The sequence below is a fragment of the Pseudomonas sp. Marseille-Q1929 genome (assembly GCF_017316265.1).
Classification (GTDB): Bacteria; Pseudomonadota; Gammaproteobacteria; order Pseudomonadales; family Pseudomonadaceae; genus Aquipseudomonas.
In genome coordinates this window covers 57,672-113,342 of the sequence record NZ_JAFLWU010000016.1, presented here as the reverse complement: position 1 = coordinate 113,342, position 55,671 = coordinate 57,672, and the positions used below count along the sequence as shown (strand labels likewise).

The window sequence follows — 55,671 nt, the reverse complement described above, 5'->3', positions numbered from 1 at the left end:
GCGCCGCCTGGTAGTACACATCCGGGATGGCCCGTAGTCCCGAGTAGCACAGCAGCGCAACCAGGGATGTCCAATGCCACACGTCCATCACCAGCACAGTGACCCAGGCGTCCGCCGTGTTGGCCGCGTAGTTGTAGCTGATGCCCATGGCGTTGAGGCTGTAACCCAACAAACCAATATCCGCACGGCCGAAGATCTGCCAGATAGTGCCCACCACGTTCCACGGGATCAGCAGCGGAATAGCCAGGATGATCAGCACCAGCGATGACCAGCGGCCCTTGGTCGGCATGGTCAGGGCGATGGCAATGCCCAGGGGGATTTCAATCAGCAGTACACACGCCGAGTAAATGAACTGGCGCAACAATGAGTCATGCAGGCGCGGGTCGAGCAGGACCTGTTTGTACCAGTCGGCACCGACGAAGTAGCGGCTGGACTGGTCGAAAATGTCCTGTACCGAGTAGTTGACCACCGTCATCATCGGGATCACTGCGCTGAATGCCACCAGCAGAAATACCGGCAGTACCAGCCACCACGCCTTGTTGTTCTGCACCTTGTTCATGGCTGCCCCTCCAGTAGGTAATCGTCGGCGTAGACCATCAGCCACTGCGCAGGAAAGCTGATGGAGGCCTTGCCCTCTGGCACTGGTTTGTCTTCGGCCAGGCGCACTTTCAACAGCGTGCCGTCGAGGTTGAGGGTCATGATCTTGTAGGTGCCGAGATCCTCCAGATGAGTGATATCGGCTTGCAGGGCGTCAGGGTTGTACTCGTCCCACACATGGATAAATTCCGGGCGGATGCCGACCTGCAATTTCTTGTAGGACGTGTCGCTGATGCGCTGCGCAATCGCCGCGGACAACGGCAGATGAGTCCCGGCAAACCGCACCCCGCCCGCCTCGGCCTGCACCTCGATCAGATTCATCCCAGGGCTGCCAATGAAATAGCCGACAAACGTGTGGCTGGGCCGCTCGAACAACTCGCGGGGCGTGCCGAACTGCACGATCTGCCCGCCGTACATCACCGCGATCTTGTCGGCGAAGGTGGAGGCTTCCAGTTGGTCATGGGTGACGTAGACCATGGTGATGTTGAACTGCTCGTGGATCTGCTTGAGCTTGCGCCGCAGCTTCCACTTGAGGTGCGGGTCGATCACCGTCAGCGGTTCATCGAAGAGGATCGCCGACACATCGTCACGCACCAGGCCACGGCCCATGGAGACTTTCTGTTTTTCGTCGGCTGTGAGGTTGCGGGCTTTCTTGGACAGCAGGTTTTGCAGGTCGAGGACTTCGGCGATTTCCTGCACCTTGCTGTGAATTTTCGCCTCCGCCATGCCCTGGTTGCGCAGCGGGAAGGCCAGGTTGTCGAACACCGTCATGGTGTCGTACACCACCGGGAACTGGAACACCTGGGCAATGTTGCGTTTTTCCGGGGTGAGGTCGTTGACCACTTTGCTGTCGAACAGCACCTGGCCTTCAGACGGGCTGAGCAGGCCGGAGATGATGTTGAGCAGGGTCGATTTCCCGCAGCCGGATGGCCCCAGCAAGGCGTAGGCACCGCCCTGCTCCCACACATGGTTCATTGCCCGAATCGCGTAGTCTTCAGGCCCACTCGGCGTAGGGCTGTAGCTGTGCGCCAGGTTCTGCAAATGGATCTCGGCCATCAGGCAACCCTCGCAACACGGCGCCCGGGGGCCTGGACCAGACGGCCCTGGCTATCGAACACAAACAGTTTATGGGTGGGGATATACACGCGGATCGGCGCGTCGACGTCGTATTCATGCACCCCCGGCAGATGCAGCACCAGCAGGAAATGTTCGCTGCGCACATGCAGGAAGGTTTCCGAACCGCTGATCTCGGCGACTTCCACGGTCACCGCCAGTTCCAGGTCGTCGTCGTTGCTCGGCACCAGGCTGATATGGCTGGGGCGCACACCAAAACGGAATTCACCTTCGCCGATGGGACGCAAATCGACGTTCAGCGGAAAGTGCACGAAATTGGCAAAACTCACTTCGTTGCCACTGATGCGCCCCGGCATCAGGTTGATCGGCGGCTCGGAAAACAACTCGGCGGCGAGCACACTCTGCGGCTGGTGATACACCTCGGCCGCCTTGCCGCTCTGGATCACCCGGCCCTCATGAAGGATGGTGGTGGTGCCCCCCAGTGCCAGCGCTTCGTTGGGTTCGGTGGTGGCGTAGATGGCGATGGTGTGGCGCGCCTTGAACAGCTCGCGCATTTCCTGACGCAGTTCTTCACGCAGTTTGTAGTCCAGGTTCACCAGCGGCTCATCGAACAGGATCAGCTCGGCATCCTTGACCAGCGCGCGGGCCATGGCCGTGCGTTGCTGCTGGCCACCAGACAGCTCCAGCGGATGACGCTGCAGAAACTTCTCGATGCGCAACATTCTGGCGGTTTCGAGCACTTTGCTCTGGATCAGCTCACTGCTTACACCGGCCTGGCGCAAGGGCGAGGCGATGTTTTCGAAGACGGTCATGGTCGGGTAGTTGATGAACTGCTGATACACCATCGACACGTTGCGCAAACGCACCGGTTTGTGGGTGACATCCACGCCATTCATCAGGATGCGGCCGCTGTCGGGCTTGTCCAGGCCGGCCATCAGGCGCATCAGGCTGGTCTTGCCGGACAGGGTGCGGCCAAGCAATACGTTAAAGGAACCGGGCTCGAAACGCAGGGTGGCGTCGTCGATCCAGGTTTGGCCTTCAACGACGCGGGAGACGTGTTCCAGGGTCAATGACATGACACGACCTTTTTATTATTGGAATGAATCTGGCCATTCGTCAGAGCGAGTTTCGTGCCAAAGCTGCAAGTGCTTGATGTGTGAGGAATTGGCTTGAATGGCATGTTCAGGAGTGAACAATCCGGGTGAACAACTGAACAGTCCGGGGGTTGACAATGAACAGTTCTGAACAACACTCTCTTGGCCATCGACACAGGCAACATGTGGGAGCGGGCTTGCCCGCGATGACGGTGTATCAGCTTGCCTATTCAGTGACTGACCCACCGCTATCGCGGGCAAGCCCGCTCCCACATTGGAGCTGCGCAAGGCTGTATAAAAATAACAATAAAAGAAGGTCACCCCATGGCCGAACCCTTGGCTCACGACACCCTTATCCAGGAATCCTGGCGCCGTTGCCGCGCGTTTGGCCTGGACCATCAAAGCGCCCCCAGCTTCGACCAACTGCCCGCCGAAGGCATCAGCCAACTGCTGGAAAGCCAGCATTCCCTGGTGCAGACCACCCACCAGGAAGTGCTGCCCTACTACGAAAACATCCTGAGCAATTCCAACTGCCTGATCATGCTGGCCGACAACCAGGGCCAGGTGCTGACGTCGTGGGGCACCCAGCGTTTCATCGAGCCGAAGCTGGCCCGTGGCTTCAACCCCGGCGCCAGCTGGCGCGAGCGCTCCAGCGGCACCAATGCCATCGGCACCGCGCTGGCCTGTGCCCAGGCGGTGCATATCGAGCATGACGAACACTTCCTCAAGGCCAACCGTTTCATGACCGGTTCGGCGGCGCCGATTTTCGATGCGCAGCGCGAGATCATTGCCGTGCTGGACGTGTCCAGCGACAGCTACCTGCCGCCCTCCCACACCCTGGGCATGGTCAAGATGATGAGCCAGACCGTGGAAAACCGGCTGATCCTCAACCTGTTTCGCGGCGAGCATTTCCAGCTGACCTTCAACACCGGCCTGAACAACCTGGACAGCCAATGGGCCGGCCTGCTGATCTTTGACGACAGCGGCCAGGTACTGTCGGCCAACCGTCGCGCGGACAACCTGCTGGGTATCAGTTTGTCGCGGGTGATGATCGACAGTTTGTTCAAGGTGTCGCTGCTGGAGTTGCTGAACCAGCCGGAAGGACTGCCGTTCTCTTTGCAGGCGGCGGGACGCAATCGGTTCCAGTGCCTGTTGAAACGGCCCAAGCAAATGCCGGTGCAGGCGCGAGTATTCACACAACCAGTGCCGCCAAAGCCGACGTCGATTGGGCTGAAGACCTTGCACTTCGGCGACGCCCGCGTGGAAAAAGCCGTACGCCAGGCCGAGCGCCTGTTGGAGAAGGACATCCCGCTGCTGATCCACGGCGAAACCGGGGTGGGCAAAGAGGTGTTCGTCAAAGCCCTGCACCAGGCGAGTTCCCGCAGCCAGCAGGCATTTATCGCGGTGAACTGTGCGGCGATTCCTGCGGAGCTGGTGGAATCGGAACTGTTCGGCTACGAAAAAGGCGCGTTCACCGGCGCCAATCAGAAAGGCAGCATTGGCCTGATCCGCAAGGCCGACAAGGGCACGCTGTTCCTCGATGAAATTGGCGACATGCCGCTGCCAACCCAGGCGCGGTTACTGCGGGTCTTGCAGGAGCGGTGCGTGCAGCCTGTAGGCAGCAGTGAATTGTTCCCGGTGGATTTGCGCATTATCTCTGCCACCAACCGCGCCCTGCGGGAGTGGGTGCAGGCTGGGCGGTTTCGTGAGGATTTGTACTACCGCATCGGCGGCCTGACCCTGGAGCTGCCGCCCCTGCGTGAACGCACCGACAAGCAGGCGTTGTTCCAGCAACTGTGGCAGCAGCACCGCGAACCGACCCAATGGGCCGGGCTGAGCGCCGAGGTGCTGGCGCTGTTCGAGCAGCACCCGTGGCCGGGAAATCTGCGCCAAGTGAGCAGCGTGTTGCAGGTGGCGCTGGCGATGGCCGAGGAGCAGCCGATCCGTGCGGAACACTTGCCGGATGATTTTTTTGTGGACCTGCACCTACCCGCACCACTGCCAATCGGTGAATCTCTGGATGACAGCATCGACTTGAACCAACGCTTGAAGGCGCTCGGCGGGAATATTTCCCACCTGGCGCGGGAACTGGGTGTCAGCCGCAACACCCTGTACAAACGCCTGCGGCAAACCGAACGCTAACGCGGCTTGACCACCACCAGCAGGTCGGTGAAGTACTCCACCTGGATCGGCAGATTGTCCGCCAGTGCCGCGAGCGCCGCGCCCGTGTCATCGAGCTTGAACACCCCGGACACCCGCAGGTTGCGCAGCGCCTGGGGGTCGAAACGCACCATGCCATGGCGGTAGCTGGCCAGGGCTTGCAGGACGTCGCTGAGGGGCTGGTCGTTGACCTTGAGCAGGCCACGGGTCCAGGCGTCCGGGTCGGCGCTGCCGGTGGCTTGCGCGGGTTGGGCGCGGCCGTGATCGAGGATCGCACGCTGGCCGGCCGTGACCTTGACCTCATCGCGGCTATCACCTTTGACGGCCACGGTGGACTCGATCACCGTCACCACGGTCGTACCGTCTGCCGCGCGCTTGACCAGGTAACGGGTGCCCAGCGCGGTCGCCGTGCCTTGGTCTGTGCGCACCACAAACGGCCGTTGTGCATCCTTGGCCACCTCTACCCACAACTCGCCTTGCAGCAGTTCGATCACCCGTTGATGGCCGTCGAACTTCACGTCCACCGCCGAGTTGCTGTTGAGCTGTAACTGGCTGCCGTCTTCGAGGGCGATCTGCCGGCGTTCGCCGACGCCGGTGCGTTGGTCGGCCATCCACAACGGCAGGTGTTGCAGGCCGAACCAACCGCAGAGCACCAGGCCGAGCACGCCGACCGCCTGGGCGCCACGCGCGCGTTGCGGCGCGAACGCACGGTTGAGGGCACGGCGCGCAGGTTTGGCGGGCAACGTATCCAGGCTGCCCCACAGGCCGCGCATGCGCTCGATGGCGACGGCATGCCGTGGGTCGGCGTCGCACCAGGTGTGGAAGGCTTGGTGGTCCGCTTCAGTGACGTCTTCGTCGTGCAGGCGTGTCAGCCAATTCGCCGCCTGCTGGATGATTTGTTCGCTGGTCATGACAGAGGATCGGCTCCGTGCAGGCTGTGGTAGCAGTGCACCAGGGCGCTGGAGATGTAGTTTTTGACGGTGCTAGAGGACACCTCCAGGCGTGTGGCGATCTCGCTGTAGGTCAGCCCGTCGAGACGGCTCAACAGGAACGCCTCGCGGGCCTTCACAGGCAAACCGGCGAGCATCTCGGCGATACGCTCCAGGGCTTGCAGCGCCACATGAATCGCGGCCGGATCGGGCATGCCGGCGTCTTCGCACTGGATCACCAGGGCTTCCCTATAGGCTTTTTCGATACGCCGGCGGCGCGCGCCATCGATCAGCAGGCGCCCGGCGGTAGTGGCGAGAAAGGCGCGGGGTTCCTTGATGTTTTGCGGCTCGGCGAGCAACAGCACACGGATAAACGCGTCATGGGCAAGGTCGGCGGCGTATTGCGAACAGCCCAGTTTTTTGCGCAGCCAGTTGTGCAACCAGCCATGGTGCTCGCTGTACATTGCCGCAAGGGTCTGCTGACGGGTTGAATCGTCCAGCACGGCCGGAATGTCATGCATGCGCAAAAACTTCTCAAATGGGAAATATTACCAATTGCGCGAACAATGCCAGTAAAACGGAGCAGGAGCAAGAACCGCTGGGCAGCACATCTCATTGCTTGATCGTTCCCACGCTCTGCGTGGGAACGCCGCCGGTGACGCTCTGCGTCGCGCCTTGAAGAGCGGACGCAGAGCGTCCAGGGATGCATTCCCACGCAGAGCGTGGGAACGATCAAAGCCCGCTCATAGGGAATGGGGGTTGCCTCAGGGGCTCAGCGCCAGCTCCAGGACACACCGGTGTAGATGCCGCGACCATCCGCCGGCGTGGAGCGCGCCATGTCCACGCCTTTGTCGTCATAGCCCGGTGTGATGGTATTGGCGTAACGCCGGTTGGTGAGGTTGCGCAGGTCAACCCAGGCTTGCCAGTCCTGTTTCGGCGCGTCGTAGCCAACGGTCGCGCCCACAATCGTGTAGGACGCGGCGCTGTAGGAATTGGCGTAATCCACTGCCACCTTTGACGAATGTTCGGTGTTGAAACTGCCGTAGAACCCCGTCGGATGGCTATAACGCAGTTGCCCCTGGTAGTAGTGCTTGGGGATCCCCGGCAAGGTGTTGCCGCCAAAACGGTCGTCGTCACGGTAGTGGAAGTCGCTGAAGGTATAGGCCTGCCGCAGGGCGAGCTTGCCGTTGCGGCCGCCGTCCCACAGCGGGCTGAGCAGGCCCAGCTCCAGGCCTTGGTGGACGGTGGGGCTGGCGTTGTTTTCGGCGACGATGGCGTTTGTCGTGCCTGTCTGGGCCTGGGTTTCCACGGTGAGCAGTTCGTGGCGTACTTCGGAGCGGTACAGCGCCAGGTCCCATTGGCCGAACCAGTGTTCGCCGCGACCGCCGACTTCCAGGGTGGTGGCGGTCTGGTTTTTCAGGCTTATGCCTTCGCGCGCCATGCCCTTGGCCGGGCCGCTGGTGAAGTACTTGTTGGAACCCCAGATCATCGACCACGCATGTGGCGGCTCGACCGAGCGGCTCAGGTTGCCGTACACCTGCAGTTGCGGGTTGAAGTCGTAACGCAGGCCGATGCGCGGCGCGTAGTCCCAGTCGTGCTGGCTCAGCGGAGCGTGGGCGTCCGGGTAGGTCACTTCGGTTTCGCGGCGGGTGTAGATCGCCGCGAGGCCGGTGGTCAGCCACAGGTCGGGCACCAGCTCCAGGTCGTTACCGATATGCAGTACGGTGTCGGAGCCCAGGTAGCTGTAGTCGCGGGTCTTGGTGCCGGGGGCATAAGTCGCGGTGTTGCCGGCCGGTATGCGCACGTATTCCGCGCCACCGTTATTGGGCATCGCCTGGGTGGTGCGCAGGCCGATCGTGGTTTTGCTGTCGTGGCCGAACAAGGTGTCCTGGCGGATGTAATTAAGGGTGCTGCTGATGTCGGTGTAGGCGACTTTCAGGCGAATCGTGCCTTCGCGCAGGTCCATCGGATAATCGTGGTACGCCAGGCCGAACTCGACGCGGGAGTTGTCGTCCAGTTGCAAGGTGGTCTTGTTGGCGATCCAGGTCGAGCCCGGTTGCAGGCGCTTGGAGTCGCGGGCGGCGTTGAGGCTGTTGGCGGCGCGGGGGTCGTGGCTGATCTGCTCGCGGGTGAGTTTGCCCGGGGTGTCGTTGGTGGTTTCGCGGTAGCGCAAATAGAAACGGGTTTCCAGTTCCGGGCTGAAACGGTAGCCAAAGTTGGCCGCCATGCCCTTGCCCGTGGCGGCGCTCTGGCGCTGGTAGCCGTCGGATTCGGAGTCGGTGAGGCTGATGTAGTAATCGGCATCTCCCAGCACCTGGCCGGAGCTGATCTCGCGCTGGGCGTAGCCTTTGCTGCCCGCCTCATAACGCAGTTGCAGCTTGGGCGCGTCATAGCCGGTACGGGTCACGTAGTTGACCGCGCCACCCAACGCCAACGCGCCCTGATCGAAACCGTTGGCGCCGCGCAGCACTTCGACGCGGCTTTGCCACAGCGGGTCTTTCAATTCATAGGGCGTGCCGCCAGGGCCGGTCAGCGGCAGGCCGTCGAACATTTCATACAAGCCCGAGCCGTGGGAACCGGGGCTGCGGTTCAGGCCCGAACCACGGATCGACAGTTTCACCCCTTCGTTGTTCGCCGCCTTGGCGTACACCCCGGCCTGATACTTGAACACGTCTTCGTTGGTGCTGACCCGCCCCTGCTGCACGCTGTTCATGTCGATGTAGTTAGTGCCACCGGGCACACTCTTGAGCTGGGCCTCGGCAATTTCGCCGGCGCTGGCTTCGCTGCTGGTGACTTCGACCGGGGCCAGTTGCAGGTCTTCGGCGTGCACCAGTGAGCTTAAGGTCAGGGCGGCAAACAGGAGCGGAGGCTGGCGCAACAACATGGGGCGGGTCCTTGGAATTCGGGGGATGTAAAAGGCGGGGCCCAGATGGGAAGACAGGGACGCCCGGCAAGTCACTCCTGATTAACGAACCCGCACCGTCGTGCAACAGAACTTCTTAAGTCCAAAATCGAATTAACACATGCAAACTCAGTATTTAAAGAAATAACCGGCGCAGATTACTGTGGAGCCACTGAGTCACCCACGCCCCACGAGACCGCCCCTATGCAAACATCCGCCACTGTCATCGACTTCACGCTCCACCGTAAACGCCGCCAGGCGCGCGCAGCGGCCGAGCTGATGTGGGCGATGTATGCGGCGCGCGCAGGGCTGGCGGTGTTTACTGCACAGGCGACGTCGTCCAGCGACACTCGCCGGGCGTAATGCCGATGAATTTCCTGCATGTGCTGCCTGACCCACCCGCGCCCCTGCCCAAACCGAATACCGATGACGACGTCATCAGCCTGTGCGTCGCGCACAATCTGCAACGCCTGCGCGGCAAACGGCATTTGTCCCTGGACGGCCTGGCGCGCGCCTGTGGTGTGAGCCGCGCGATGCTGGCGCAGATCGAATCCGGGCGCAGCGTGCCGTCGATCAAGGTGCTGTGCAAGATTGCCAAGGGGTTGAAGGTGTCGGTCGCGGCGTTTCTGGAAGATCGCGCATTTGAAGGGGTCGAGGTGTTGCCGGCGCGACAGAGCAAGCGCCTGGTGAGTGCCGATGGCGCGTTTATCAGCCGTGCGTTGTTTCCCTACGATACGGCGCGCCAATCCGAGTTTTACGAGATCCGCCTTCGCGCGTTGGGCGAGGAAGTTTCCGAAGGCCATGGTCCCGGTATCCAGGAAAATCTGGTAGTGGCCCAAGGTGTGCTGGAGGTGAGCGTCAATGACGAGCGCTACCTGCTGTCTACCGGTGACTCGATCCTGTTCTACGCCGACCAGCCCCACCGCTACCGCAACCCGGCGGACAGTGAGGCGGTGGCCTTTTTGGTGATCACTTACCCTGAGCGGCTGGACTGAATGCAAAACGCCCCGACAAGTCGGGGCGTTTTTTATTGCGCGAGACCTGTCAGCAGGTGCAGCACATCATCGGCATGCCATTGCAGCTCATCATCATCGGCATGGCGCAATCGTTCATCATCTTGTTCATGAGCATGCAGCAGTTTTCCATCATGGCCATGCTCATGCCGGGCATTGGCATCATTTTGCACATCATGCTGTCGGCCATCAGGGTGCATTCCATCACGCACTTCATCATCGGCATCGGCATGCCCATCATCGGCATCATGTTCATGTTGCTCATCATGGCCATGGCGTCGGCCGACAGGCACATCATCGACATATTGGCGCACTGCATCATCATCGGCATGCCGCAGTTCATCATCATCGCCATCATCTCAGCGTTGTTCTTGAACTGAGCCATGTCCATGCCGGCGGCAGGTTTCATGGTGCACATCATGGCGTCAGCGGCCATTTCGCACTTCATCGTGGCCATCATCATCGGCATGCCCATCATCGGCATCATGGGCATGGCGTTGTTCATCGGCATCTGCATTGCATTCATCATGTTCGAAACTCCGTAATCGACAGGAAATGGCTAAGTTCTGGCGCCGATTCTAGAGACGCCAGGCCACCGCGCAAGACGTCGGCAGAGCAGCAGGAATGGATGTTCAGTGGCGGGCTTGGTCGATGAAAACAGCCGACACGGATGTGGTGACGTGGAATTCGTCGCTACTACGCCCACTTCATCCATGGACGCATTGAAAGCGGTGTTATGGATATTCGTTGTAGGAATTGCGACCAACCATAAGGAAATAATCGATCTAACCACGCTGAAAATTCAGCGTCTGCATCAACTCATCCGCCTCTGAACCCTGGGTAAACCGAAAGCCAACCATTTCTTCGGCAGCCAGAATCTCAGCAAGGGTTTCGCACAACTGCTCTTGCGTGGGCGAATCACGCAGCAGTTTATGCGCACGCAGTAACAGTTCGGCGCAAACGCCTTGAACACTCGCGACGTCAATCACGGCAAACAGGATAAATCGCAGGCGGATTTCGCGATCAGTCGGCCAACGCGTTTTTGACTTCCCCAAGGCAGGCACTCATTTTTAAGAAAAGTCCGAGGCTATTGCCGAGTGGTAGGCGTTTCAAGCAGCGCCCGTGAAGTTAGGCCCATTCCTACATCGGAAGAAGAAACAGCGCACTCCTAAACATCGCGCAGTCGCGTGCGCGTCGCTTGCCAGCACATCAGCGAGCCCACGGTCACCAATACGGCGCCCTGCCAGAACTGTGCGGTCAGGTGAGCCCCCAGCCACACCGCGGCAAATGCCGACGACAACACCGGCGCAGCATACGAGGCAGTGGCCAGCAGGGTCAGGTTGCCACGCAGGATACCCAGGTTCCACAGCGCGTAGCCGCCGGCCATGGCAACGCCGGCCGCGCCCAGTTGCAGGCTGCTGTTGAGGGTGAACGCGGGCAGCACTTCTGTGCTCAGCGCGTATTTCATCCACAGCGCAGCGGCGGCCAGGGTAAAAAACAGCATCACCAGGTTTTGCCCACCGGCATAGCGCCGGGTGACGTTGCAGTACAACGCAAACGTCACCGCGCAGCCCAGGGCGAGGCTGTAACTCAGGGGGTTGGTGCTCACGTTGGCGACGAGGGTGGCCAATGCCAGGCCGTCACCGCTCACCACCCACACGATGCCAAACAACGCCAGCGCGGTGCCAGGCAGGATCAGCCAACGGGCTTTCTGCCCATTCATGACAATGGCGAGCAACACGGTCAGGCAAGGCCACAGGTAGTTCACCACCCCAAGTTCAATCGCCTGGTTGCGAGTGCTGGCGTAACCCAATGCCAGCGACAGGCACAATTCGTACGCCACAAACAGCGCGCTGCCCACAATCAGGTAGAACCAGGAGGTCGCGCGCACCCGCGGCCGCCCCAGGAACAGCACCAACAGCACCGCCCCCAAGGTGTAGATCAACGCTGCACCGCCCAACGGGCCGAACAGTTCACTGACGCTGCGGATAAGCCCGGCGGCGGTACTCCACAGGAGAATCGCTACCAAACCGCATGCAGTGGCTGCACGCTCGCTGTTGATCTGCATGGTGACCTCGTGGGCAAAGCGGGAGGGATGAAAGGCGGCGCAAGCCGTCTATCACGCTGCAATTGGACATTTTTAGCCACACTAATGTAAAGCCGCTTATGTGGGGTGCTTACTGCACCGGCAGGAAATTCATCAGCAACAAGCTCTGCGCATAGTTGACGCCGATACGCCGGTAGCGCTCATCCAGCAGCTGGGTCAACAGGTCAAGCCGCGCAACGATCTTGCCGAACTCCACGGCAAAGCTGAGGTTGCTGCCCTCCTCCGAGATTTCGTTGGAAAACAGCAGCAACACACCGTTGGCATCCTGGCGCTGGCTGAGCAGCCAGGTGGCCTTCTCGATGTTGCGCGCGGCGTTGCTGACGAATTGCGGGTTGATCGCGTCGGTGATGTAGAACTCGGTGCGCCCGCCATGGGCGGTGACGATCATGCTGCCGATCGCATAGATGAAGGCGCCGACGCGGTCGCCGCGAAATTCCGGACTCAGGGAGTAACTCAATGCGGCCAGGTCGCGACGCTCGCCGAGGGCTGGCAGTGAGCGGCGGTTTTCGATGGCCAGGCGGATCTCCCGGGCAGCGCTCACCGCATCCGGGTAGCCCGATTGCCGCCACTGGCTGGGGTTGCGCAGGTAGAGCTTGTTCATCAGCAGATACAGGCTTTGCAGGTTGTCGCGCATGCCCAGGGTCGCCATACGATCGACGCTGGTCTGGAAGAACTCATCCGGCTTGCCGTTGCTGAACTGCTTGGCCATGTCCTGTGCCTGCTGCTGGCTGCAACCGGCGACACACAGCAGGAACGCGGCAACCAGCAGCAGTGGTGGCCGCGTCCGACGACGTTTACATCTGGCTCTCAGGCGATCTATCGGCACCAGGTCTCGCTCTTGTGTCCACGGGGAATGAATGTGGCTGGGTCACAGATAGAGCGAGGAAATGCAAAAAAGTGCGATAGGCGATTGTTTAAACCGCCGCTTCGAGTAGCAAAACCGTGGAAGGCCCGGCACGGAACGTAGGATTGTGCCGACTGGCTTCTTGCATATGGGCCGTTCGGTGGTGGGCTTCCAACGTGGCTTTTGATGCCCACTTCTCGATCAGCACGAAGCTGTCGGGGTTGCCGGTCACGGGATGCAGGTCGTATTGAATGCACCCCTCCTCGGCCCTGACCAAGGGAGCCAGTTTTTCAAACGCGGCCAACTGGTCGGAACCTCGACCCGGCTGAGTAGTGATAATGACGACAAGCCGTACTTCATCTGACATGGATTACACCCTGCACTGTGGGAAAAGAACCGACACATTACGCCAGCCGCGTCGGCGTCGCACCGTCCTACAAAAAGGTTGCACTGGGTGCTGTCCTTTCACACCGTTTTCACAGTCAAGCGCTTATGGTCAAACCAGCTCCTAATGAACATCCCTTTTAGCCCGTGCTCCCCATCACGGGCTTTTCTTTGTCTGGGATTTGGTGGAGGTCCGAAAACGGCCCCGGTTATCCCACGCGTAAAACACCGCGTGCGGCGCCATCATTACCGCGAACATTCCCCAGAATCCGACGATGCCCGCGCCATGCAAGCCACCTCCGATTGCGATGACAATAAAGAGTGCGACCATTCGCATTGTTTCGGTTTTGATTCCTTTCACGTCACGCCTCCTTGAGTTCGGCCGCAAGAATACCCCGAACACGCACGTGCCAGTAGCAGGCAGCGGTTCTTGGCCGTTAATTGGTAGCCGATCAGACCGGGCTGAACAAAGCGCCGCCCTCACCCGGCAGCGGCGGCGCCAACCGCAAGGTATTGCGCCCCATGCCCTTGGCCTCATACAACGCCGCATCCGCCCGGGCCAGCAGGCTGGCGGCGGTGTCGGAGGCCCCTGGCACCCCGCAACACACACCGATACTGATCCGCGCCGCAATGCTTGACGCCCCATACCGCGCCGGCGCCTCGGCCAGCGACGCGCGCAGCTCATCGAGTACCGCCACTGCACCTTCAGGGCTGGTGCCCGGCAGCAACAGCAGAAACTCCTCGCCGCCGTAACGGCCGATGCTGTCGGATTGGCGCAGGCGCTGGGACAGATGCGCGGCACAGTGACTGATCACTTCATCCCCGGCCAGATGCCCGTGCACATCATTGATCTGCTTGAAGTGGTCGATATCGACCATCGCCACCGCCAGGCTGGAGCCGTCGCGGCGGGCGCGTTCCAGCTCCGTGGCGAACTGTTCGAGGATCGCCCGACGGTTGAGGATGCCAGTCAACACATCACGCAACGCCAGGTACTGAAACCGCGATTCACTGCGCTCCTTGGACAGCAACACCAAGCCCAGCGAAATCATCATGGCCGTGAACGTGCCGATGCTCACCGAGATGGTTTGCTTGAGGTTGCTGACGTCATAGCGCATCTCTGCCGCACCGCCGCCGAACACCGCCACCACACGCATGCCCAGGCCAATCAGGCTGATGCTCGAGCCAATGATCAGCAACAGGCGCGCCCGCCCCTGGGCCGGGATGTAGCGCAGGGTCCAATAGATGATCAGCGCGCACTGCAACATCAACACAAAGGTGGCGGCGAGCATGCGCGGTTCCAGGGTGTCGATCAGGCTGGCCATCAACACCGCCATCAGCACCGCCGGCGCAAACGCCCGCCACCAGGCGACCGGCAGCTCAACGATGCGAAACACGCTGGCACCATAAAACGCCAGCGCCACGGCCAGCAGCGTATTGGCGACGCCGTAGGTAAACCACAACGGCGCATGCCCGTAGAAGGTGTAGCCAACGTAGGCCAAAGCGTGGGCCAGCAGGCCGAAGCCAATGGTGAGCAGGCTGTCACCCCGGTTGAACTGGCCGACCAGGATCAGACAAAACGCCATGATCGTCGCCACCAGGGCGACACAGGCAAAAAGCGTGGGGGTATGGGCAATCATGGAGGACTCACCGGGCGCTGTCAGCAGCTGTTGTGCTGGCTAGTCTAGTTGAGCAGGCCCGGTGTCGATATGGGTTTGTCGGCACTGTGTTTCGTGGTGCTACAGGGTGATGGACGTTGCGGGGTAGAAGAGTGTGTTGAGCACGAACAGAATCATCCAGAAGCCGATTTCCAGGGTTTCGGTAATGGGCTGAATGCGCTTCAACGCGCCATAGACATGCACGACAAACATCAACGCAAACACCACAAACAGCACATCGAAGGCGTAGCTGAAACAGGTGCCGGTGGTGACCGAGCGCAGCATGGTGGCTTCCACCACCAGGATGAAAGCCCCCAGGCAGCGGCCAAAGTAGATTGCCAGGTGCTGGTGCTCGGGAATCGTCCAGCGCATGGCGCGTGCCCAAGGGATCGGCGCGATAAAAATCGGCAGGGCAAAAAACAGCGTGGTGACCACCATCAGGGTGATGAGGTAGAGGTGGCTGTATTGGGCGTAGTAACCGAGCATTGTTAGCGTCCTTGTCCATGGGCAGTGTCGGTTGGCAGAATTGCAGCCGAAAATGCTCAAGTCCAATAGAACCAGGGCTTGCAGGACCAAAGAGCACAGGCTTGGGTGGGTGGGATTAGTACGGAAGGTGGAGCTGTGAGCAATAACTACGACACCCGATGAATGACATCCGCAACCATCTTTTCAGCACGATTCATCCCGTCAACCCGTAAGACCGGAGCCGTTTGCCCTGACAGCCATGTCTCATGCCACGCGCGATTGCGTCCTGAAAAGCTTGGGTCGTCATACTGCGAGGCCCATTCGCGAAAGGCGATGTGGATCTCATGCATGTCGCCACCCGGTGCGATCCGTTCGCCAAAACGCTGCTTCTCGCGGGCAGCCAGCCGCTCCAGGCGAACGGGGGTGGGTGTCACAACGAATACAATCAGATCGACAGCGGCAATCAGCGCATCGCCCCACCCCATGCAGGAGCCGGTCAGCACCCACTCATCGCCACCGAATGCTTGCTGGATCAATGACACGCGTTCACTGGCAGGTCGCTTGGTCGTGAACGGCGGGTTGGTGGGCATCCAGTAAAAATCATCGACATCGACGTGGGGCATGGCGAGCTGGTTGGCGAGATTTTGGCCCAGGGTGGTCACGCCTGCGCATGAGGCGCCGGTGATGTAGATCCGCATTTATTCCTCCGTGAATATCAGTGGGGCTTAGGGCCGGCAGAGCCTCCAACGCTCACTTTCGGGCCCGCGTCACGAACACAGTAAGCACCAGTAGCAGCAAGCCGCCCGTCAGAATGCCTACCCCGAACATGTGCATGAAACCTTCCGGATTCATTGCAGTAGTGCCCCCCCGCGACTACTCCGGCGATGCCTACGATTCGGATGTTTTTATTCGGTGATTTCAGTTCCATTGATTTGACGCTCCCTTCAAAAACGTTTGTCGTGAACGATTGCCGGCCATGCACTGAAGAAAAGTACCAGTGCAGAACTCATCACGCCGGCCCAGTAATCGCTTGGGTAAAGATACAGTCCGACTATCCAGATAATAAACAAAGCGCCTCCTGCACGGCGCCGACGCTTGGGAGTGAACCACTCCTGGAACGCGCCAAGTCTTCTGCTGGCCAATATCACTCTCCCTGTTTGATAAGCAACAAAGCCTATCACCCACGTTAACGAATCACACCACCCGGGGGCTTTCACGCCGCGCAGACACGGCTCGTATCAAGGCTCTGAATCGCCGTACCAGGCACCTGGAAACTGCGGGTAACACAGTCACTCAACACCACGCGGAGTTTGCTGTTAAAACGGCCCCATTGCGCTGCGTTGGTGTGCCTCACCATGAATCAAAAGTCACCCTCTCATTCATCAAATGCCTGGTACTGGGTCGGCAAACTCACCCCGCCGCAGCCCTTGCTTACCTCAGTTGCGCGCGAAGCACTGTTGAACGCAATGCAAGCAAATGCGCTTGTCCCTTTGACGTTACTGACGTCCCCCGCCGGCTACGGTAAAACCACGTTACTGATGCAGTGGCACACAGCGGCACAGCAGCAGACACCGAAGCCCGTAGTAGCCTGGCTATCCCTGGACGAGGCCGACGCAGACCCCAATCGTTTCCTCACCTACCTGATCCTCACCCTGGACCGTGCCGGTATTGCATTGGCGCACTTACCGCGCCTGGCAGCCTCGCAAGCCCTGGACGTGCAACCGCAACGCACGATCCAGGCGCTGCTACGCGCACTCGCCGAGGAAAATCGGGCAATTACAGTGCTGCTGGATGATTATCACCTCGCCGCCAGCCCCGAAGTGACCCTGCTGCTGGAGGGACTCGTGGAACAAGCCGCGCCGTGGTTACGCTGGGTGGTCGCCAGCAGGGCCCGCCCAAACTGGCCACTGTCACGCTGGAAAGCCAGGGGCTGGGTGCATGAAATCAGCGCCCGGGAGTTGATCCTGTCCCTAGGTGAAGTACGTGGCATTCTGGGCACGGTGGTGGATGAAAATGACCTGTGCCGAGTGCATATCGCTACCGAGGGCTGGGCCGTGGCCGTGCAATTGGCACGTCTGTGGAGTACCAGCACTGATGGCTCGGCGTATGGCTTGACGGCGTTCTCCGGGGGCGTGACGGATGTAGCGAACTACCTCACCGCGCATGTGTTCAACAGTCTGTCCGCGGACTGCCAATCACTGCTGCTGCAGACCTCTGTGCTGCAACGCTTCAATGCCGATCTGGCAGATGCGGTACGTGGCCGCCATGACAGCGCTGACCTTCTGAGGCAACTGACCCACCTCGACACACTACTGATTCCCCTGGATCCCGAACGCCAGTGGTTCCGCTACCACACATTACTGCGTGACTTTCTGCGGCTGCGTATCGACAGCCACCAAGCCCAGGCAATCCACCGCGCCGCCGCACATTGGCTGGCGCAGCAGAAGGACTGGAGCCAAGCCATCCATCACGCGCTCAAGGCGGGCGATATCCCACTGGCGGTGCAGCTGGTGGTCGGCGCAGGTGGCTGGGAACTGGTGTTGCACCACGGTATTCGTTACGCCCAGGGGTTGTTGAGTCAGTTCGACGCCGCGACCTGCAACACCCAGCCTGATCTCCTGCTGCTCCAGGCCTACCTGCACGCCAAACTGGGTGATCACAAACTGTCCGCGCAACTGCTGCACCTGGCCCGTGGTGCGGTGGTCGCAGATGCACGACTCGCCCGCGACTTTCACGTTATCCAAACCCTGGCGGGTGCATATCAGGACTGTTTTGAGTGCCTTGATGCCGACGTCACGACGTTCCATAGCAGCCCCTACCCCATCGACCAGACCCTCGCGCAAGCCACACTGGAATGTGTACATGCGCTGGCCGCGCTGACCCGCGGCGAATTGGCATCAAGCCTGCGCACCATCAGGGACGCTCACGTCAAAATGCGCGTGATCGTCAGCCCGCGTGGCGAGAACTACTGCCGGATCCATGAAGCACAGGCCCTGGCGTTGTCGGGATCTATCCACGAAGCCAACGCGTTGGTGGACGCGGCTCTGGCATTTGCCGACGAGCATTTTGGTCAAGAAAGTTCGTTGCGGGCACTGGTTGGCTGTTTCAAGGCGCGCCAGCTGTATTGGCAAGGAACCTGGCCCGAAACCCAGCCGTGGCTGGATGACGGCTGGGCAGCGTTGGAACACGCCGACGGTTGGCTGGAGATGATTGCGGTAACGGCGGAGATGGCCTGGCGTACGCGACTACGCAGCCACGGGCTGCATGCCGCATTACAGGCGTTGGGCCATGTGGAGCAACTGGCGGCCGCGCGCCAGTGGCCAAGGTTATCGCGGCTGGTCCAGGTCTGGCGTATCGACGCCCAGGTGCAGAGCGGGCAACTGCACGCCGCTCGCCAAGCGCTCCTGCCAGCAAACCTGGAACAGATTGCGCAGCAGGGCGAAGATTGGCGGAGCCAGGAAGCCGCCAGCCTGGCGCTGGGCCGGCTGCAGTTGCACAGCGGCTACTCGGGGGCAGCACTGATACATCTGCGACGAACCGCCGAGGAGATGGAGCACAAAGGCCTGCGCCTACCCGCCTGGCGTTTGAGGTTGATGGCCTTGGCCACTGCGAGCAAGGGCCAGCGGTTCAAGGCTGAAGAGATCGACATGGCCTTGGCCCCGATGATCATGCAGCACGCCCTGCCCGGCCTGCTGCTGGAAGTCGGCCCTTGCCTGCTGCCAGCATTGGAAGCCTGCACCGAACCCACAACGTTACTGACGACGACCATCACGCGGCTGCGCGGCTGGCGATCGCACCCAGCGCCGTCGCACATGGCACTGAGTGGCAAGGAGGCCCAGATACTGGACCTCCTTGCCAACGGTCAATCCAACAAGGCCATCGCCTGCGCCCTGGACATCTCCGAGAACACGGTGAAGTTCCACCTCAAGCACCTGTTCGCCAAGTTGGGCGTAGACAACCGCACCGCGGCAATCAGCGCTGCGATACGCCAAGGGCTCCTCGACACCACCCTCTAAGCCACCAACCTACCCAAGCGGGTAGGCGCAGCCATCCATTGGCTGGCGACCTACCCGCCCCTCCCGTGGCACCTCGTCCGAGGCCTAACCTAGCATCGTGGCCATCAGCAATGAGGGCCGCGTTGACGCCCCTCTCCTGCTTCCGACACGAAACGATCCAGGAGATGCACCGTGCAGACAAGCCGCAAGACCGTGCGCATGGCCACCGACATAGGCGGCACCTTTACTGACCTTGTGTACTTCGAAAGCGATCCCGACACCGGCCAGCAGACCATTCGTACAGCGAAGGTGGACACTACGCCACCGAACTTTGCCCAAGGCATTCTCAATGTCATCCAAAAGGCCCGGGTAACACTCTCGGAAGTCGACTTCCTCGCCCATGGCACCACTGTTGTCATCAACGCCCTGACCGAACGCCGTGGCGTCAAGACCGCGCTGATCACCACCCGCGGATTTCGCGACATCCTGGAAATCGCCCGCGCCAATCGCCCCGACTACTTCAACCTGAAATGGGTCAAGCCCACGCCCTTTGTGCCGCGCTACCTGCGCCGGGAAATTGCCGGGCGCCTGCACACCGATGGCCATGAGCGCGAGCCGCTGGGGCTGGATGAACTGCCCGCACTCATAGAAGCCTTGCGCGCCGATGGCGTGCAAGCCATTGCCATTTGCCTGCTGCATGCCTATGCCAACCCAAGCCACGAGCAGGCAGTGCTCGCCGAAGTGAAGCGGCTGTGGCCTGAAGTATCGGTGGTCGCCTCGCACCAGATCACCCGCGAATGGCGTGAGTACGAGCGCTCCAGCACCACTGTGCTATCGGCCTATGTACAGCCCATCGCGGCACGCTACCTCGATGAGCTTGAAGCCGGGCTGCGCAGCGCAGGCTATGGGGCTGCGCTGTACATCATGCAATCCAACTGCGGTGTCGACAGCGTGGCCCATGCCCGGGATATCCCGATCACCATGGTCGAGTCTGGGCCAGCCAGCGGTTTCTGGGCCGCTGCAGAGCTGGGACGCTTGATCGACGAGCCCAACCTGCTGGGGCTGGATATCGGCGGCACCACGGCCAAATGCGCACTGATCCGCAACGGCCAGGTCGCGATCAAGACTGATTACTGGATTGAACGTGATCGCCTCAATGCCGGCTACCCGATCATGGTCCCCGTGGTGGACCTGGTGGAAATCGGCAACGGCGGCGGGTCCATTGCCTGGGTCGATGGGTTTGACAAGCTACACGTCGGCCCGCAATCGGCGGGTGCCCTGCCTGGCCCGGCGGCCTATGGCAACGGTGGCATCGATATCACCACCACCGATGCCAACCTGGCACTCGGGCGAATCAACCCGGCGTATTTCTGCGGCGGTGAAGTGGTGGCCGACCTACAAGCCGTCGCGGATGGCTTCACCCTTCTCAGCGAGCGCCTGGAACTGCCCGCCGATGAAATTGCCCGGGGTGTGGTACGCCTGGCCAACAACAATATGGTCAACGCCTTGAAGCTGGTGTCGCTGAGCCGTGGCCACGACCCCCGGGACCTGACGTTGATGGCCTTTGGCGGCGGTGGCGCACTGCATGCCGTGGCGCTGGCGCAGGAACTGGGGGTCAAAAAAGTCATAGTTCCCCGAGGTGCCTCGGTATTTTCAGCCTGGGGGATGACGCTGTCTGACCTGCGCCGCGACCTGTTCATCAATCGTTTTGTCGATACCACCCAACCGCAGGCGCAGGCACACGCCCAAGTGTTTCTGGACGAGCTGATGGCCTCGGCCCGCGAGCAATTCATCGCCGAAGCCGTGCCCCCGGAGCGGGTCGAACTGACGGTGCACTGCAAGCTGCGCTACCAGAATCAGGAACACTCGGTGGAGGTGCCGCTGAATACAGGCGAACACCTCGACCGCGACTGGGCGCAGATCGAGCACCGCTTTCACTGCCTGTACGAGCAGCACTACACCTACTGCCTCGACGCGCCCGTGGAAATCGTGGGCTTCCATCTGGTCGCCATCGCGCAAATTGACAAGCTGATCCCCGAGGCACTTGCGATGACCGGGCGCACGTTGGAGGACGCGCGCAAGGGCCATCGCGTCGTCGACTACGCCACCGACGGCATCCACGACGCGGCCATCTATGACTACGCCCTGCTGGAGCCCCAGATGTGTTTCGACGGTCCCGCCATCGTTGAAGACGCCGGTACCACCGTAGTCGTTCATCCACACAACCGGGTGCACGTGGACCGCCTCGGCAACCTGCACATCACGATCAACGGCTGACGGGAGTTTCACCATGCATACGCTCGACATCTTCACTCGAGACATTATCCAGAATTCGCTGCAAGCCATCGCTGACGAAATGTTCGTGGCCATGCGCAAGGCCGCCATGAGCCCCATCATCTATGAGGTGCTGGACATGGGCACCGGTATCACCGACGCCAACGGCGAGATCGCCAGCTCCGGCGCCGGTATTCCGGCTTTCGTCGGCGTGCTGGACAAGGCGGTCAAACAGATTTTGCTGCAGCACAGCGGCCCTCATGATATCGAAGACGGCGACGTGTTCATCTGCAATGACCCCCACAGCGGCGCGGTGACTCACCTTAACGATGTGGTGCTGGCGATGCCCGTGTTTGCCGAAGGCCGGCGCGTGGCCTGGACCGCCAACATCGCCCACTGGAACGACGTGGGGGGCATGGTCCCCGGGTCGATGTCTACGCAAGCGACCGACATTTTTCAGGAAGGCCTGCGCCTGTGTTCGGTCAAGCTGATCAGCCGTGGGCAACCTATCCGCTCTGTGTTGCAGATTTTGCGGGCCAACACGCGCATGCCGGACTTCATGGAGGGCGATCTCTGGGCCGGCGTGGCGGCGGTACGCGGCGGGGCCTTGCACCTGCGTGAATTGACGGCCAAGTACGGCACGAATCTGTTTTTGCTGGCGATGCAAGACTTCATGGACCTGGGCGAACGGGTGTCACGCAAAGCCTTGGCCGAGTTGCCCAATGTCAGCCTTTCCCTGGTCGAGCCGCAGGACGACGGCAGCCGGTTCACGGTGTCGGTGCAGATCCATGACCGCGAACTGACCGTCGACCTGCGCGACAACCCCGACCAGTGTGCCGGGCCCACCAACCTGAGCCGGGACGGCGCGGTGGTTGCAGCGCAAATGGCGTTCAAAGCCCTTACGGCCCCGCAAGGCATCACCAATGGCGGTACCTTCCGACCGCTCAATGTGCTCACCCGCCCAGGCTCGCTGTTTGATGCCCAATTGCCTGCCGCTGAAGGGTTCTACTTTGAAAACCTGATTCGCGTGCACGACCTGATCTTGCGCTGCCTGGCCCAGCATTTTCCAGAGCGCTTGCCGGCGGGCAATTTCTCTTCCGTCTGCGCCACCGTTATTGGCGGCCGACATCCCGATACCGGCCGCCTGTTCACCCTGGTGGAACCGGAAATCGGCGGCTGGGGCGCCGAGCCCGGGCGTGATGGCAACAATGCCGTTTACTGCGGCCTGCATGGCGAAACCTACAACTGCCCGGTGGAAGTCTGTGAGGCGCGATACGGCCTGTATGTCGAGCGCATGGCACTCAACGACGACCCCGGTGGGCATGGCCAATTCCGCGGAGGACGTGGCGTCTGCATTGATTATCGGGTGCGCGCCGATGACAGCTTCCTGACCTGCGGCTACACCCGCTCGGTCATCCCCCCTTGGGGCCTCCAACAGGGCCTGGACGGCACCCCCAACTACGTCGAAGTGCTGCGCGGCGACAACCCGCCGGAACGCTACACCATGGCCAGCAGCATCCCCCTCAATGCCGGCGACCTGGTGCGGGTACGCACCGGTGCCGGCGGTGGCTACGGCCCACCCGCGGCCCGCGACCCGGCGGCCGTGCGCGACGACCTGAAGAACGGCTATGTCGACGCACAAACGGCCCGCGCCGTGTATGGCGTCATGCCCTGATCCCAACCTGCCGCCGCTCGGCGGCGTTCCATGCGTTCACCTAAAACAATAAGAGGGAACCGTCATGCTGCAACATCCGCTATTGCGCTGCGGCGCTGCCTGCTCACTGGTTATGGTGTTGGGCAGTAGCCCGATAGTCCAAGCCGAACAATTCATTGGCTTTGGTCAACCGGGAATACCGGGGCGCTGGGCGCTGGAATCCTTTCCAACGTTCAACCGCAACACCGACGGCAACGTGCGTGCCGGCGCCAATACGGTACTTGCCTATTTTTCCGAGACGGGCTTTACCGACACCACCCGCGATCAATTGCAGTTCTGGGTCGGCGCCGCGCCCGGCTATGCCAGCACCAACGGCGCGAAGAGCGCCAGCCCATGGGGCATCGCGTCGCCCAACCTGGGCTTCGCCTACTACTACAACGTGGTCGAACCCACCACCGAATACGGCTCGTCGGACTACACCACGTTCTGGACCAACCCGACGCTGTCGGTCGAGTTCCCCAACGGCAGCAACGAAGTCGCCGGTTACGGTGCCTTCGCCAACCGTTATGCGGTGAGCTTCAGCCTCGCCAACTACCTGCGCGTGGGAAAATTTGCCGCCACCTTCACCCCCGTCGGCATTCATTACGCCGCGCATAACCGCAACACCACGGATTTCGGCGGCGGCGACCCCAAGCGCTTGCAGGGCGGTGTCAGCCTGTGGCTGGCCGACGTCGCCGCCGGTTACCTCGTCACCGACGATCTATGGCTGGGCGTGCATCACGTCTACCACATCAACAATCGAACTGCGTCGGATTACGCCGAGTCGCGCGTCGGAAAGATCGGCCCGTCGATGACCTACACAGGGTTTTCCCAACAGGGACTCTACCTGTCTGCAAATCTGAATTTCGACTACTACCACAGCGCCAACCTAGCCCATTCCAATGAGCTGACCATGGCGCTGGTGAAGTTCTTCTAGCCCAATTCCCGAGGAAATACCCTATGCACACACACGCTCCCACTCCCCCTCCACACGACGTTCCGGTGACGGTGCGCTGGCTTAACCCCATCGGTTGCTCGACGTTCGACGCGCCTATCGCCGACTTGCTGCACAGCATCAAGCAACCCTCGACACACATCGAAGTGGTGTCCTTCGACATGCAACCCAGCCCGACACACCTGGAGTACCGGGCCTACGAGGCAATGACCTACGAGCGCACAGTACGCATCGCCCGCGATTGCGCGCAGCAGAACATCGATGCATTGGTGATTGGCTGTTTCTACGACCCGGCGCTGGAAGATGCGCGTGAGATCTCAGGTGATTGCCTGGTCATCGCGCCCTGCCAGGCCAGCCTGCAAATCGCCGATCAACTCGCCAACCGTTACTCGATCATCGTTGGGCGTGACAAATGGATGGAACAAATGCGCGAGCGTGTTCGCGGCTACGGCGCGGCCGATCGACTCGCTTCTATGCGGGCGCTGGGCATGGGCGTCGATGAGTTCCAGAAAGACCCTGCCCTCACCCGTAGACGCATTATCGAACAGGCCTTTCAGGCGGTTGAGGAGGACGGCGCGGAAGCGATCATCCTCGGTTGCACCATTGAGTTTGGCTTCTTCGAACAGGTGCAGCGCGAGGTCGGCGTGCCCGTGATCGACCCGGTGGTTGCCGCGTTCAAAATGGCCGAGACCATGGCGGGCATGAAGCAGCGCTTTGGTTGGAGACCCAGCCGCGTCGGCAGTTGCGAGCCACCACCGGAAGCCGAGATCAAGGCCTTCGGGCTGTTTCAGGGGCCGGTGCCGATTGGTAACCGCGTGAAAGCCTAGCCCTCTCGCCCGGAGGCGGTCGAAAAAACGGCCGCCACCCTTACCTCTGGAGATTCCTTCATGAGCGACGTCCCCCCAATGGCCTCACAGGGCACCTACACCCGCCAGGTTGGCGACGTGTTCAGAAATGTCCCACTGACCCGTGAGCATCTCAAATGCTGCCTGGCGCTGTTCTTTGTCTTCGCCATCGAAGCATGGGAAATGATGATTATCGTCTACACCGCACCGCTGATTGCCCAGGACTTTTCCCTCGATGCGCTCGCCATCGGGCATCTGATCGGCGCCATGTTTATTGGCATGCTGCTGGGTTCGCTGGCGTGGGGCAAGGTGGCGGAACGCTTTGGCCGAAAAAGTGCGGTCATCTGGAGCCTGGCCAGCTACGGCGTGGTGTCGCTGGCCAGCGCGTTCGCCCCAGACTACGCCTCGCTCTACGCATTGCGGCTGCTCTCGGGTGTTGCTGCGGTCGGCATGATGGTGGTGACCTTTGCCCACTATCAGGAGTTGTTACCGGTGCGTCATCGCGGCGCGTTGACCGTCTACCTGGCGTCGGGCTGGCCGGTTGGGATGCTGCTGGCGTTGGGGGCGACGGTGTGGTTGATGCCCTACGGATGGCGCACCATCATTGTGGTGAGTTCGCTGGGTGGACTATGGGCGCTGGTCGTCGCGCGCTGGGTGCCGGAATCACCGTACTGGCTGGCCAGCGTGAACCGTCAAGCGCAGGCACGTGCCGTGATCACGCGGCTCAGTCGCGGCCAGGTGCTGGTGCCTGAGGCGTGTGAACTGCAGGTGGATCAAACGACGCTGGGCCGCCAACGAGAGCTTTTCGCGCCGGCGCTGCTGAAGATCAGTGCGTTGCAGATCCTGGTGAACTTCACGTTTTCCTGGGGCTACTGGGGCTTGCAAACCTGGCTGCCCACGCTGTTGCAGCAACGCGGGCTGAGCCTGCCGCAAAGCTATGGTTTCATCGCCTTGTCGGCACTGTGCATGATCCCCGGTTACATGGCTGCGTCCTGGCTCACGCATCGTTATGGCCGCAAGTCCATCATTGTGGGTTTCATCAGTGCTTCCGTCGTCGCAGGCTACGGTTTCGCCAATGCACAGAGCCTGGAGATGCTGTACCTGAGCAACTTCGCCCTGGCGTTCTTCAGCCTCGGCGCATGGGGGGTTTGGGGCACCTGGATCGCCGAACTTTACCCGACCCCGCTGCGCACCATCGGCTATGGGTGGGCGATCTTTGCGCAACGCGTGGCCAATATCCTGGCCCCTTCGTTGATTGGTGCATTAGTGGCTTACGGCGCCTCGTTCAACATGACGACCACCTTCATCAATGCCTTCATGCTGGTGACCGTGCTGCTGGTGTTGTTCATTCCTGAAACCGAGGGCAAGGCGTTGGATTAGCACTTTCAGGCATGGGTAAACCGTGGCGACTGACAGCCAACGCCCCGCCCCGTGGGTTTGAATAGCTAGAACTACCAAAGCGGGTCACCCATTCGGGTGGCCCCATCCCACAGCAGAAACGGAATTCACCATGGACAATCAACAATGGCCTGAAGGGCTCACCGTCGCCATGCAACGCGGCCCGTTCCAGAACAATGGCGCCACCCCCTGGTATACGACAGTGCCGGTCGGAACACCGGGACAACCCCTGAAGCTGTCGCTGGACACCGGTACCAATATCACCTGGATAACCTCCAGCCTGTGCGCTCCCGACCGATGCCAGCACTACAGCGCGGGCCGGTTTGACTATCAGGCGTCCAGCAGTTTCGCCTTCACGGACTGCCTGCAACGCCCCTACAGCTTTGGTCCCTGGGGCACCATGCAGGTAGAGTCCGGCTCGGATGTTCTGACCCTGAACAACACCCCATTGCCCACCCAGCTTCTGCTGGCGGCGGACTACAGCGGAACGCAGTTCAGCCAATTGGACTGGGACGGTGGCATTGGCTTGCCCAGCAGCAGCGCCTATGTCGACGGAAGAAATTCGTTTGTATTCCAGGCATTGATGAACAACGGCACAATCGACCCCCAACAACCCTTCGTCACCTTCGATTGGGACCCCGCTTCGCGGCGCGGCATATGCCAGATGGGCGCCGTGGACACCAGCAAAACCCGCGGCGCGCAGCTGTTTTTGCCGTGGTCGCTCTACAGCAAAGTACGCGGTGTGGAATACATCTGGTCGACGCCCTTGGTGTCTTACACCGTGGGCGAGAATGTCTTGGCCAGGGACGTCACCTTCGCGCTGGACTCCGGCTCTTCACAATTCAAAGGCGACGACCGACTGATGCGCCAGACCCTGGAGCGCATTGCCAGAGGTGGCAATCCAGAGGTCGCCCTGGGCTTCGCCGATGGCGAGATTGCCCTCGGTCCCAACCTGTACAACGTACTGATCGAGGAAGGTCCGGATCAGGGCAAAACCCTTCCTCAATTCGAGCCACTGGGGCTTGCGGACCTGGTGTTAGTCGGTTCGTTGGTGATGGAGTATTGCTACACCGTCTATGAATACCGCGTGGTGCAATGTCGCCCTGGCGCTTACTCACTGGCACCGGTTGGGGTGTGGTTGTTCAATCGGCCAGAGGGGCCACAGATTATCAGGCGCTCATCGTCTCGACGCTTTGAGGCCGGGGCGCGTCCGCTCGCCAGTGGAAAACTGGTGCTCAAGCCGGCCGTGGCCGCTGTCGAAACAACACCGCCAATGTCCGTCGCTGGCACCTGGAAAAATGACTATGGGTCAGTGATGACCTTGATGGTCGCGGGTAACGTGGTAAGCGGCATCTACCAATCGTCTACCGGTTCGACGGGGCGATACGCAATAACGGGGTATCAAGCAAGTGCAGGCCCCTCACAGGAGAAAGGGCGGCCTGTAGCTTTGGCTATAGACTGGCACCCACTGGATGAGCAGCAGGCTGACCCCAGTTGGCATTGGGTATCGGGGTTGTGCGGACAGCTCCACCAGATTGCAGGCGAGGATCGGCTCGCGCTATCGCACTTGCTCGTGGCCTCCCGTGACTTTCCCGATCTGGCGAGTCAAGGGACGTATATCGACAAATTGAGCTATCGACGTGTGGCCGGGGAGATCCTGGAGCCAGCTCCCGCGTTGGCTTTATCGTCAGACAACCCGTTGAGTGGCACATGGCTGGCGGCGGGTGGATTCAGGCTGGATCTGCAGGTTCGAGCATCCAGTCAACACGCTTTCGGCTGTGTCAGCGGCACGTTGACGACCCCTACCGAGCGTGCCGAAGTATCAGGCTTTACGGATATCAATGCAGGCACGGATGGGTTGTCACGGCAATCGGCGAGCCTCACCGCAGTGCAAGTGGGTGGTGAGACCGTGTTGTCACTGACTGGCTCGCTGGATCTAAAAGCAGATGAGTTGGGGTTGCTGGCGCTATTTACGTCATCCACAACGGTGGCGCAGAGCTATGTGCAGACACAGATTAAATCGTTCATGTTCAGGAGGACGTTATGCGCCGACGCGGATGAGGTCTTGTCCGACGTTGAACATCGGTGACCGACGCGGCACCGCAGTCGCCCCCAAACCCCAGAAACACAAAAGCCCCGCTTTCGCGGGGCTTTCGTCTGAATCTTGGCGCAAAACCAGGGATTCGAACCCTGGCCGTGCGAAGCCTTTTTCAGCGCTTCCTTACTTGGCCTGGCGAAGCACAAGCTGCGACAGACGAGTCTTGACTCGGAAGCAGAATTCACGAATTTGGAATTGATAAGCAGGCATGACCATGTAGTTCAAATCAGAACCTAGCGAGTCCTTGATTTCCATGTACTTGGCAGTCTTGGCAGCAATGGCTTGGTATTCCGCCTCGTATTTCACGTAGGACGCTTTGTTGTAGAGCTTCAAAACATCCAGCTCTTTACGGCACTGCTCAGCGCGATTCTGGTTCAGGTTTGTGTCTGCTTCCGACTGATCCGCGTCCGCTGAGGCAGCGGTCCGGGAGTCATAAGTGGCGGCCGCAGGAGCTGCCTCGTACCGCACGGTGTAATTTGGTGGTGTCGAAGGTGCGACTTCAGGTGGTGCTGGCTGGACAACGGCAGGAGCTGGAGCAACTTCAGGCTTTTCTGGAGTTTTCGTAGCGCATCCCGCGAGGGCAAGTCCGACCACTACAACGATGCCACACATTTTATCCATCGGTTTCACCAAAAAGTAATTACGGCTGGCTGAGTCGTTAGGTTCTGGGTAAAAGCAATAACTCATTGAATGATCGAGTGTAATTTTCTACCAGACTCAAGGCGCTCAGCCTCTCTTCCTTGAGTACACAGACGAAGGATAGTAGTAAAAAAACAAGGAGATGACGAGTAAAAGCTCGTCAGAAAAGCGACAAATTTGAGGGGATATTTTCTGTGGGGCCACGCTGCGCATGCACTACGCCAAGCCCTTCAAATAGACACAGTTTCGGAGTGCCCATGAAAACCCTCGCACCTTGCCCAAACCCCAGAAACACAAAAGCCCCGCTTTCGCGAGGCTTTTGTATGAATCTTGGCGGGAAACCAGGGATTCGAACCCTGGGAACGCTATTAACGTTCGCCGGTTTTCAAGACCGGTGCATTCAACCACTCTGCCAATTTCCCTTTTGCATCACAGGATTAGAGTAGACCATCCTGTCTCAGCGGGCGCCATAATACCCGAATGAAACACACTGTCAAACTCTCGGCATCGCTTGTTACAGAGCGTCTGTTATGATCTTTGCGACTGAACGTTTCAAAACTGAAGGAGTGTCGCCATGCGCGAACAGAATTACGCAGTGAATGGTAACGCGCAGGCTGAGCAGCTTGAAGTCAGCCGCGTGTTGCGCAACACATACGGCTTGCTCGCCCTTACCCTCGCATTCAGCGGCGTGATGGCGTTCGTGGCGCAGCAGATGCGCGTTGGCTATCCGAATATCTTTGTCGTGTTGATCGGCTTCTACGGTCTGTTCTTCCTGACCAACAAGCTGCGTGACTCGGCCTGGGGCCTGGTGTCGGCGTTTGCCTTGACCGGTTTCATGGGTTTTATCCTCGGCCCGATCCTTAACCGTTACCTCGGCATGGCCGGCGGCGCGGAAGTGGTCAGCTCGGCATTTGCCATGACGGCGCTGGTGTTTGGCGGCCTGTCGGCCTACGTGCTGATTACCCGTAAGGACATGAGCTTCCTCGGCGGCTTCATCACCGCGGGTTTCTTCGTGTTGCTGGCGGCCGTGGTCGCAGGCATGTTCTTCCAGATCAGCGGCCTGCAACTGGCGATCAGCGCGGGTTTTGTGCTGTTCTCCTCGGTGTGCATCCTGTTCCAGACCAGCGCCATCATCCACGGCGGTGAACGTAACTACATCATGGCGACCGTCAGCCTGTATGTGTCGATCTACAACCTGTTTATCAGCCTGTTGCAGATTTTCGGCATCATGAGCCGCGACGACTGATCCAGTAACGCAAAAAAAAGCCCCGTATCGAAAGATACGGGGCTTTTTTGTTTTCAAGGAATCAGTACTGGTTGGGCTCCATTTCCAGCTCGACCTTGAAACGTTCAGCAATGTCTCGCTGGATACGCAGCGCCAGGTCTGCAATATCGTGCCCGGTGGCAGCACCATAGTTGACCAGTACCAGCGCTTGCAGCGCGTGTACGCCGGCATCACCGTCCCTGAAGCCCTTCCAGCCGGCCTTGTCGATCAGCCAGCCGGCGGCGAGTTTCATCTGGCCATCGGCCTGCGGGTAGGCGACCAGGTCTGGGTACAGCGCCTGCAATTCGGTCGCGAGCACCTGGGAGACCAACGGGTTCTTGAAGAAGCTGCCAGCATTCCCCAGTTCTGCCGGATCTGGCAGCTTTTCGCGGCGGATGCTGCAAATGGCGCGGCTCACATCGCTCGGCGTCGCCTCCATGATCCCCTGCCCGGCCAGGCGCTGCTGCACCGGGCCATAATCAAGCTTGAGGTGGCTGGTGCGGCTCAAGGCGAAACGCACGCGCAGGATCAACCAGCGCCCGGTCTCGTGCTTGAACAGGCTGTCACGGTAGGCGAAGTTGCATTCTTCCAGGCTGAAATCCCGCAGTTCGCCGGTATGGCGATCCAGGGCGGTGAGGCCGGCAAATACGTCCTTGATCTCGACGCCATAGGCGCCGATGTTTTGCATCGGTGCCGCGCCAACGGTGCCTGGGATAAGACTGAGGTTTTCCAGGCCGCAAAAACCTTGCTCCAGGGTCCACAGCACAAAAGGATGCCAGGCTTCGCCTGCTTCGGCTTCGACCACCACAGACTTGCCGTCATCGTGCAGCACCCGGATACCCTGGGTGGCCATGCGCAGCACCAGCGCCGCAATGTCCTGGGTCAGCAACAAATTGCTGCCACCACCGATCACCAACAGCGGCAGCGCGTGCGTGACCGCGTAGGCCAAGGCTTCACGGACATCCGCGTCGCTGTGGGCCTCGGCAAACAGCTGGGCACGCACATCGATGCCAAAGCTGTTGAAGGGCTTGAGCGATACCTGCGAGAGCACTTGCAAGGTCATAAGCGCCCCTTGATTTCGATCACCAATAAATCACAGGCCTGCTCGATCAGGTCCAGGACCCGTTCGAAGCCCTGTTCGCCTTCGTAGTAAGGGTCTGGCACCTCGTCAACCTCAGCGTCATAGCGGCGCAGGAACAAGTCCAGCTGTGCCTTGCCCTGCCCCGGCTGCAGCGCCTTCAGGTTGCGCAGGTTGCTGTGGTCCATGGCCAGGATCAGGTCGTAGCGCGCAAAGTCGGCACGGCTGACCTGTTGCGCACGCTGCGCCGACAAGTCGTAACCGCGCGCCAGCGCTGCACGCTGGCTGCGCTGGTCCGGTGGGTTGCCGACATGCCAGTCACCCGTGCCGGCGGACGCGACCTCGACCTGCCCAGCCAGCCCCGCATCGCGCAATTTATGGCGCAACACACCTTCGGCCGTTGGCGAGCGGCAAATGTTGCCCAGGCAGACAAACAGGACTTCCATCACGCCCCCAGCAGGCGACGGACGCGCTCAAGGTCTTCCGGCGTGTCCACACCCGCAGGCGGTGCTTCCAGGGCGTCAGCCACGTGGATGCGCACGCCATGCCACAAGGCACGCAGTTGCTCCAGGGATTCGGTGTTTTCCAGCCAGCACGGGCCCCAGCTGACGAAGTCATGCAGGAAGCCGGCGCGGTAGGCGTAAATGCCGATGTGACGACGGTACGGCACGCCCTCTGGCAGCACGTCAGGCTGTTTGGCAAACGCGTCGCGCGCCCAAGGCAGGGTCGAGCGGCTGAACGTCAGCGCCAGGCCATTGATGTCGCTGACCACTTTCACCACGTTCGGGTTGAACAGGGTGTTGATGTCTTCGATCGGCTCGGCCAGCGTCGCCATGCGCGCTTCGCCGTGGGCCGCGAGGTTGGCGGCCACCTGGTCGATGACGCTTGGCGGGATCAGCGGTTCGTCGCCTTGCACGTTCACCACAATGGCGTCGTCGGCCAGGCCCAACTGCGTGGCCACTTCGGCCAGGCGATCGGTGCCGGAGTTATGGTCTTCGCGGGTCAGCACCGCTTCGGCGCCAAAACCTTGGCAGGCGGCGATGATGCGCGGGTCATCGGTGGCGACCACGACCCGTTCAGCGCTGCTTTTGCAGGCCTGCTCCCACACCAGCTGGATCATCGGCTTGTTGCCGATCAATTGCAGCGGCTTGCCCGGCAGGCGCGTCGAGGCAAAACGCGAAGGAATGACAACGGTAAAGGCGGTGGTCATTTATCCAGGCGCTCATCGGAAGTCAGGGTGCGGGCTTCGCTTTCCAGCATGACCGGGATGCCATCACGGATCGGATAGGCCAGGCCGGCGCCTTTGCTGATCAGCTCGGTTTTGTCGGCGCTGAGCTTGAGCGGGCCTTTGCAGATCGGGCAAGCGAGGATGTCGAGCAATTTGGTGTCCATGAGTGTTTCCTGGAAAGAAGCAGTTAAGGCAAGAGACGGGCGGGCAACAGACGCATCAGCTGCGTGTCGAACCAGGCGACGAACGCCGGCGACGGCACCGCATCCACCGCAAGGTACCACCAGTCGGGCTGGGCAAAGGCGCGGCACTTCACCGCGTCCTTCTCGGTCATGACCAGCGGCAATGACGGCGTAAAATTCAAGACCTCTGCGCTGTAGGGCGCATGGTCGGCAAACGCATGGGGTATCGCCTGCCAGTGTAGCGTTTCAAGGGTGTTGAAGAAACGTTGCGGGTTGCCGATACCAGCCACCGCGTGTACCCGCTGGCCCGCGGGAAAATGCTCGACCGGCTGACGCTCACCGGTTTGCAGGTTGACCAACGCCGTGGGTTGCAGGCGAAAGGCAAAGCCATCTTCGCGATCGGCTGCCGCGCCGTTATAGAGCAGCGCGTCCACGCTCTGCAGGCGCTCCACCGGCTCGCGCAACGGCCCGGCCGGCAGGCAACGACGGTTGCCGAGGCCGCGCGCAGCGTCGATCAGCACCAGTTCCAGGTCGCGGGCCAGGCGATAGTGTTGCAAGCCGTCATCGGACAGGATCAGGTCCAGGGTTTCACTGGCCAGCAAGGCCTGGACGGCACGGCTGCGGTCGGGGTCGATCATCAGCGGTACACCGCACCGCTGCACGATCAGCAACGGTTCATCGCCGGCCACTTCAGCGCTGTGGCTAGCGTCGACCCGCCACGGCAACTGCGGCGGTTTGGCGCCATAACCACGACTGACCACGCCCACCCGCAACCCGCTGCGGCGACAGTGCTCGATCAACCACAGGATCAATGGCGTCTTGCCGGTGCCACCCACCGTGATATTACCGACCACCACCACCGGCACGGGCGATTGGTAGATCGTGCCCTCGCCCGCCAGGAAGCGCGCGCGCTTGCCCTGCACTACCTGGCGATACAGCGCCTCCAGCGGGCGCAGCAACGTGAGCGCCGGATGCCCTTCATACCAAGCCTTGAGTAAACGATCAGACATGGCCATCAGGGTTGGCTCGCCGCCTCGACCGTGGTCATGCGCAGATGGCTGAAACCGAGCTTGCCGGCCGCATCCATCGCCGTGATCACCGCCTGATGCTGGGTCTTGCCATCGGCACTGATGGACAGCGGCATCTTGGTGTCGCCGCCGGACTCTTTCTGCAAGGCGTCCATCAGGCTGGCGAGGTCGCTCTTCGCCAGCACCTGGTTATTCACCGAAAACACGCCGTCGGCGCTGATGGCGATGTCCAGTTGCTTGACCTGCTGGTCTTCTGCCGGCGAGCCGCTGACCGCTTCCGGCAAATCGACGCGCAACTCGGTTTGGCGGGTGAAGGTGGTGGTGACGACAAAAAACAGCAGCAGGATAAACACCACGTCGATCAGCGACGCAAGGTTGATATCAACGTTTTCCCGTTGCTTGCGGCGAAATTTCACGCTCGGCCCTCGACCAGGTCCACATCACGGTCGCCCTGCACCACTTCCACCAACTTGATGGCTTCCTGCTCCATGCCTACCACCAACTCATCGATGCGCCGTTGCAGGAAACGGTGGAAGAACACTGAAGGAATACCGACCATCAAGCCGGCAGCGGTGGTGATCAACGCCTTGGAAATACCACCGGCCAGCACAGCGGCGTTGGTGGTCATGCCCGAGCCCATGAACGAACTGAAGATGTCGATCATGCCCAGCACGGTGCCCAGCAAACCGAGCAATGGCGCCATGGCGGCGATGGTGCCGAGGGCATTGATATAGCGCTCCAGTTCATGAATGACCCGTGCCGCGGCCTCTTCGATGCACTCTTTCATGATCTCGCGACCATGTTTGGAGTTGGCCAGGCCTGCGGCGAGGATCTCACCCAAGGGCGAATTGGCCCGCAGTTCCTTGAGTTTTTCCTTGTCGAGCTGTTTGCTTTTGATCCAGCCCCAGACCTGCCCCAGCAGGTGTTCGGGGGTGACGCGACTGGCGCGCAGGGTCCACAGGCGTTCGGCAACGATGCCGAGTGCGGCGATAGAACTCATGATGATCGGCAACATCATCCAGCCGCCGGATTTGACCAATTCCCACACAGTGAATGTCCCCTCGAAAAAGTGCGCCACTTTACCATATCGGTTCGTCAGCGGGGTTCGTCGACCACAGGCCCTGAGGGTAACGCTTCGCGCCAGAAGCGACGTTGACTGCGCGCAACAATCGGTGGCGCGAAGGCCCCCAACCGCAAGCGTACGGCACCTTGTTCGGCGCTGTCGTAGATCCGGCTGCCCAGCGCCTGATACCGCTCTATCACTTGCCGGTGAGGATGTCCGAACGCATTGCCACGACCGCGGGAAATCAGCACTGACGTGGGTGAGAGCCGCTGTACAAAGGGCCAGGACGAGGAGCTGCGGCTGCCATGATGGGGCGCTTGCAGCCAATCGGTCGGTACCGCCAGGGGCGATGCGAGCAACGCCTTTTCGGCGGCGCGGTCGATATCACCGGTCAGTAACAGACGCTCGCCACTGGCCTGGACCTGCAACACACAGGACTTCGCATTGCCTTCAATAGCACCGTGCCATTGCCATAGTTCAAACACCACGCCATCCCATTCCCAACGTTCCCCGCTCACACACGGTTGGGTGCCGAGAAACGCCGGCAAGCCTTCGGTCTCGCCACCCACCACGCGACGGATGGCCAAACCACGAGCCACCGCCGCCGCGCCACCCGCGTGATCGGCATCGGCATGGCTGAGCAACATCAGGTCCAACTGCCCTACCCCGAGTTTTTTCAAGGCCGGCAACACCACCTGTGCGCCCAGGTCAGCCATCCCCGAGCGGGGGCCTGCGTCGTATAGCAACGTATGGTTGCGGGTACGCAGGATCAACGCCTGGCCCTGCCCCACATCCAGTTGCAGTACGTCCACCTGGCCATGGGGCACTGGTTCCCTGGGTGGAAACACCGCCAACAGCAGCATCGGCCAGCCCAGCAGCCGAAACGGCACGCCTTTGGGCAGCAGCAGCAACACCGCGCCCAACAGGCTGATCAGCCAGTACCCCAACGGGACCTCGCCGGCGACCCACGCCGGCACTTGCCCGGCCAACAGTTCAAGGCCCTTGAACAGCCCATCAAGTGCACCGCCCGCCAACCACAACAGCCCCTCGCCCAGCCATGGCACCGGCAACAGCGCAGTCCCCAGCAATGCCAATGGCAACACCACCAGGCTGATCCACGGCACCGCGAACAGATTGGCCAACGGCGCGCTGAGGCTGATGGGTAAGCCCAGCACCAGCAAGATCGGCAACAAACCGATAGCAATCAGCCACTGCGGGCGGGTCCACACGTGCCAGAACCCCCACGGCCCCAAACGCCCGCTAAATGCCAGCACCAGTACCGCAACCGCCGCAAACGACAACCAGAACCCCGCTTGCAGGCTGGCCAACGGCTCAAGCACCAACACCCCATTAAGCGCGAGCAACAACGGCCACCACACCCCCAAGTGTCGAAACCGCAAACGCCACAACAGCACCAGCCCGACCATCACACAGGCGCGTTGCACCGGCACACCAAACCCCGCCAGCAAGCCGTAGCCCAACGCCGCAGCAAACGCCAGGCCACAGGCCCACGGCAGCCAAGGCAAGGTTCGCGGCCAACAGCCGTAGCGCGCCATCCCGGCAATCAGCCCGTAGATCAGGCCCGAGAGCAAGCCAATGTGCTGGCCGGAAATCACCAGCAGATGCACCGTGCCGGTGGCCTGCAGCACCCGCCAATCCTGGGGCGCCAGCCCGGAGCCGTCGCCCAGCACCAGGGCCGTCACCGCCGCTTCACGGCCCTGGGCATCCACGGCCAGCAGGCGCTGGCGAACGCTGTCGCGCCAGGCATTGCGCGGCGGGGCCAGGCGCACGCCGTCCTTTACCGAGCCGGTGGCGCCAATGCGCTGGGCCAGCAACCAGGCTTCGCGGTCAAACCCATGAAAATTGAGTAGCCCGGAGGGCCGCTTGAGCGTGACCGCCAGGCGCCAGCGCTCACCGCTGTGCACGGGCGGCCCGCCGTGCCAGGACACCTGGATACGCTTGGGCAAGCGAGCATTACGCGATCGACTGTCGGCCAGTTCAAAACGCACACCGCTACCCGTCTGCTGCGGCAACCCGACGACACGCCCCTCCAGCCAGCGCGTCTGCCCATCCAGTGCCGGCCGCAACCGGTCATCCAGCGCCCACTGCGCGCTCAGGCACGCCCAACTCAAGCCCAGCAGAAAGAACGCCAGCCAATAGATGCGAAACGGCAACAGCATCAACGCCACCACCGGCATGGCCAGCAGCCAGCCGACAGGTGGCAATGCTGGCAAATAGCGCAACGCCAGCAGCCCCAATGCAAACGCGAACATCCCTGCTCTCATGGATCATCCCTTTCAAGTGATCCACTCAGTCTTAGCCGGACGCCAGGCACGGCCTATGATGTTTTGTCACAAAGTCTGAATTTTCTGTTTATAGAATGCGGGCATACTTGCCCCTCGAACTGACCTGGACCCCTTATGCCCCGGCGCTTATTCAAACGCTACATGCCCGACCCGACCAGTATCAGGGAACACAAGTCCTTACGATTCCTCGGCACCCTGCTGCACGACCCAAACCTCTGGCACCTGAACCGGCACTCGGTGGCGCGGGCCATGGCCGTGGGTCTGTTCGCGGCGTTTATCCCGATCCCCTTGCAGATGCTGTTGGCGGCCGTGCTGGCCATCGTGGTGCGCGGCAATATGCCCATTGCCGTCAGCCTGGTGTGGCTGACCAACCCGATCACCATGCCGGTGGTGTTTTTCTGCACGTACCTGACCGGCGCCTGGCTGATGAATGTGCCGCCGCGCAGCCTGCCGGATGACCTCACCTGGGAGTGGATCAGTGGCCAGCTGAGTACCTTGTGGCAGCCGTTCCTGCTGGGTTCAGTAGTGCTGGGCCTGGTGTTGGGCGCCCTGGCCTATTGCCTGACCATGCTGTACTGGCGCTGGTGGGTGGCCCACCAATGGAAGAAACGCAAGCAACGGCGCGCTTGAGGCCTAGCGCGCCCGCAAACGCAGGTGTATGCGCAGGCCAAGCCCGGTGTTTTGCGCCCACAGGCTACCCTCCTGGCGTTGCACGGCATTGCGCGCGATGCTCAAGCCGAGGCCAAAGCCGCCGTCGCCGGGGCGCGAGCCGTCCAGGCGGGTGAACGGCGCAAAGATCCGCTCCAGGTCCTGTTCAGCGATGCCGCCCCCCTGATCCTCCAGCCACAGGTGCCAGTAATCGCCCTCACGCCGCCCGTCCAGGCTGACCACACCTTCGGCGGGAGAATGGCGGATGGCATTGCGCACAATGTTTTCCAGGGCCTGGGCCAACGCGTTCAAGTTGCCGCGTACCCAGCAATCAGCCTCCAACAGGCACGGCAGGCGCGATGCCGGCCAATCGCTTTCGAAACACGCGTTCTCCCGCAACATGTCCCACAATGCCTGCAACTGGATGTCTTCCTGGGGCAGCGGCGCGCGTTCGGTGTCCAGCCAGGCGAGTTGCAGGCTGTCTTCCACCAGACGTTGCATGGCGTCGATCTCGCGGCCCAGGCGTTCACGCAGTTGCGCCAGGTCCTGCTCACTGTCACAGGCCACCCGCAAGCGGCTCAAAGGGGTGCGCAACTCGTGGGACATGTCCCGTAGCAACTGCTGCTGCAACACCACCGTGCCTTGCAGGCGCTCGGACATATGATCAAAAGCCCGCCCCAGCTCGCCCAACTCATCCTGGCGGCTGATCGCCGCGTGGGACAGCCGCGTATTCAACTGATCGGCACGCCAGGCGTTGGCCTGCTCGCGCAGTTGATTGAGGGGCATGATCAACAAACGATACAGGCCAATGCACAGCAACAAGGTAAAGAGGCCCGGAATCACGCCGTTGGTCACCACCCGCCAGAACAACTGATAGCGCCCCGGCATGAAGCGTTGGGGCAACTCGATCACCAGGGAGCCCGCCGACGGGTCCACTGGAAAGGGGATTTTCAACCACGGCAAACCCTGCACGTGCCGGCTGACGGGCCAGTCGAGCCCGCGCAGGGAGGTGAGGCGCTGGCTTTCCTTGTCGGTCAGCGGGTAGCTGCTCAGCGATTGCAGGTCATTGCCAATCACGCCGATCCAGGTGCGTTCGCGCTTGCCCATCGCTTGCAGCCAGGCGTCGACGCCGGCGTGGCCGCCGCGATTCCAGGCCTGCTCGGCACTCACGGCGTAACCACTCAAGGTGATCCGCGCTTCGTCGGAGAGGTACTGGTTTTTCTGCTCCATGTACCGGCCCCAGGACCAACTGAGCCAGATCATCAGCAAGCAGAAGGCAATCAACAGGCACGCCAGCTTCCAGAATAACGAGTGCTTGCCCGGCAGCCGCGTCAAAGGGCGCTCAAAGAACCTCATCAGCACCGCTCAACACGTAGCCCTTGCCCCACACCGTGCGCACTTCACGTTCGCTGTAGCCGATGGCCTTGAGCTTGCGGCGGATCTGGCTGATGTGCATGTCCAGGCTGCGGTCGTGGGGCGCATAACCGCGCTGCAACACATGCTGATAAAGGAAGGCTTTGCTGAGCACTTCTTCGCCATTGCGATGCAGGGTTTCCAGCAAGCGGTATTCGCTGCGGGTCAGCCCGGCCCATTGTTCCTGGTAGAACACATCACACAGTTCATCGTCAAAACGCAGGGGGCGCAGGTCGTCGCGCAACGGTGCAAGGCTCGGCAACGGGCGCCTGTCGAGGGCGACGCGGCGCAGGATGGCTTCTATGCGCACGCGCAATTCGATCATGCTGAACGGCTTGGGCAGATAGTCGTCGGCACCCAGGCGAAAACCGCTGATACGGTCGGCTTCGGCCCCCAGGGCCGACATCAGGATGACCGGGATCGAATGGCTCTGGCGCAAATGCGTGAGGATCGACAAGCCATCCATCCCCGGCAGCAAGATATCCATCAACACCACGTCGAATGCCTGGTCGCGGGCCATCTGCAGGCCTTGCTGGCCGTTCTGGCACCAGGTGACCTGGAAGCCGCAACGCCCCAGATGCTCGTGGACATAGGCGCCGAGCACAGGGTCATCTTCGATGGTCAGGATACTGGGTAGGCCAACTACTGCGGGATTCATTAGCGTCTGCAAGTCATTCTCAATGACTGATTATTCAAGATTAACCCGCCACAGGCAATCGCCATCCGGCCGCCAATTGCCCGAAGATTGCCGCCTGTCATTAATTTGCAAGATTCCACCGCGCGCAAATGGCTACACTGCGCAGTGTGGCGCGGCCCGGATGCTTGCGCGGTTCATTGATAACAGTGTGGTAGCAGGAGAGTGGCGTGCTTAGAAGAATGGGGATAAAAGGCCGCGTACTGTTGCTGACCTTATTGCCGACCAGCCTGATGGCCCTGGTGTTGGGGGGCTACTTCACCTGGATGCAACTGTCGGAATTGCAGAGCCAATTGCTGCAACGCGGCGAAATGATCGCCGAGCAACTGGCACCGCTGGTGGCACCGGCCTTGAGCGCGAAGAACGCCGACCTGCTGGAGCGCATCGCCACCCAGTCCCTGGAGCAGCCGGACGTGCGCGCCGTGTCGTTCCTCGGCCCTGACCGCACGCCCCTGGCCCATGCCGGCCCGACCATGCTCAACCAGCCTCCCGCCGGCAACAGCTCCCATCTGCTGCAACGCACCGGCAACGATGCCACCCGCTACCTGCTGCCGGTGTTTGGCCGTCATCGCAACCTCGCGGGCGAGTTGATCCCCGACGAAGCCGACCGCCTGCTGGGCTGGGTCGAAGTTGAACTGTCCCACAACGGCATGTTGCTGCGCGGCTATCGCAGCCTGTTTGCCAGCCTGCTGCTGATCGCCATCGGCCTGATCGGCACGGCCACCCTGGCGCTGCGCATCAGTCGCACGATCAATTCGCCGATTGGCCAGATCAAGCAAGCCGTGGCCCAGCTCAAGGACGGCAACCTGGAAACCCGCTTGCCGCCGCTGGGCAGCCAGGAGTTGGACCAACTCGCCTCGGGCATCAACCGCATGGCCGAAACCCTGCAAAACGCCCAGGAAGAGTTGCAGCACAGCATCGACCAGGCCACCGAAGACGTGCGCCAGAACCTGGAAACCATCGAGATCCAGAACATCGAGCTGGACCTGGCGCGCAAGGAAGCCCTTGAGGCCAGCCGCATCAAGTCGGAGTTCCTGGCCAATATGAGCCATGAAATCCGCACCCCGCTCAACGGCATCCTCGGCTTTACCCATCTGCTGCAAAAAAGCGAGCTGTCGCCGCGCCAGCTGGATTACCTGAGCACCATCGAAAAATCCGCCGACAACCTGCTGGGCATCATCAACGAGATCCTCGATTTTTCGAAGATCGAGGCCGGCAAGCTGGTCCTCGACAGCGTGCCCTTCAACCTGCGCGACCTGCTGCAAGACACCCTGACCATCCTCGCCCCTGCCGCCCACGCCAAGCAGTTGGAGCTGGTCAGCCTTGTCTACCGCGACACCCCGCTGGCACTGGTGGGTGACCCGCTGCGCCTCAAGCAGATCCTGACCAACCTGATCAGCAACGCGATCAAGTTCACCCGCGAAGGCACCATCGTCGCCCGCGCGATGATCGAGGACGAGCAGGAAGACAGCGTGCAGTTGCGCATCAGCGTGCAGGACACGGGCATCGGCCTGTCCAGCCAGGATGTGCGCGCGCTGTTCCAGGCGTTCAGCCAAGCCGACAACTCACTGTCGCGCCAGCCTGGCGGCACCGGCCTGGGCCTGGTGATTTCCAAGCGTCTTATCGAACAGATGGGCGGCGAGATCGGCGTCGACAGCACGCCAGGCGAAGGCTCGGAATTCTGGATCAGCCTGAACCTGCCCAAGACCCGCGATGACCTTGACGACCTGCCCTCTGCGCCGCTGCTGGGGCGACGCGTGGCCGTGCTGGAGAACCACGAACTGGCGCGCCAGGCCCTGCAACATCAGTTGGAAGACTGCGGCCTGGAAGTCACCCCGTTCAACAGCCTGGAAAGCCTGACCAATGGCATTACCAGCGCGCACCAGACCGAACAGGCCATCGACCTGGCGGTGCTCGGCATCACCGCCAACGACATTCCCCCTGAACGCCTCAACCAGCACCTGTGGGACCTCGAACACCTGGGCTGCAAAGTGATGGTCCTGTGCCCGACCACCGAACAGATGCTGTTCACCCAATCGGTGCCCAACCCCAACAGCCAGTTGCAGGCCAAGCCGGCCTGCACGCGCAAGCTGCGCCGCGCCCTGGCCGACCTGATCAGCCCGCGCCCCTCGCGCAGCGAGCCCGGCGAGCCATTGTCCAGCCGTGCGCCACGGGTGCTGTGCGTGGACGACAACCCGGCCAACCTGCTGCTGGTGCAAACCCTGCTGGAAGACATGGGGGCCAAGGTGCAGGCGGTCGAAAGTGGTTTTGCCGCCATTGATGCGGTCAAGCAGGAAACCTTCGACTTGGTGTTGATGGACGTGCAAATGCCTGGCATGGACGGTCGCCAGAGCACCGAAGCGATCCGCCAGTGGGAAAGCGAACGCCACGGCACGCCATTGCCGGTGGTCGCCCTCACCGCCCACGCCATGGCCAACGAAAAACGCGCGCTGTTGCAAAGCGGCATGGATGACTACCTGACCAAGCCCATCAGCGAGCGGCAACTGGCCCAGGTGGTACTCAAATGGACCGGCCTGGCCCTGCGCAACCAGGCGCCGGAGCGCGCCACCGACGGCCTGGCCCCGGCCGTGCGCCTGCTGGTGCTGGACCACGAAGAAGGCCTGCGCCTGGCCGCCGGCAAGACCGACCTGGCCGCCGACATGCTGGCCATGTTGCTGGCCTCGCTGGAAGCCGACCGCCTGGCCATCACCCTCGCCCGCGAAGCCAATGACCACCACGCCCTGATCGAACGCGTCCACCGCCTGCACGGTGCCACCCGCTATTGTGGTGTGCCGCAACTGCGCGCCGCCTGCCAGCGCGCGGAAACCCTGCTCAAGCAGGACGATGCCAAAGCCATGAGTGCACTGGACGAGCTGGACATGGCCATTGCGCGACTGGCCAGTGAGGCGCGGGTTAGCGCCTGATGCACAAAGTCTTAGCGAACGGGCTTTTGTGGGAGCGGGCTTGCCCGCGATAGCAGTCTGTCAGTCATCGATGTGTTGACTGAACCACCGCTATCGCGGGCAAGCCCGCTCCCACAAGGGTTATGTATTTTCAACGGGTTAATCGCAGGGAGCATTTTCTATGCGCGTCATACTTTTCAGCAGCCAAACCTACGACCGCGACAGTTTCCTCGGCGAGCCTTTACCGCCCGGCCTGGAGCTGCAATTCCAACCCGCGCGCCTCAACCTCGACACCGTGGCCCTGGCCGAACACCACGACGTGGTCTGCCCGTTTATCAACGACGACCTCGGCGCCCCGGTGCTGGAGCACCTGGCCAAAGGCGGCACGCGCCTGATCGCCCTTCGCTCCGCCGGTTATAACCACGTCGACCTGGCCGCCGCCAAGCGCCTGGGCCTGACCATCGTGCGCGTCCCCGCCTATTCGCCGCACGCCGTGGCCGAGCATGCGGTGGCGCTGATTCTCGCGCTCAACCGCCGCCTGCACCGCGCCTACAACCGCACCCGCGATGGTGATTTCAGCCTGCACGGCCTCACCGGCTTCGACCTGGTGGGCAAGACCGTCGGCGTGGTCGGCACCGGGCAGATCGGCGCCACATTCGCCAAGATCATGGCCGGTTTCGGCTGCCAGTTGCTCGCCTATGACCCGTTCCCCAACCCGCAGGTGCTGGCCCTCGGCGCGCGCTACGTGAGCCTGCCCGAGCTGCTGGCGCAAGCGCAGATCATCAGCCTGCACTGCCCGCTCACCGCCGACAGCAAACACCTGATCAACGCCGGCTCCCTGGCCCATATGCAACCCGGCGCGATGCTGATCAACACCGGGCGTGGCGGCCTGGTGGATACGCCGGCGCTGATCGAGGCGCTCAAGGACGGCCAACTCGGCTACCTGGGGCTGGATGTGTACGAAGAAGAAGCCCAATTGTTCTTCGAAGACCGCTCCGACCTGCCCCTGCAAGACGACGTGCTCGCACGCCTGTTGACCTTCCCCAACGTGATCATCACCGCGCACCAGGCGTTTTTGACCCGCGAAGCCCTGGGTGCAATCGCCGGCACCACCCTGGCCAACATCGCCGCCTGGGCCGAAGGCCGCACACAAAACCTGGTCGAGGGATGATCAGCGGTCACATACCAGGCCCATGATGGGCCGGCACCCGTGATAGGATGCCGCGCCTATTTGGAGGATCCATGGCCGAACACGATTTCCGCTTCAGCTTGCTGAGCCCGCAACACACCCTGATCGAATGCCGCGCCCTGGTGCCGGGCCGTTACCAGGTCACCGGCAACGGTGGCGCGATCAAGCACGGCGACGTGCTGATCGTCACCCTGCGCGGCAGCAAAACCCTGTCGATGCGCCTGACCGTCGAAGGCGACGCGCGCTATTCCATCCGCCCGGCGGGCCAATGGGTCGCCATGGCCCAGGGGCCGAAATTCGGCGAGTTGGAGATTCACACCTGGAAGGTCAACTGCGACAGCTGCGACAGCGTGCTGGAGTTTGAATTCGCCGTCGAAACCAAGCTGAGCAAAGAGCCGCTGCAACCGGCCGCCAACGCGCGCATCAAGGAGTTGGGCTGGGCCAGCGAAGGCGCCAAGCACCGCTGCCCGAAATGCCAGCAGGCCGCGCAATGAAAGGCCTGCTTCTGCTCGCCGCCGCTGGTGCGGCCCTGACGGGTTGTGCCGGGGATGCGGTCAAGCTCAAGCAGGATCACAGCTACGTGGTGGAATGGATCGGTGAACGGCCGCTGATGGATTACGCGCACCTGACCGTCACCTTGGGTGCGGACGGTCGCGCCTACGGCAACGGCGGCTGCAACCACTGGTTTGCGCCGTACACCGTCGACGGCGAAAAGCTCAGCTTCGGCCAGATCGGCAGCACCCGCAAACTCTGCGCCGAGGCCTTGATGGAGCAGGAACACCGCTTCTTCCAGGCCCTGCAAGGCGTGCAGCGCTGGGATATATCGCCGATCGAGCAGACACGTTTCTGGCCGGCCGAGGGCAAGCCGATTCGCCTGTGGCTTGAAGAAGGCTAACCCAGCCTAAATGTGGGCTGGCTTTTCTGTGGGAGCTGGCTTGCCTGCGATGGCATCGCTGCGGTGTACCTGATACACCGCGCCGCCTGCATCGCAGGCAAGCCAGCTCCCACACAAGCCAGACCTCACCTGATTCCAGCTGTTTATCCGCGCAGGGCCTTCAGTTTTGCAATCACGCCTTCCGCCGTCTGCTCACCCATCATTTGCTCACGCACCTTGCCCTTGTCATCAATGATGTAGGTCACCGGCAACGCTTCACTGCGCGGAATATCAAAAATCCCCTCCGGGTTCTGCGCCAGCACGGTGAACTTGATCCCCAGCTTCTCGCTGGCGGTCTTCAGCTCCTCGCCCTGTACATTGTCGAAGTTAACCCCGAACACCCCGACGTTCTGCCCTTTCAACTGGTCCGCCAAAGCGTTCAGCTCGGGAATTTCCGTGCGGCACGGGCCACACCATTCGGCCCAGTAATTGACCACCACCCATTGTTTGTCCAAGCGCTCGGCCGCGACTTTCTGGCCGTATTGGTCAACGCCGTAATCGTTGCCGCAGCCGCTGAGCAGCAGGGTTGTGATGATCGCCAATGCACCGATCAGTCGATTTGTCATGGGGTAATCCTTCGCAAAAATGAACGTTGGCTGCGACCTATCGCCTCTTACGGTTTAAGGACGGGACGCCGCGCGGGTAGAATACCCGCCACCTTACGCAAGATGCGACCCGCACATGACCGATCTGACGCTTTATCACAACCCGCGCTGCTCGAAATCCCGCGGTGCGCTGGAACTGCTCGAAGCCCGCGGCCTCACCCCAACCGTGGTGCGCTACCTGGAAACGCCGCTGGACGCCGCACAGTTAAAGGCCTTGCTCGCCAAGCTGAGCCTCACCGCGCGCCAACTGCTGCGCACCGGTGAAGACGAATACAAGGCCCTCAACCTCGCCGACGCCAGCCTCAGCGAAGCGCAACTGATCGCCGCGATCGCCGCGCACCCCAAGTTGATGGAACGCCCGATCCTCGAAACCGCCGACAAGGCCATCATTGGCCGTCCGCCAGAAAACGTGCTGGAGATCCTGCCGTGACGATGCCGTATGTGCTGGTGTTGTATTACAGCCGCCATGGCTCGGTCAGCGAAATGGCCCGGCAGATTGCCCGGGGCATCGAGCAAGGCGGCATGGAAGCGCGCCTGCGCACCGTGCCGGCGATCTCCACCGAGTGCGAAGCCGTGGCGCCGAGCATCCCCGACGAAGGCGCGCTATATGCCAGCCTCGATGATCTGAAGCACTGCTCGGGCCTGGCCTTGGGCAGCCCGACGCGCTTCGGCAACATGGCCGCGCCGCTCAAGTACTTTATCGACGGCACCAGCAACCTGTGGCTGACCGGCGCCCTCGTCGGCAAGCCGGCCGGGGTGTTCACCTCCACCGCCAGCCTGCACGGCGGCCAGGAAACCACGCTGATGTCGATGCTCCTGCCGTTGTTGCACCACGGCATGCTGATCACCGGCTTGCCCTACAGCGAACAGGCGCTGCTCGACACCCAAGGCGGCGGCACGCCCTACGGCGCCAGCCACCACGCCGGCCCGGACGGCAAGCGCCTGCTCGATCAACATGAAATCGCCCTGTGCCGCGCCCTCGGCCTGCGCCTGGCGAACACCGCGACGCTGCTGGAGGCCGGTCGTGGCCAAGAAGCCTAAAGTCCTGCCGCCCCAGGCGTGGCTGGAACCACGGGTCAAGGTCGCACGGGCATTGAGCCTGCTGGCGTTCTTTGGCCTGGTGGGTTTGCTGTGCGGGTATTACCTGTTCGTCGCCGACCTGCACGGCGCACGACCGTGGGTGATCCTGCTGATCGAACTGGTGCCGCTGCTGTTGCTCGCGCCGGGGATGCTGCTGGGCAGCGCGCGCGGGCATTCGTGGATGTGCTTTGCGGTGAACCTGTACTTCATCAAGGGCGCGCTGGCGGCGTATGACCCGAATCGGCAGTGGTTCGGGGTGTTGGAGATGGTGGCGAGCCTGGCGGTGTTTTGTACGGCGTTGTTGTATGTGCGGTGGCGGCATCAGTTGAATCGGCGATTGGCTGTAGAACCTGTGTCGGCCTGAAGCTCGCTATCGCAGGCAAGCCAGCTCCCACATTTGATTGCATTTCAACTGAAGGAACGCGGTCGAATGTGGGAGCTGGCTTGCCTGCGATGGCATCACCTAAATCTCAATGGTTCACCGTGTAAGCCAGCATCATCGACAACTGACACATCGGCCGCCCACTCTCGGCATGCCACTGATTGAACGCCCCCTGCACCGTCGCCAGGTCCCGCAGGCTGGTCGGCGCCTTGTCGACGATCTTCTGCGCGTTCAGCGCCGCCACCACGTCATAACTGGGCACAAACGTATCCTTGCCGACCATGCGCAAGAAGCGCGGCGCCGACAAGCCGCCCAACTGGTGGCCGTGCTTGCTCAGGTACTTCCACAGCCCAACGATGTCGGTCACCGGCCAGTCGGCGATAAACGCGCCGAAGCTGCCGTGTTCCTGCGCGATATCCAGGATCATCTGCGCATTGCGCGGCACACTCTTGAGCTTGCCCAGGTGGCGGATGATGCTGGTGTCCTGCATCAGCCGCTCCAGGTGCTCGGCACCCATCAACACGACTTTTTCCGGGTCGAAGCCGAAGAAGACTTTCTCGAACGCAGGCCACTTGGCGTCCACCACACTGTGCTTCAAGCCCGCGCGAAACACCCGCAGGGCCAGGGTCGACAGGTAACGGTCATCGCTGATCTTGCGCAATTGCGCCGGGGTGTTGGGCACCGGCAGATGGGCTTCCAACTCGGCGACCGAACCGAAACGGTTCAGACAGTATTCGTGCAGCCACTTGTAATCGCGCATGCCCTCTCCTGGGGTTTGAATTGAAAACGGCGCCCGCGAGCGCCGTGTGTCAGAGCGTGGAAGTCGCCTAGAGGTTCACTACGTTGACGAAGCGCGAGGCAGCGGTTTCGTCAATCTTGAGGCTGGTGAAGTCGAACAGGTTGCGGTCGGCCAATTGCGACGGCTGCACGTTCTGCAGGCTGCGGAAGATACTCTCGGTGCGGCCCGGGGTCTTGCGCTCCCAGTCCAGCAGCATCTCCTTGACCACCTGGCGCTGCAGGTTTTCCTGGGAGCCACACAGGTTGCACGGGATGATCGGGAATTGCTTGAAGTCGGAGTAGGCCTGGATGTCCTTCTCGTTGCAATACGCCAGCGGGCGGATCACCACGTTGCGTCCGTCATCGGCGCGCAGCTTGGGCGGCATGGCCTTGAGCGAGCCGTTGAAGAACATATTGAGGAAGAAGGTCTCGACGATGTCGTCGCGGTGATGACCCAGGGCCATCTTGGTTGCGCCGATTTCATCGGCAAAGGTGTAGAGCGTGCCACGGCGCAGGCGCGAGCACAGCGAGCAGGTGGTCTTGCCTTCCGGGATCAGTTCCTTGACCACCGAATAGGTGTCTTTCTCGACGATATGGTACTCGACGCCCAGCTCTTTGAGGTAGGCCGGCAGCACGTGCTCGGGGAAGCCCGGTTGTTTCTGGTCCATGTTGACGGCGACGATCTGGAACGTGATCGGCGCAACCTTTTGCAGGTGCAGCAGCACGTCGAGCAGGGTGTAGCTGTCTTTGCCGCCGGAGAGGCAGACCATGACCTTGTCGCCGTCCTCAATCATATTGAAATCAGCGACCGCTTCACCGGCCAGGCGACGCAGGCGTTTTTGCAGTTTGTTCTGGTTGACCGTAAGAGTGCCCATGGCGCTTGGATCCGCAAAAGGTGTGTGACGAAAAGCGCGGTATTTTACGCAAAAATACTTCAATGGGCGACGCCGTTCCAATGTGGGAGCTGGCTTGCCTGCGATGGCGGTCTATCAGTAGCCAATGTGCTGGCTGACCCACCGCTATCGCAGGCAAGCCAGCTCCCACATTGACCGTGGCACTACTGACAGACCTCACCGCGATTAGGAGCAACGTTTACAGCGCAATTTGCTCTAAAGGCCCTACAGTTATTCCGGTCATCCCTTCCTATACTGCGACTTGAGGTCGCACAGATATCCGGGACCTTTCAGGCCAATTGGCCCGTGGGCGCTCCGATGGGGGGCGATGGTAATAACGACAGGAGTGACTGGCATGATCCATCACGTCGTGGGGCTATTTACCCATCCCGACCAGGAATGGCGGGAAATCCGTGGCGATAAAGAAGAAAGCATCGGCCACATGTACCTCACTCATACGCTGATTCTTGCGGCGATCCCCGCCGTATCAGCCTTTATTGGCACCACCCAGGTCGGCTGGGTCATCGGCAACCGCGCGCCGGTCATGCTGACCCAGGAAAGCGCACTGTGGATGACCCTGATGTCCTACGCCGCCATGCTCGGCGGCGTGGCGGTGATGGGCGCGTTCATTCACTGGATGGCCCGTACCTACGACGCCAACCCCAGCATGCCGCGCTGTGTGGCATTCGCGACCTACACGGCGACACCACTGTTTATCGGCGGGCTGGCGGCGCTGTATCCACATATGTGGCTGGGCATGGTCGTGGGCACGGCGGCGATTTGCTACACGGTGTATCTACTGTATGTGGGGCTGCCGACCTTCATGAGCATCGACCCGGACGAGGGTTTCCTGTTTTCCAGTTCGGTGCTGGCCGTAGGGCTGGTCGTGCTGGTGGCAATCATGGCGTTTACCGTGATTGTCTGGGGCTTGGGTGTAGGGCCGATCTACACCAGTTGAGCGCGTTCAAACCATGGGCAAGGCCACCGCAAGGTGGCTTTGTGCGTTATGTGCGACCATTCGGCGCCTGACAGATTCGGAAACACTCGCCTTTGCGGCATACTGGGCGTCTCTGGAGATAGGTACAGCATGCCCGAGCAGCTCAACACCCGCGTCGAAGATTGTTTCCAACAAGCCGAATCCTTTTTCAAACGAAGCTTCAAACGCCCCCAGGTCAGCCTCAAGCTGCGGGGCCAGAAGGCCGGTGTCGCGCATTTGCACGAGAACCTGCTGCGCTTCAACCCCCAGTTGTACCGCGAAAACAGCCAGCACTTCCTGAAACAGACCGTGGCCCATGAAGTGGCGCATTTGATTGCCCACCAACTGTTTGGCGAGCGCATCCAACCCCATGGCGAGGAATGGCAGCTGATCATGCGCGGGGTGTACGAACTGCCGCCGGACCGTTGCCATACCTATGCGGTGAAGCGGCGCCAGGTGATGCGGTATATCTACCGCTGCCCGTGTGCGGACAGCGATTTCCCGTTTTCGGCGCAGCGCCATGGGTTGGTGGCGCAGGGGCGGCGGTATTTGTGTCGGCGGTGTCGGCAGACCTTGGTGTTCACTGGGGAGACTCGGGTGGAGTGAGGGCCTCATCGCAGGCAAGCCAGCTCCCACATGGGATCGGTGATCAACGTGACAACGCGGTCAAATGTGGGAGCGGGCTTGCCCGCGAAGGCGCCGGATCAGTCAACCAATAACCTTGGCCTGCCGCAAATCCTCAATCCGCTGAGCACTGAACCCCAACTCCGCCAACACCTCATCACTGTGCGCCCCCACCCCCACCCCAATATGCCGAGGCGCCGGCAAACCCTGCGAAAACTTCAACGGACACGCCAGTTGCGCCTGGCTCGAACCATCACCCCGTGGCACCTGGCTGACCAACTCCCGCGCCTTCAACTGGGGATGCTCAACCGCCTCACTCACACTCAGCACGGGTTCGACGCAGGCATCCACTTCGGCAAACAATGCACACAATTCATCAAAACTACGCTTCTCAAACTCGACTTGCAGCGCAGGCTTGAGCTGGGGCGACAGGCCCAGCGCCGCCAACTCCGGGCGCCCCAATGCCGTGCAGAGCTGTTGCATAAACGCGGGTTCAAGACTGCCCACCGACATCCAGCGCCCGTCCCGGGTGCGGTAATAGTCGTAAAAACTGCCACCGTTGAGCACATGATTCTCCCATTCCGGCTCCACCCCGCACGCCAGATACCCCGCCGCAGCCATGGCATTCAGGCTGAATGAGCAATCGGTCATGCTCACGTCCAGGTATTGCCCCACCCCGCTCTGCTGCCGCGCAATCACCGCCGCCAGCAACCCGACGACGGCGTGCAGCGAGCCCCCGGCCACATCCGCCAATTGCACGCCCAACGGCAACGGCCCGCTGTCCTGGCGACCGGTGTAGCTGGCCACGCCGGCCAATGCCAGGTAATTGATGTCGTGCCCGGCGCGGTCCTTGTAGGGGCCGGTCTGGCCGTAGCCGGTGATCGACACATAAATCAGCCGGGGATTGATCGCCTTCAGCGCCTCATAGCCCAAACCCAGCCGCTCCATCACCCCAGGGCGAAACTGCTCAAGCACAATGTCGTGCTCCTTGACCAACGCGCGCACGATCTCCAACGCCTCGGCCTGCTTGAGGTCCAGCGCCAGGCTGCGTTTATTGCGATTGAGGTAGGCATGGCTCGCTGATGTGCCCCGGTCATGGGGCGGCAACACCCGCAGCAGGTCCATGCGCGTGGGCGATTCGATGCGCAAGACCTCGGCGCCCATGTCTGCGAGCATCAAGGATGCAAACGGGCCAGGCAGCAAGGTGGAGAAATCCAGCACTTTGAGGGACGCCAAGGGACCTGACATGGGCACTCCGATTCCATTTCGATTGCCCACAGACTAGGCAGCCTTGGTCCTACGGGCAATCGTCAGAACGATCAGCAACAGTGACCGTTTTGATCACGGCGGGCTTTTTCCTGGCGGCGGCTTTATCATTGGCCGACGTTTGCTTGCAGAGTGTTCCATGAAGTTTGCGATTGCAGTGTTTTCCGCCGCCCACGCGCCCTCCTCGCGCCGCGCCCTGCTGTTCGCCCAGGCGGCGCTGGCCGGCGGGCACGAGATTGTGCGGCTGTTTTTCTATCAGGATGGCGTGTACAGCGCGTCCAACAACATCGTCGCGCCCCAGGACGAGCAAGACATCGCGCGCCAATGGCGTGAGTTTGTCAGCCTGCACCAGCTCGATGGCGTGGTGTGCATCGCCGCCGCCTTGCGTCGTGGCGTGCTCAACCAGGAAGAAGCCACGCGTTATCAGCGCAGCGCCGTGAATATTGAAGCCCCTTGGGCGTTGTCGGGCCTGGGGCAGTTGCACGATGCCGCCCAGGCCGCCGACCGCCTGATCTGTTTTGGAGGGCCGTGACATGTCCAAATCCCTATTGGTGATCAGCCGCCAGGCGCCGTGGTCCGGCCCCGGTGCGCGGGAAGCCCTGGATATCGTGTTGGCCGGTGGTGCCTTTGATTTGCCGATTGGCTTGCTGTTCATGGATGACGGCGTGTTTCAGCTGGCCCCGCACCAGAACGCCAAGGCCGTGCAACAAAAGGACCTGAGCGCCAACCTGCAGGCATTGGGGCTGTTCGGCATCGACGATGTCTTTGTCTGCCGCCACAGCATGGCCGTGCGTGGCTTGACGCCGCCCACCGAGGCGCAACCGTTGAGCAACGACGCGATTTCCCAATTGATTGACCGTTACGACCAGGTGATTACCCTCTGATGTCGACTTTACATGTGGTGTCTCACTCGCCGTTTTCCGACAGCCGCCTCGACAGTTGCCTACGCATCTGCGGCGCCGAGGACGCGATCCTGCTGTGCGGCGACGGCGCCTACGGGCTGCACGCCCCGGCCCTGCACACTAAGGGCGTAAAGGTGTTTGTGCTGGCCGAAGACATGCAAGCACGCAACCTGCCCTTACCGGACTGGGCCGACAGCGTGGACTATCCCGGCTTCGTGCAACTGTCCCTCGATTACGACAAGGTCAACAGCTGGTTATGAATACCCTGACCGTAGGCGCGCGCACCCTGGAGCTGGACAAGGACGGCTACCTCGTCGACTTGAATGACTGGTCCGTCGACGTCGCCAACGCCCTGGCCGCCGCCGAAGACCTGGAGCTGACGCCGGACCACTGGCAGATCCTCGACCTGCTGCGCGGCTTCTACGCCGAATTCCAGCTGTCCCCGGCCACGCGCCCGCTGATCAAATACACCGCGTTGAAGCTCGGCCCGGAAAAGGGCAACAGCCTGCACCTCAACAAACTGTTCAACGGCACTCCCGCCAAACTCGCCGCCAAGCTGGCGGGCCTGCCCAGGCCGACGAATTGCTTATGACCGACTTTGCTCCCCTGACCCTAGAAACCCCGGCCGAACACCCGTTTGCACCGTTCGTGCGCATCCTCGGCAAGGGCAAGCGCGGCGCGCGCAACCTCACCCGTGAGGAAGCCCGTGAAGCCATGGGCATGCTGCTCGACGAAAAGGTCGAAGACACCCAGCTCGGCGCGTTCCTGATGCTGCTGCGCCACAAGGAAGAAAGCCCGGAAGAACTGGCCGGTTTTACCGAAGCCGTGCGCGACCGCCTCAACGCTCCAGCGCTGAATGTGGACGTGGACTGGCCGACCTACGCCGGCAAGAAACGCCACCTGCCGTGGTACCTGCTGGCGGCCAAGTGCCTGGCGCAAAACGGCGTGCGCATCCTGATGCACGGCGGCGGCGCACACACCGCAGGCCGGTTGTATACCGAGCAGTTGCTGGAAGGCTTGCAGATCCCGCTGTGCCGCAACTGGCAGCAGGTCGAAAGCGCTTATGAACAGGGTAACCTCGCGTTTATCCCGCTGGGTGACTGGGCGCCGCAACTACAACGCATGATCGACCTGCGCAACACCCTGGGCCTGCGTTCGCCGATCCACTCCCTGGCGCGCCTGCTCAACCCGCTGCATGCCCGCCTAGGCCTGCAAAGCATTTTCCATCCCGGCTACCAGGGTGTGCACCGCGATGCCAGCGGCCTGCTCGGCGACAATGTGATTGTGGTCAAGGGTGACGGCGGCGAGATCGAGATCAACCCCGACAGCGCCAGCCACTTGTATGGCACCACCGGCGGCGAAAGCTGGGACGAAGAGTGGCCTGCCCTCTCCGCCCAGCGCCACGTCAAGCCGGCCAGCCTTGAGCCCGAGCACTTGAAGGCGTTGTGGCGCGGTGATGTCGAGGACAGCTACCCGCAACTGGCGCTGATTGCCACCATGGCCCTGGCCTTGCGCGGCCTCGGCCACCCACGGGAACAGGCGTTTGCCCTGGCCCAGCAATACTGGGACGCGCGGGATAAATCGATTTAATCGATCATTCACCCGCAGTCTTTGCGCTTTTAAATCGAACCCATCCCTTTAGACTGGTCTCCAACGCTTATTAGCTGAGGAGCCAGTCATGGGTTTGCTGATCGAAGGACACTGGAAAGACCAGTGGTACGAAAGTAGCGCGGACGGCGCATTCCAGCGCGAACAAGCGCAACGCCGCCACTGGGTGACCGCCGACGGCACGCCCGGCCCAAGCGGCGAAGGCGGCTTCCAGGCCGAAGCCGGCCGCTACCACCTGTATGTGTCCCTCGCCTGTCCCTGGGCTCACCGCACGCTGATCATGCGCAAGCTCAAGGGCCTGGAAAGCCTGATCGACGTGTCCGTGGTCAGTTGGCTGATGCTGGAAAACGGCTGGACCTTCGACAAAGCCCACGGCTCCAGCGGCGACGCCCTCGACGACTTTGCCTTCATGCACCAGCGTTATACCGCTGACACCGCCGACTACACCGGCCGCGTGACAGTGCCCGTGCTGTGGGACAAAAAGCTCAAGCGCATCGTCAGCAACGAATCGGCGGAAATCATCCGTATGTTCAACAGCGCGTTTAACGGGCTGACCGGTAACACCCTGGATTTCTACCCCAAGGCCCTGCGCCCGACCATCGACGCACTGAATGAGCGTATTTACCCGGCCGTGAACAACGGCGTGTACCGCGCAGGCTTCGCCACTTCGCAGCAGGCGTACGAAGGCGCGTTTGATGATGTGTTTGCCGAGTTGGATTATCTGGAACAGCACCTGAGCGACCATCGCTACCTGGCGGGTGAATACCTGACCGAAGCGGATGTGCGTCTGTTTACTACGCTGATTCGCTTTGATGCGGTGTATTACGGGCACTTCAAATGCAATTTGCGGCGGATTGCGGATTATCCGAACCTGTCGAATTGGCTACGGGAGTTGTACCAGTGGCCGGGGGTGGCCGAGACGGTGGATTTCGGGCATATCAAGGGGCATTACTATGCGAGCCACCGCACGATCAATCCGACGGGGATTGTGCCGAAGGGGCCGGTGCAGGGGTTTGATGCTGGCCATGATCGGTTGAGGTTGAGCGGCAAAGCGGTCTGGAGCTGATCCGGGTTGTTGGCTGGCCTTGAGGGCCTCATCGCGGGCAAGCCCGCTCCCACAGTTGGAATGCGACTCCCTGTGGGAGCGGGCTTGCCCGCGATGCTTTCAGGCTTTAGACCTGGGACTGTGCGCCTTCAAACCACTTGAGCTTTTCACGCAACACCACCACTTCACCCACGATCACCAGTGTCGGCGCATGCACTTCATGCTCCGCCACCATGCGTGGCAAGTCGGCCAGGGTGCCGGTGAACACGCGCTGGTTGGACGTGGTGCCTTGCTGGATCAGCGCCGCCGGGGTATCGGCTGCGCGCCCATGCTTGATCAGCTGTTCGCAGATGATCGGCAAGCCAATCAAGCCCATGTAGAACACCAACGTCTGCGACGGCCCCACCAGGTCATGCCAGGGCAGGTCCGAGGTCCCGTCCTTCAAATGCCCGGTGATGAAAC

General features: G+C 61.4%; 58 protein-coding genes and 1 tRNA gene (2 of these 59 running past the window's edge). 27 read left to right on the top strand and 32 right to left on the bottom strand.

Annotated features, from left to right (window positions below):
• The 3 genes in view from J1G37_RS18045 to J1G37_RS18035 are tightly spaced (each overlapping or abutting the next) and all read right to left on the bottom strand, a layout consistent with a single transcriptional unit that may run on beyond the window.
• Window positions 1-559, bottom strand: partial view of a sugar ABC transporter permease gene (locus tag J1G37_RS18045; protein ID WP_122511609.1) — the 5' portion only. 308 nt of this gene lie to the left of the window's left edge; the window shows 559 of its 867 coding nt (coding positions 1-559); its start codon is at window positions 557-559; the stop codon falls past the left edge of the window.
• Complete coding sequence (locus tag J1G37_RS18040; RefSeq protein ID WP_207043955.1) at window positions 556-1,653, bottom strand: ABC transporter ATP-binding protein; 1,098 nt, start codon at window positions 1,651-1,653, stop codon at window positions 556-558. The genes J1G37_RS18045 and J1G37_RS18040 overlap by 4 nt, the downstream gene beginning before the upstream one ends.
• The gene (locus J1G37_RS18035; protein ID WP_207043952.1) at window positions 1,653-2,747 is read right to left on the bottom strand and encodes an ABC transporter ATP-binding protein; all 1,095 of its coding nucleotides are present in this window, start codon (window positions 2,745-2,747) and stop codon (window positions 1,653-1,655) included. Before J1G37_RS18035 ends, J1G37_RS18040 begins: the two co-directional genes overlap by 1 nt.
• Before the next feature lie 342 nt (window positions 2,748-3,089).
• On the opposite strand from J1G37_RS18035, the gene J1G37_RS18030 reads away from it, so the two are divergent.
• Window positions 3,090-4,907, top strand: a complete 1,818-nt coding sequence (locus J1G37_RS18030; RefSeq protein WP_207043948.1) for a sigma-54-dependent Fis family transcriptional regulator — start codon at window positions 3,090-3,092, stop codon at window positions 4,905-4,907.
• Here the strand turns inward: J1G37_RS18030 and J1G37_RS18025 are convergent.
• The 3 genes from J1G37_RS18025 to J1G37_RS18015 form a co-directional block, all read right to left on the bottom strand.
• Window positions 4,904-5,836, bottom strand: a complete 933-nt coding sequence (locus J1G37_RS18025; protein ID WP_207043946.1) for a FecR family protein — start codon at window positions 5,834-5,836, stop codon at window positions 4,904-4,906. The genes J1G37_RS18030 and J1G37_RS18025 overlap by 4 nt on opposite strands.
• Window positions 5,833-6,375 carry a sigma-70 family RNA polymerase sigma factor gene (locus tag J1G37_RS18020; protein WP_207043944.1) on the bottom strand — a complete coding sequence of 181 codons (543 nt, stop codon included), beginning with the start codon at window positions 6,373-6,375 and terminating at the stop codon, window positions 5,833-5,835. Before J1G37_RS18020 ends, J1G37_RS18025 begins: the two co-directional genes overlap by 4 nt.
• 251 nt (window positions 6,376-6,626) lie before the next feature.
• Window positions 6,627-8,738 (bottom strand): TonB-dependent receptor, encoded by a 2,112-nt coding sequence (locus J1G37_RS18015; protein WP_207043942.1) that lies wholly within the window; start codon window positions 8,736-8,738, stop codon window positions 6,627-6,629.
• Between the two features lie 222 nt (window positions 8,739-8,960).
• On the opposite strand from J1G37_RS18015, the gene J1G37_RS18010 reads away from it, so the two are divergent.
• Both J1G37_RS18010 and J1G37_RS18005 read left to right on the top strand, forming a co-directional pair.
• A complete protein-coding gene (locus J1G37_RS18010; protein WP_177414112.1) occupies window positions 8,961-9,119 on the top strand; it encodes a hypothetical protein in 159 nt (52 codons plus the stop codon).
• A 5-nt stretch (window positions 9,120-9,124) separates the two neighbouring features.
• Complete coding sequence (locus tag J1G37_RS18005; protein ID WP_207043940.1) at window positions 9,125-9,751, top strand: XRE family transcriptional regulator; 627 nt, start codon at window positions 9,125-9,127, stop codon at window positions 9,749-9,751.
• A 49-nt stretch (window positions 9,752-9,800) separates the two neighbouring features.
• On the opposite strand, the gene J1G37_RS29030 is transcribed toward J1G37_RS18005, so the two are convergent.
• The 9 genes from J1G37_RS29030 to J1G37_RS17960 form a co-directional block, all read right to left on the bottom strand.
• On the bottom strand, window positions 9,801-10,298 hold the full coding sequence (locus J1G37_RS29030) for a hypothetical protein (protein WP_242551632.1): 498 nt from the start codon (window positions 10,296-10,298) through the stop codon (window positions 9,801-9,803).
• A gap of 256 nt (window positions 10,299-10,554) precedes the next feature.
• Complete coding sequence (locus J1G37_RS17995) at window positions 10,555-10,824, bottom strand: hypothetical protein (protein WP_207043937.1); 270 nt, start codon at window positions 10,822-10,824, stop codon at window positions 10,555-10,557.
• Between the two features lie 113 nt (window positions 10,825-10,937).
• Window positions 10,938-11,837, bottom strand: coding sequence for an aromatic amino acid DMT transporter YddG (gene yddG / locus J1G37_RS17990; RefSeq protein WP_207043936.1), 900 nt, complete (start codon window positions 11,835-11,837; stop codon window positions 10,938-10,940).
• Between the two features lie 109 nt (window positions 11,838-11,946).
• The gene (locus J1G37_RS17985) at window positions 11,947-12,585 is read right to left on the bottom strand and encodes a hypothetical protein (RefSeq protein ID WP_242551641.1); all 639 of its coding nucleotides are present in this window, start codon (window positions 12,583-12,585) and stop codon (window positions 11,947-11,949) included.
• 205 nt (window positions 12,586-12,790) lie between these two features.
• Entirely contained in the window at window positions 12,791-13,087 is a 297-nt protein-coding gene (locus J1G37_RS17980; protein ID WP_207043933.1) for a putative quinol monooxygenase, read from the bottom strand.
• A gap of 174 nt (window positions 13,088-13,261) precedes the next feature.
• The gene (locus tag J1G37_RS17975; protein WP_207043932.1) at window positions 13,262-13,465 is read right to left on the bottom strand and encodes a hypothetical protein; all 204 of its coding nucleotides are present in this window, start codon (window positions 13,463-13,465) and stop codon (window positions 13,262-13,264) included.
• 91 nt (window positions 13,466-13,556) lie between these two features.
• Window positions 13,557-14,741 (bottom strand): GGDEF domain-containing protein, encoded by a 1,185-nt coding sequence (locus tag J1G37_RS17970; protein ID WP_207043931.1) that lies wholly within the window; start codon window positions 14,739-14,741, stop codon window positions 13,557-13,559.
• 99 nt (window positions 14,742-14,840) lie between these two features.
• Window positions 14,841-15,245, bottom strand: a complete 405-nt coding sequence (locus J1G37_RS17965) for a hypothetical protein (protein WP_207043924.1) — start codon at window positions 15,243-15,245, stop codon at window positions 14,841-14,843.
• 146 nt (window positions 15,246-15,391) lie between these two features.
• On the bottom strand, window positions 15,392-15,922 hold the full coding sequence (locus tag J1G37_RS17960) for an adenylate kinase (protein WP_207043911.1): 531 nt from the start codon (window positions 15,920-15,922) through the stop codon (window positions 15,392-15,394).
• A 792-nt stretch (window positions 15,923-16,714) separates the two neighbouring features.
• Here J1G37_RS17960 and J1G37_RS17955 point away from each other — a divergent pair.
• From J1G37_RS17955 to J1G37_RS17925, 7 genes are all read left to right on the top strand, one after another.
• Window positions 16,715-19,240: a LuxR C-terminal-related transcriptional regulator gene (locus J1G37_RS17955; RefSeq protein ID WP_242551631.1), complete on the top strand. Its 2,526-nt coding sequence runs from the start codon at window positions 16,715-16,717 to the stop codon at window positions 19,238-19,240.
• Window positions 19,241-19,411: 171 nt separating this feature from the next.
• Window positions 19,412-21,496 (top strand): hydantoinase/oxoprolinase family protein, encoded by a 2,085-nt coding sequence (locus J1G37_RS17950; protein ID WP_207043909.1) that lies wholly within the window; start codon window positions 19,412-19,414, stop codon window positions 21,494-21,496.
• A gap of 13 nt (window positions 21,497-21,509) precedes the next feature.
• Window positions 21,510-23,168 carry a hydantoinase B/oxoprolinase family protein gene (locus tag J1G37_RS17945; protein WP_207043907.1) on the top strand — a complete coding sequence of 553 codons (1,659 nt, stop codon included), beginning with the start codon at window positions 21,510-21,512 and terminating at the stop codon, window positions 23,166-23,168.
• A 64-nt stretch (window positions 23,169-23,232) separates the two neighbouring features.
• Entirely contained in the window at window positions 23,233-24,123 is an 891-nt protein-coding gene (locus tag J1G37_RS17940) for a hypothetical protein (RefSeq protein WP_207043904.1), read from the top strand.
• A gap of 23 nt (window positions 24,124-24,146) precedes the next feature.
• The gene (locus J1G37_RS17935; protein ID WP_242551630.1) at window positions 24,147-24,968 is read left to right on the top strand and encodes an aspartate/glutamate racemase family protein; all 822 of its coding nucleotides are present in this window, start codon (window positions 24,147-24,149) and stop codon (window positions 24,966-24,968) included.
• A gap of 60 nt (window positions 24,969-25,028) precedes the next feature.
• A complete protein-coding gene (locus J1G37_RS17930) occupies window positions 25,029-26,366 on the top strand; it encodes an MFS transporter (RefSeq protein WP_207043902.1) in 1,338 nt (445 codons plus the stop codon).
• 130 nt (window positions 26,367-26,496) lie between these two features.
• Window positions 26,497-28,473: an avidin/streptavidin family protein gene (locus J1G37_RS17925; protein WP_207043901.1), complete on the top strand. Its 1,977-nt coding sequence runs from the start codon at window positions 26,497-26,499 to the stop codon at window positions 28,471-28,473.
• Window positions 28,474-28,605: 132 nt separating this feature from the next.
• Here J1G37_RS17925 and J1G37_RS29025 read toward each other — a convergent pair whose 3' ends face one another.
• Entirely contained in the window at window positions 28,606-29,169 is a 564-nt protein-coding gene (locus J1G37_RS29025; protein ID WP_242551629.1) for a hypothetical protein, read from the bottom strand.
• A gap of 283 nt (window positions 29,170-29,452) precedes the next feature.
• Window positions 29,453-29,543, bottom strand: a tRNA-Ser gene (locus J1G37_RS17915).
• A gap of 152 nt (window positions 29,544-29,695) precedes the next feature.
• On the opposite strand from J1G37_RS17915, the gene J1G37_RS17910 reads away from it, so the two are divergent.
• Entirely contained in the window at window positions 29,696-30,367 is a 672-nt protein-coding gene (locus tag J1G37_RS17910; RefSeq protein WP_003174664.1) for a Bax inhibitor-1/YccA family protein, read from the top strand.
• Window positions 30,368-30,428: 61 nt separating this feature from the next.
• Here the strand turns inward: J1G37_RS17910 and murB are convergent, their stop codons facing one another.
• The 8 genes from murB to J1G37_RS17870 are packed head-to-tail and all read right to left on the bottom strand — an operon-like array spanning window position 30,429 to window position 37,237.
• Window positions 30,429-31,448, bottom strand: coding sequence for a UDP-N-acetylmuramate dehydrogenase (gene murB / locus J1G37_RS17905; RefSeq protein WP_207043899.1), 1,020 nt, complete (start codon window positions 31,446-31,448; stop codon window positions 30,429-30,431).
• A complete protein-coding gene (locus J1G37_RS17900; protein WP_207043887.1) occupies window positions 31,445-31,909 on the bottom strand; it encodes a low molecular weight protein-tyrosine-phosphatase in 465 nt (154 codons plus the stop codon). Before J1G37_RS17900 ends, murB begins: the two co-directional genes overlap by 4 nt.
• Window positions 31,909-32,673: a 3-deoxy-manno-octulosonate cytidylyltransferase gene (gene kdsB, locus J1G37_RS17895; RefSeq protein WP_207043885.1), complete on the bottom strand. Its 765-nt coding sequence runs from the start codon at window positions 32,671-32,673 to the stop codon at window positions 31,909-31,911. The genes J1G37_RS17900 and kdsB overlap by 1 nt, the downstream gene beginning before the upstream one ends.
• A complete protein-coding gene (locus J1G37_RS17890; RefSeq protein ID WP_017736029.1) occupies window positions 32,670-32,855 on the bottom strand; it encodes a Trm112 family protein in 186 nt (61 codons plus the stop codon). The genes kdsB and J1G37_RS17890 overlap by 4 nt, the downstream gene beginning before the upstream one ends.
• Before the next feature lie 23 nt (window positions 32,856-32,878).
• A complete protein-coding gene (lpxK, locus tag J1G37_RS17885; RefSeq protein WP_207043883.1) occupies window positions 32,879-33,889 on the bottom strand; it encodes a tetraacyldisaccharide 4'-kinase in 1,011 nt (336 codons plus the stop codon).
• Window positions 33,889-34,317, bottom strand: coding sequence for a biopolymer transporter ExbD (locus J1G37_RS17880; RefSeq protein ID WP_207043881.1), 429 nt, complete (start codon window positions 34,315-34,317; stop codon window positions 33,889-33,891). Before J1G37_RS17880 ends, lpxK begins: the two co-directional genes overlap by 1 nt.
• Entirely contained in the window at window positions 34,314-34,949 is a 636-nt protein-coding gene (locus J1G37_RS17875; RefSeq protein WP_017736032.1) for a MotA/TolQ/ExbB proton channel family protein, read from the bottom strand. The genes J1G37_RS17880 and J1G37_RS17875 overlap by 4 nt, the downstream gene beginning before the upstream one ends.
• A 47-nt stretch (window positions 34,950-34,996) precedes the next feature.
• Entirely contained in the window at window positions 34,997-37,237 is a 2,241-nt protein-coding gene (locus J1G37_RS17870) for a ComEC/Rec2 family competence protein (protein ID WP_207043879.1), read from the bottom strand.
• Between the two features lie 147 nt (window positions 37,238-37,384).
• On the opposite strand from J1G37_RS17870, the gene J1G37_RS17865 reads away from it, so the two are divergent.
• Window positions 37,385-37,900, top strand: coding sequence for a DUF2062 domain-containing protein (locus J1G37_RS17865; protein WP_124527903.1), 516 nt, complete (start codon window positions 37,385-37,387; stop codon window positions 37,898-37,900).
• Between the two features lie 3 nt (window positions 37,901-37,903).
• Here J1G37_RS17865 and J1G37_RS17860 read toward each other — a convergent pair whose 3' ends face one another.
• Window positions 37,904-39,274, bottom strand: coding sequence for a sensor histidine kinase (locus tag J1G37_RS17860; protein ID WP_207043865.1), 1,371 nt, complete (start codon window positions 39,272-39,274; stop codon window positions 37,904-37,906).
• On the bottom strand, window positions 39,261-39,989 hold the full coding sequence (locus J1G37_RS17855; protein WP_207043861.1) for a response regulator transcription factor: 729 nt from the start codon (window positions 39,987-39,989) through the stop codon (window positions 39,261-39,263). The genes J1G37_RS17860 and J1G37_RS17855 overlap by 14 nt, the downstream gene beginning before the upstream one ends.
• Window positions 39,990-40,195: 206 nt before the next feature.
• Between J1G37_RS17855 and J1G37_RS17850 the strand changes: the two genes are divergently transcribed.
• The 4 genes from J1G37_RS17850 to J1G37_RS17835 all read left to right on the top strand — a co-directional run bounded on the left by J1G37_RS17850 (window position 40,196) and on the right by J1G37_RS17835 (window position 45,012).
• Window positions 40,196-42,949, top strand: coding sequence for a response regulator (locus J1G37_RS17850; protein ID WP_207043859.1), 2,754 nt, complete (start codon window positions 40,196-40,198; stop codon window positions 42,947-42,949).
• A gap of 160 nt (window positions 42,950-43,109) precedes the next feature.
• On the top strand, window positions 43,110-44,099 hold the full coding sequence (locus J1G37_RS17845; protein ID WP_207043857.1) for a 2-hydroxyacid dehydrogenase: 990 nt from the start codon (window positions 43,110-43,112) through the stop codon (window positions 44,097-44,099).
• 71 nt (window positions 44,100-44,170) lie between these two features.
• Window positions 44,171-44,611, top strand: coding sequence for a hypothetical protein (locus tag J1G37_RS17840; RefSeq protein WP_124527898.1), 441 nt, complete (start codon window positions 44,171-44,173; stop codon window positions 44,609-44,611).
• Window positions 44,608-45,012: an META domain-containing protein gene (locus J1G37_RS17835; RefSeq protein WP_124527897.1), complete on the top strand. Its 405-nt coding sequence runs from the start codon at window positions 44,608-44,610 to the stop codon at window positions 45,010-45,012. The genes J1G37_RS17840 and J1G37_RS17835 overlap by 4 nt, the downstream gene beginning before the upstream one ends.
• Window positions 45,013-45,155: 143 nt before the next feature.
• On the opposite strand, the gene J1G37_RS17830 is transcribed toward J1G37_RS17835, so the two are convergent.
• On the bottom strand, window positions 45,156-45,617 hold the full coding sequence (locus tag J1G37_RS17830; protein WP_207043855.1) for a TlpA disulfide reductase family protein: 462 nt from the start codon (window positions 45,615-45,617) through the stop codon (window positions 45,156-45,158).
• A gap of 115 nt (window positions 45,618-45,732) precedes the next feature.
• On the opposite strand from J1G37_RS17830, the gene arsC reads away from it, so the two are divergent.
• Genes arsC through J1G37_RS17815 form a run of 3 tightly spaced genes read left to right on the top strand, consistent with a single transcriptional unit; the run spans window position 45,733 to window position 47,100 of the window.
• A complete protein-coding gene (gene arsC / locus J1G37_RS17825; RefSeq protein ID WP_207043853.1) occupies window positions 45,733-46,086 on the top strand; it encodes an arsenate reductase (glutaredoxin) in 354 nt (117 codons plus the stop codon).
• A complete protein-coding gene (gene wrbA / locus J1G37_RS17820; RefSeq protein ID WP_207043851.1) occupies window positions 46,083-46,697 on the top strand; it encodes an NAD(P)H:quinone oxidoreductase in 615 nt (204 codons plus the stop codon). The genes arsC and wrbA overlap by 4 nt, the downstream gene beginning before the upstream one ends.
• Window positions 46,681-47,100, top strand: a complete 420-nt coding sequence (locus J1G37_RS17815; protein WP_207043849.1) for a DUF2069 domain-containing protein — start codon at window positions 46,681-46,683, stop codon at window positions 47,098-47,100. Before wrbA ends, J1G37_RS17815 begins: the two co-directional genes overlap by 17 nt.
• Window positions 47,101-47,206: 106 nt before the next feature.
• On the opposite strand, the gene J1G37_RS17810 is transcribed toward J1G37_RS17815, so the two are convergent.
• Both J1G37_RS17810 and ttcA read right to left on the bottom strand, forming a co-directional pair.
• Window positions 47,207-47,878 carry a DNA-3-methyladenine glycosylase I gene (locus J1G37_RS17810; protein ID WP_124527893.1) on the bottom strand — a complete coding sequence of 224 codons (672 nt, stop codon included), beginning with the start codon at window positions 47,876-47,878 and terminating at the stop codon, window positions 47,207-47,209.
• A 67-nt stretch (window positions 47,879-47,945) separates the two neighbouring features.
• Window positions 47,946-48,770, bottom strand: a complete 825-nt coding sequence (gene ttcA / locus J1G37_RS17805) for a tRNA 2-thiocytidine(32) synthetase TtcA (RefSeq protein ID WP_207043847.1) — start codon at window positions 48,768-48,770, stop codon at window positions 47,946-47,948.
• Window positions 48,771-49,143: 373 nt separating this feature from the next.
• Between ttcA and J1G37_RS17800 the strand changes: the two genes are divergently transcribed.
• Entirely contained in the window at window positions 49,144-49,746 is a 603-nt protein-coding gene (locus tag J1G37_RS17800; protein WP_207043845.1) for a Yip1 family protein, read from the top strand.
• Between the two features lie 129 nt (window positions 49,747-49,875).
• A complete protein-coding gene (locus J1G37_RS17795; protein ID WP_017737180.1) occupies window positions 49,876-50,370 on the top strand; it encodes a SprT family zinc-dependent metalloprotease in 495 nt (164 codons plus the stop codon).
• Between the two features lie 102 nt (window positions 50,371-50,472).
• On the opposite strand, the gene J1G37_RS17790 is transcribed toward J1G37_RS17795, so the two are convergent.
• Window positions 50,473-51,636, bottom strand: a complete 1,164-nt coding sequence (locus J1G37_RS17790; protein WP_207043843.1) for a CaiB/BaiF CoA-transferase family protein — start codon at window positions 51,634-51,636, stop codon at window positions 50,473-50,475.
• A 157-nt stretch (window positions 51,637-51,793) separates the two neighbouring features.
• Between J1G37_RS17790 and tusD the strand changes: the two genes are divergently transcribed.
• The 6 genes from tusD to J1G37_RS17760 all read left to right on the top strand — a co-directional run bounded on the left by tusD (window position 51,794) and on the right by J1G37_RS17760 (window position 55,230).
• Complete coding sequence (gene tusD / locus J1G37_RS17785; RefSeq protein WP_207043841.1) at window positions 51,794-52,186, top strand: sulfurtransferase complex subunit TusD; 393 nt, start codon at window positions 51,794-51,796, stop codon at window positions 52,184-52,186.
• Between the two features lies 1 nt (window position 52,187).
• Entirely contained in the window at window positions 52,188-52,538 is a 351-nt protein-coding gene (gene tusC / locus J1G37_RS17780; RefSeq protein WP_207043838.1) for a sulfurtransferase complex subunit TusC, read from the top strand.
• Window positions 52,538-52,816, top strand: a complete 279-nt coding sequence (tusB, locus tag J1G37_RS17775; protein ID WP_185706677.1) for a sulfurtransferase complex subunit TusB — start codon at window positions 52,538-52,540, stop codon at window positions 52,814-52,816. The genes tusC and tusB overlap by 1 nt, the downstream gene beginning before the upstream one ends.
• Window positions 52,813-53,148, top strand: coding sequence for a TusE/DsrC/DsvC family sulfur relay protein (locus tag J1G37_RS17770; RefSeq protein WP_207043837.1), 336 nt, complete (start codon window positions 52,813-52,815; stop codon window positions 53,146-53,148). The genes tusB and J1G37_RS17770 overlap by 4 nt, the downstream gene beginning before the upstream one ends.
• Entirely contained in the window at window positions 53,145-54,146 is a 1,002-nt protein-coding gene (locus J1G37_RS17765; RefSeq protein WP_207043835.1) for a glycosyl transferase family protein, read from the top strand. Before J1G37_RS17770 ends, J1G37_RS17765 begins: the two co-directional genes overlap by 4 nt.
• 88 nt (window positions 54,147-54,234) lie before the next feature.
• Window positions 54,235-55,230, top strand: a complete 996-nt coding sequence (locus tag J1G37_RS17760) for a glutathione S-transferase family protein (protein ID WP_207043833.1) — start codon at window positions 54,235-54,237, stop codon at window positions 55,228-55,230.
• A gap of 106 nt (window positions 55,231-55,336) precedes the next feature.
• Here the strand turns inward: J1G37_RS17760 and cysG are convergent, their stop codons facing one another.
• Window positions 55,337-55,671 carry the final stretch of a siroheme synthase CysG gene (cysG, locus tag J1G37_RS17755; RefSeq protein ID WP_207043824.1) on the bottom strand. Its footprint extends 1,060 nt past the window's final position, so 335 of the gene's 1,395 nt are visible here — the last part of the coding sequence; the start codon falls outside the window, past its right edge; the stop codon is at window positions 55,337-55,339.

Bases quoted from the DNA above. Each gene is read 5' to 3' on its own strand.
- J1G37_RS17940 (WP_207043904.1), top strand. From the start codon at position 23,233: ATGCTGCAACATCCGCTATTGCGCTGCGGCGCTGCCTGCTCACTGGTT.
- J1G37_RS17985 (WP_242551641.1), bottom strand. From the start codon at position 12,585: ATGGCCAAGCAGTTCAGCAACGGCAAGCCGGATGAGTTCTTCCAGACC.
- J1G37_RS29025 (WP_242551629.1), bottom strand. From the start codon at position 29,169: ATGAGTTATTGCTTTTACCCAGAACCTAACGACTCAGCCAGCCGTAAT.
- J1G37_RS17830 (WP_207043855.1), bottom strand. From the start codon at position 45,617: ATGACAAATCGACTGATCGGTGCATTGGCGATCATCACAACCCTGCTG.
- J1G37_RS17770 (WP_207043837.1), top strand. From the start codon at position 52,813: ATGAATACCCTGACCGTAGGCGCGCGCACCCTGGAGCTGGACAAGGAC.
- J1G37_RS18040 (WP_207043955.1), bottom strand. From the start codon at position 1,653: ATGGCCGAGATCCATTTGCAGAACCTGGCGCACAGCTACAGCCCTACG.
- arsC (WP_207043853.1), top strand. From the start codon at position 45,733: ATGACCGATCTGACGCTTTATCACAACCCGCGCTGCTCGAAATCCCGC.
- J1G37_RS18005 (WP_207043940.1), top strand. From the start codon at position 9,125: ATGAATTTCCTGCATGTGCTGCCTGACCCACCCGCGCCCCTGCCCAAA.
- J1G37_RS29030 (WP_242551632.1), bottom strand. From the start codon at position 10,298: ATGATGAATGCAATGCAGATGCCGATGAACAACGCCATGCCCATGATG.
- J1G37_RS18030 (WP_207043948.1), top strand. From the start codon at position 3,090: ATGGCCGAACCCTTGGCTCACGACACCCTTATCCAGGAATCCTGGCGC.
- tusB (WP_185706677.1), top strand. From the start codon at position 52,538: ATGTCGACTTTACATGTGGTGTCTCACTCGCCGTTTTCCGACAGCCGC.
- murB (WP_207043899.1), bottom strand. From the start codon at position 31,448: ATGACCTTGCAAGTGCTCTCGCAGGTATCGCTCAAGCCCTTCAACAGC.
- J1G37_RS17970 (WP_207043931.1), bottom strand. From the start codon at position 14,741: ATGATTGCCCATACCCCCACGCTTTTTGCCTGTGTCGCCCTGGTGGCG.
- lpxK (WP_207043883.1), bottom strand. From the start codon at position 33,889: ATGGCCATGTCTGATCGTTTACTCAAGGCTTGGTATGAAGGGCATCCG.
- J1G37_RS17910 (WP_003174664.1), top strand. From the start codon at position 29,696: ATGCGCGAACAGAATTACGCAGTGAATGGTAACGCGCAGGCTGAGCAG.
- J1G37_RS17980 (WP_207043933.1), bottom strand. From the start codon at position 13,087: ATGTCAGATGAAGTACGGCTTGTCGTCATTATCACTACTCAGCCGGGT.
- J1G37_RS17860 (WP_207043865.1), bottom strand. From the start codon at position 39,274: ATGAGGTTCTTTGAGCGCCCTTTGACGCGGCTGCCGGGCAAGCACTCG.
- J1G37_RS17900 (WP_207043887.1), bottom strand. From the start codon at position 31,909: ATGGAAGTCCTGTTTGTCTGCCTGGGCAACATTTGCCGCTCGCCAACG.
- yddG (WP_207043936.1), bottom strand. From the start codon at position 11,837: ATGCAGATCAACAGCGAGCGTGCAGCCACTGCATGCGGTTTGGTAGCG.
- J1G37_RS18025 (WP_207043946.1), bottom strand. From the start codon at position 5,836: ATGACCAGCGAACAAATCATCCAGCAGGCGGCGAATTGGCTGACACGC.
- J1G37_RS17925 (WP_207043901.1), top strand. From the start codon at position 26,497: ATGGACAATCAACAATGGCCTGAAGGGCTCACCGTCGCCATGCAACGC.
- J1G37_RS17865 (WP_124527903.1), top strand. From the start codon at position 37,385: ATGCCCCGGCGCTTATTCAAACGCTACATGCCCGACCCGACCAGTATC.
- J1G37_RS17790 (WP_207043843.1), bottom strand. From the start codon at position 51,636: ATGTCAGGTCCCTTGGCGTCCCTCAAAGTGCTGGATTTCTCCACCTTG.
- J1G37_RS17800 (WP_207043845.1), top strand. From the start codon at position 49,144: ATGATCCATCACGTCGTGGGGCTATTTACCCATCCCGACCAGGAATGG.
- J1G37_RS17935 (WP_242551630.1), top strand. From the start codon at position 24,147: ATGCACACACACGCTCCCACTCCCCCTCCACACGACGTTCCGGTGACG.
- J1G37_RS17845 (WP_207043857.1), top strand. From the start codon at position 43,110: ATGCGCGTCATACTTTTCAGCAGCCAAACCTACGACCGCGACAGTTTC.
- J1G37_RS18020 (WP_207043944.1), bottom strand. From the start codon at position 6,375: ATGCATGACATTCCGGCCGTGCTGGACGATTCAACCCGTCAGCAGACC.
- ttcA (WP_207043847.1), bottom strand. From the start codon at position 48,770: ATGGGCACTCTTACGGTCAACCAGAACAAACTGCAAAAACGCCTGCGT.
- tusC (WP_207043838.1), top strand. From the start codon at position 52,188: ATGTCCAAATCCCTATTGGTGATCAGCCGCCAGGCGCCGTGGTCCGGC.
- J1G37_RS17810 (WP_124527893.1), bottom strand. From the start codon at position 47,878: ATGCGCGATTACAAGTGGCTGCACGAATACTGTCTGAACCGTTTCGGT.
- kdsB (WP_207043885.1), bottom strand. From the start codon at position 32,673: ATGACCACCGCCTTTACCGTTGTCATTCCTTCGCGTTTTGCCTCGACG.
- J1G37_RS18015 (WP_207043942.1), bottom strand. From the start codon at position 8,738: ATGTTGTTGCGCCAGCCTCCGCTCCTGTTTGCCGCCCTGACCTTAAGC.
- J1G37_RS17835 (WP_124527897.1), top strand. From the start codon at position 44,608: ATGAAAGGCCTGCTTCTGCTCGCCGCCGCTGGTGCGGCCCTGACGGGT.
- J1G37_RS17840 (WP_124527898.1), top strand. From the start codon at position 44,171: ATGGCCGAACACGATTTCCGCTTCAGCTTGCTGAGCCCGCAACACACC.
- J1G37_RS17945 (WP_207043907.1), top strand. From the start codon at position 21,510: ATGCATACGCTCGACATCTTCACTCGAGACATTATCCAGAATTCGCTG.
- J1G37_RS17760 (WP_207043833.1), top strand. From the start codon at position 54,235: ATGGGTTTGCTGATCGAAGGACACTGGAAAGACCAGTGGTACGAAAGT.
- J1G37_RS17855 (WP_207043861.1), bottom strand. From the start codon at position 39,989: ATGAATCCCGCAGTAGTTGGCCTACCCAGTATCCTGACCATCGAAGAT.
- J1G37_RS17795 (WP_017737180.1), top strand. From the start codon at position 49,876: ATGCCCGAGCAGCTCAACACCCGCGTCGAAGATTGTTTCCAACAAGCC.
- J1G37_RS18010 (WP_177414112.1), top strand. From the start codon at position 8,961: ATGCAAACATCCGCCACTGTCATCGACTTCACGCTCCACCGTAAACGC.
- J1G37_RS17965 (WP_207043924.1), bottom strand. From the start codon at position 15,245: ATGCTCGGTTACTACGCCCAATACAGCCACCTCTACCTCATCACCCTG.
- J1G37_RS17890 (WP_017736029.1), bottom strand. From the start codon at position 32,855: ATGGACACCAAATTGCTCGACATCCTCGCTTGCCCGATCTGCAAAGGC.
- J1G37_RS17960 (WP_207043911.1), bottom strand. From the start codon at position 15,922: ATGCGGATCTACATCACCGGCGCCTCATGCGCAGGCGTGACCACCCTG.
- tusD (WP_207043841.1), top strand. From the start codon at position 51,794: ATGAAGTTTGCGATTGCAGTGTTTTCCGCCGCCCACGCGCCCTCCTCG.
- J1G37_RS17765 (WP_207043835.1), top strand. From the start codon at position 53,145: ATGACCGACTTTGCTCCCCTGACCCTAGAAACCCCGGCCGAACACCCG.
- J1G37_RS17930 (WP_207043902.1), top strand. From the start codon at position 25,029: ATGAGCGACGTCCCCCCAATGGCCTCACAGGGCACCTACACCCGCCAG.
- J1G37_RS17870 (WP_207043879.1), bottom strand. From the start codon at position 37,237: ATGTTCGCGTTTGCATTGGGGCTGCTGGCGTTGCGCTATTTGCCAGCA.
- J1G37_RS18035 (WP_207043952.1), bottom strand. From the start codon at position 2,747: ATGTCATTGACCCTGGAACACGTCTCCCGCGTCGTTGAAGGCCAAACC.